Source organism: Arsenicibacter rosenii, from assembly GCF_001870735.1.
GTDB classification, from domain to species: Bacteria; Bacteroidota; Bacteroidia; order Cytophagales; family Spirosomataceae; genus Arsenicibacter; species Arsenicibacter rosenii.
Genome location: NZ_MORL01000028.1, coordinates 1 through 57,671, shown reverse-complemented (window position 1 = coordinate 57,671; position 57,671 = coordinate 1). Strand labels below are relative to the sequence as shown.

Here is a 57,671-nt window from a genome sequence, read left to right as displayed (position 1 = left end):
TGGGGTTAAGGCCCACCGGTGAGTTGGGTCCGAAAGCGCCTGACACCCCCAGCCGGTTGGGGTAACAGCCTGTCATCAGGGCGGCCCGGGAGGCGCTGCACACGGCCTGTGCTACCAGGAAATTGGAAAACCGTGAGCCTTCGGCCGCCATGCGGTCGAGGTTAGGGGTGGTATAGCCGAGTGCGCCGGTAACCGACAAGTCGCCGTAGCCCATGTCGTCCATAAAAAACAGGACCACGTTGGGCGGTGTGGCAGCCGGTTTGCTGATCCAGGCACTGACCGAAAAACCGAGACCGATCAGGGCAAAGGAGCTTAGCAGCAGATGGGATAAACGCCGTGGTAGTATACGCATAGCGGGTTGTACAAGGTTAAAATGCAATGTAAATGTCTGTTGAGCAGCGGGGCTCACCTATAAATGTCCTGAAAAGGGGTTATTTACCACTGGCCGGTGCGATTTTCGGCGAAATTAGTTCCCATTCGTTAATATGGGTCGGGGTATGTTCGCGGGCCACGATGGCGTCAAACTGCCGGAGCAGGTCGGGATGTTGTGCGGCTACATTGGTCGTTTCGCTTACATCATTCGATAGGTCATAGAGTTCCCAGGGCGCTTTCCGGTTGGTCCGCAGATTGGTTTTAACCGCTTTCCAGTTGCCCATCCGGATCGCGAGCTGTCCGCCTTTTTCGGGATATTCCCAGTACAGGAACGGGTGTTTTTTCTGTTTATCCGGCTGCGTGAACAGCGTCGGCAGAAACGAAAGTCCGTCGGTTGCGAAGGGCTGTTTGTGCCCGATCAGTTCGGCGAGGGTAGCCAGCAGGTCATATTGCACCGACACATGGTCGGTTACCTGGCCGGCCTTGATTTTGCCTGGCCAGCGGGCAATCATCGGCTCGCGGATCCCCCCTTCGTATACATCCATTTTCAGGCCGCGCAGGTTGCCGACGCTATTAAAGAATGCCGCTTCGACCCCACCATTAAAGGTAGCGCCGTTGTCGCTCGAAAACATCACCAGCGTATTGTCATCCAGTTCAAGCTCTTTCAGCAACTGCATAATCTGGCCGACTTTTGTATCCATGTACGTGATCATGGCGGCATAGGTAGCCCGCGGGTAAGGCGTAGCCGCATACCCTTGCTGACCCAGATACGGTTTGTCGCCGAATTTGTCAGCGTATTCCTTAACAGCTGCTTCAGGCGCCTGAAGCGAAGCATGAGGTACAGTAAAAGGCAGGTACAGAAAGAAGGGACCGCTTTTTTGTTGCCGGATAAATGCCTGCGCCTTATCCGCCATTTTGTCAATGGCATACTCGTTGCCCCGGTAATAGGCAAAGCCTTCGGGGGTGGCTTTGTCCGGCGTTAATTTCTGATGAACATCGATGAACGGATTGTTGAGCTTTACCGGCTTCCCGTTTTCCCAGAGGTGAGTCGGGTAGTGATTATGGGCCTGTTTCTGGTCGAGGTAGCCGTAAAAATAATCGAACCCCTGGTCGTTGGGGTTGCCGGTTGTGTTGGCCATGCCCATACCCCATTTACCGATACAGGCGGTTTTATAGCCGTTTTGCTGCAACATCCGGCCAATGGTAAACGCGCCGGGATAAAGTGGCATCTGCCCCCCTTCGAGCGAATCGGCAAAACCGCCCATCTCATAATTACCCCGGATGTAGGCGTGGCCGGCGTGTTTGCCCGTCAGGAGCATACAGCGTGCGGGGGCACAGACGGGCATGCTGGAATAGTGCTGTGTGAACCGCATGCCTTCGCGGGCAAGCTGATCCAGATGGGGCGTCCGGATCTTTTGCTGGCCGTAGCACCCTAATTCACCATAGCCCAGATCATCGGCATAGATGTAAATAATATTCGGTTGCCGTGCCTTCGGTACGGGCAGGGTATAGGCGGCCAGCAGCATGGTCAGGCCGGTAAAAAGAATAACGTTGAGTAAACGAAAGCTGGTTTTCATTGGGTTTTCGGGGATAAGATACAGGCTGCTCCGGATTTAAAATCCGAAGTTAGGTGATTGCGGGTTTTAAATCCGCAATAGCTGTTGTCCGTGGCTGCGATCAGCCACGGACAATGCAGGAACTTACCAGCCCGGATTCTGCGACAGCGAAGGGGTCAGGTTACGTTCCCGCTGCGGTACCGGCCAGAGGTAATGCCGTGTCTTGTCGAACACCCGGTTGATGCCTACCACCTGAACAGTCGCTGGTTTGCCGTCGGCACCTTTATAAGTAATCCCGTAAACCGGTCCCGGCAACACGGTTTCGGCCGTTTTCCAGCGGCGGATGTCAAACAGATGCTGTCCTTCAAATGCCAGCTCAACCGTGCGTTCGCGGCGGACAATGGCCCGTAGCTCTGCCTGAGAGGCCGTGGTACCGATGGCCGGTTGTTTTACGTCGGTCCGGCCGTTGCGTACGCTGTTGATGGCACTGATCACACTGGCGTCAATCTGATTTAACTCAATTTTCGCTTCGGCATAGGTGAGCAGAATCTCGGCATACCGCAGCAGAATGATATTGATGCCGTTGTTCGCAGGGTTCGCGTAGTCGTCGGTGTTTATGTATTTTTTTAGGTTAAAACCTGTCGTTGAGGCGATGTAGGTATTTCCGACGGCATCGGCGGTCCCGCTGTTGGGCTCCGGCCGGAAGGTGATGCCGCTGGGCAGAACATCGCCGGTCAGATACACGGAGAATTTAAGGCGCGGATCACGGTTGACATACGGCGTCGCGGGGTCATAACCGCTGGCCGGGTCTGTGATGAGTTTACCGGCAGTGGTTTCATAGGTATCAACCAGTGCTTTGGTCGGCACAAAGGTGCTGTTGGCACTTTTCTGGCTATACGGGCCCATGTAGCTGAATACGTTGACCGGATAGGTGTCTTTAATGAACTGACGGTCCAGTAATACCTCCTTATTGTTTTCGGCCGCGTAGGTAAACAGTTTTTCGTACGAATCATACAGACCATAAGTGCCCGATTTAATGACCTGATCCGCAGCGTCGGCTGCCTGCTGGTAGCGGCCGGCATAGAGGTTCGCCCGTGCGCGCAGGCCGATGGCCGCGCCTTTCGTAAACCGGCCTCTGTCGGCGGCGGCGTAGGTTGCCGGCAACAGGGCTGCCGCTTCCGACAGTTCCTTGTCGACAAAATCCCATACCTGTGCAACCGGTGTGCGGGTCAGGGCGCGGCTTTCGTCCAGCGTAATGGCCTTTGTCACCAGCGGCACATCGCCGTAGAGGCTGGCCAGTTTCAGGTACTGATAAGCCCGTAAGGCCCGTGCTTCGCCTTTGCACTGACTGATCAGGGCGGTATTGGCTGTCTGGATCTTGTCAATATTATCGAGCAGATAGTTGCAGGCCCGGATACCCCGGTAGGCTTTAGCCCATTCCCCGAATACCCGCGAGCTGGTAGCGTCGTACTGGCCCAGCTCAATGTAGGCATGCAGCTCAAACGGCTGGTTGACGTGGCCGATCTCGGTCAGCGCATCCCAGCTGAAGATGTTCGTACTGTCGAGGTCACTGTACAGGGAGTTGGTGGCCAGCCGGGCGTCGTTGTCTGTTTTCCAGAACACACTTTCCGAAAGGCGGTCGTTGGGTACTGTGTCCAGCAGCTGACGGTCGCAGGCACTCAGGGCCAGGCCTGCCGAAAGGGCCAGCAAGGTATATTTGATCGTATAACGTAGTGATTTCATTATATTCAGACGATGAGTCGGGTTAGAGTCCCAGGTTTAAGCCAACGGTGTAAAGAGCGGTTTGCGGATAATATACGCCGCGTCCTGAACCAACTTCCGGATCAAGGCTCCATTCGTTCAGTTTTGAGATAGTAAAGACGTTGGTGGCTGACACATAGGCCCGGATCCGGTTCATTTTCAGCTTACCGGCGATCGCTGCCGGCAGTGAATAGGCAAGCTGAATATTTTTCAGCCGAACATAGGAGGCGTCGATCACCAGCCGGTCGGAGGTAGCCACGTTCCGCAGGTCAAACTTTCTTGGCAGCGGGAATCGTGCATCCGGGTTTTGCGGCGTCCAGTAATTGTTGGTATAAATCTCATGGGTAAACCCTTCCTGATTACCCATTTCGGCTAGCGCACCGGCCAGCCGGGTGTCTACTTTGGCCGCTCCCTGGAACAACAGACTCAGTTCGAAGTTCCGGTAAGAGACGTTTGCGTTCAAGCCGAAAATGTATTTCGGGAAGGAGTTACCGATATTGGTCATGTCGTTGGCGTCGATTTTACCGTCGCCGTTCAGGTCAATGTATTTCACGTCGCCGGGTTTGGTATTGGCGGCGTAAGTGGCTTTGTAGCTGTCAATTTCCGACTGCGTCTGGAAGAGACCATCGGTTTTATAGCCCCATAAGGTATTGATCGGCAGGCCAACGGCGATGATGTAGCGCGGATCAATATCCGAACCGGTAATGTACGGACCGGTTCCTTTCAGATCAACCACCTTATTGGTGTTAATGCTGAAATTGCCGCCCAGATTATACTGGACGCCTGATGTACTTTTGGCGCCGCGATAGTTCAGGCTGATTTCGAGTCCTTTGTTTTCGACTGAACCTGCATTCTGCGGCGGGGCCGACAGCCCGACCGTCGCCGGGATTTCCAGGTTCAGCAGGATATCGTTGGTCAGCTTCCGGTAATAGTCGACAGTCAGGTTCAGGCGGTTGCGCAGGAATGCCGCGTCCAGCCCCAGGTCAAGCTGCGTGGTTGATTCCCAACCCAGATTGGTATTGGCCAGGCTTGTCTGCCGGTAGCCTTGCACCGCCGCCCCGTTAAAATTGTAGCCCCGCGATGTTAAGGCCGCATAATAGCTGTACAGATCGACTGACTGGTTGCCGGTAATACCCCACGAACCGCGTAGTTTCAGCTCGTTAACCGTTGCTTGCAGACCCTGCCAGAAGTTTTCTTTCGAGAGCCGCCAGCCTGCCGAGAACGACGGGAAAACACTGTATTGTTTTTCACCGGTAAATTTCGATGAACCATCATACCGGCCATTTGCTTCGAACAGGTATTTACCGTTGTAATCGTAGTTGACCCGGGCAAAGTAAGACCGCAGGCCAAACACGGCATCGTTTCCGGAGTTGCTCTTGGTCCCGTCGTTGGCCCCCTGGCCGACCGACTGAATATCGTTGTTGTAGAAGCGTTCGCGGTAGGCACTCAGGAAGTTCTGGGTATTGCCGATCTGCGAATAGCCGAGTAATCCTTTGACGTTATGATTCCCGATTTGTTTGTCATACGTTAACAGATTGATGAGGGTATACTCCCGGAGGTTGTTCCGCACTTCCGTTAACGTGTTATTGGCTACTGTTTTGGTGATGTTCGTATTTTTATCGGTGTTGACATAGGCGTTGGCGTAGTTTTTTTCCTGCGTAAAAAAGCCACGGCCGGCCAGCTGGGTGGAGAAGGTCAGCCCATCAAGAATCTCCCATTCGCCTTTTACATAACCCACCAGGTAATCTGTATATCGTTTCGAATCGCCTCCGATCTCAGCGTACATCAGCGGGTTGTTGCCTTGTGAGCTAAGTCCGTACGTGCCATCTGCGTATTTCGGTACGGCCCAAAGTGATCCGTGCAGAAAGAAGTTGATCGGGTCGATGGCAGGCACCTGCGAGTAGGTATAGCGATAGTTGAGATCGGTGCTTACCCGGATTTTACGCGATACAGTATAATCGGTATTCAAACGGATTTCGCCGATTTTGCTGCGGTAGTGCGTAATAATGCCGTCCTGATCCTGAAAACGGACACTCAGGCGTGTGCGTAACGTTTCGGTTCCGCCGGCTACCGATAAGGTATGGTTTTGTTGTGGGGCAGCACGCAGCATGGTCTGGAACCAGGTGTTGGGCAGCGGGTATTTTTCGCGGTCGGTGGCATTCACATACGCCTGGATCGACGACTCGGTAAAGCGGGCAGGCAGGGCGGCTCCGGCGTTGGTATAGGCGGCAACCTGCATGCGCATGTAATCCTCAATGTTCATCATGCGGGGGGTATTGATCGATTTCTGAATGGCGTAATAGCCGTTATAATCGACCTGTACCTTTCCGCTTTTGGCCCGTTTGGTCGTAACCAGTACCACCCCATTGGTCGCCCGTGATCCGTAAATGGCTGTGGAGGCTGCATCTTTGAGGATGGAAATGGTTTCGATATCTTCAGGATTGATGTCGCTCAGGCGTTGTTCAATACCATCAACAATAACGAGGGCATCGTTTTTGCCCAGGTCGTAGGCACCGGTGCTGTTGCTGCTACCTGCCGGGCTGGTACCATTGATGTTGAAGGTGGTTACGCCGCGCACGCGGATGGCCGTGTTTGACCGGCCAGGGGCGCCACCCTGATCCAGGACGGTTACCCCCGGCATTTGTCCCTGTAGCGATTGCTGCACGTTTGATACGGGTCGGCGGGCAATCTCTTCGCTGCCAATCTGCGCAACGGAATTGGTCAGCGCCTCCCGTTTCTGCGTCCCATAACCGACTACCACGACTTCCTCCAGTAGTTTGTTATCGGCCAGGAGAATCACATCCAGGCGGGCGCGGTTGCCAGCGACAATCTCCTGTGTCACAAAGCCAATGCCTGAAAATACCAGTACGGCATTAGCCGGTACATCCAGTGTATATTTACCGTTGATATCGGTGCTGGTGCCTTTGCTGGTGCCTTTGATGACTACGTTAATTCCTGGTAGTGATTCACCATTTTCGCTTTTCACCGTACCGGTAATCTGGCTGGCTGTCAGTTCGGTTTTCAGACTAACAGAGCCTACGCTGTTTAGTAAATTCTGTGTGTTTTCTGCTGACGGAGCAGGTTCCTGAAGAGATAATGCTTCCGGCAGGCCGGTCTCCAGGGAGGCTAGTTTCCGCGGTTTCTTATCGGCAAGAATCAGATACGAGTTACTGTTCACTTTTTTGTAACGCAGACCAAGGGGGTGAAGCAGATTTTCCAGATTTTTTTCGAGCGTTGCCTTCGCATTTAGTCTGCGCGCAGAAACCGAAATGCCCTCTACTGTCCGGAGTTCAAAGAGAATGTCAGCCCCATATTGTGTTTTGAGTTCATGCAGAACCTCTTTCAACTGCCGTTCCGCGAGATGCGGAGTCGTCAGTTGTTTACGCTGAACGTTATTGGCCAGTACGATTGACTGTGACCAGCCCGGCCGGAAACCAACCAGCAGCGACGTGGCCAGTAAACATTTGGTTACGGCATTCGGTAAAGGATTTGTCATAAAACAGACGATAAAAAAAGTGATCGTTGAGAAACAAGGGTAAGCGTTTTGCCGGCCCGGGCGGTGGCTGTCGTTTCACGGCCGGAGCCCGTCAGCCGGCGCAGTTAACTGGCTGGTATTGTTAATCAATGGGCAAAGATTAGTAGACGTTCAGGCTTTTGCAAGGAAAATTTAATATTTTGATAATCAGATGATTAGCCAAAAGTCTATCGGGAAATACGGTTATTCTGGCGATCAGAGAAAAAGGAACGGCTATCGGTATGATATAGAAATGGTTAGCATACTCCCTGTTACTGATCGGAAATACGGACTTTGTTTCCCTGCCGGACAACGGTAATGTCAAGTAGTTCGGAGATCGACTGCAGGAGCTGATCCACATTGTCGGCGCGGAAAGAGCCCATCAACACCCGCTCTGCCAGAGCCTGATCGCTGATGGTTACCTCAAGGCCATAGTTGTCTTCGAGTAGATACGCCACTTCCTGAAGCGAGGTCTCGTCGAACACAAACCGTTTATCGGTGCTGATGATCCCGGGGAGAGAATGACCGGCGTTTCGGAGCTGCATGCGGTTCTGCCGGTCGAGTGTGACCAGATCACCGGGCTTCATCGTCAACTGGCGGGTTGACCGGCCCTGTTGGTAGTTGAGTTGTACCTTGCCTTTGTTCAGCTGCACCCGGGCTCCCCGTTTGCGGGCAAAAACCGAGAATTCAGTACCCAGTACAACAACTGTAACGTTGTTGGCCGTTTTAACCGCAAACGTCTGATCGTCCGGCGTATGAACAATAGAAAAAGATGCTTCTCCGGCTAGCTCCACTTCGCGGGTACGCACACCGAACCCCCACCGCGGAACCCGTAATGACGAGTTGGCACTCAGCATGACCTTGCTGCCGTCTGCCAGCTGAATCGGACGGGTTTCGCCGTAGGCCGTTGTATAGGTCTGGTACATAACCGGTTTTCGCAGCAGCCAGGCACACGGTGCAAGCAGCAGAAGGACCGAGGCCGCCACCAGCCATTGGCGTACCGGCCATGTACGAACAACCGGTACGGTAGTGGTTTCGTGGCCGGGCGCACCGGCATGCTGATTACTGGCCATGAACCCGGTAAACTTTGCAACGGCTTCCTCCGTCCGGGCGAGGTACTGTGGATGGGTCATTTCCCATTCTTCGAGCCATTCATAATACTGCTCTTCGTGAGCCGGCGTTTGTAGCCAGCTGGCAATAAGCTCCCGTTGCAGCGGGGAAGTATTTCGTTCAAAATGGCTGAATATAAGCTCTTTGTTGACTTCTGATTCCATTTCTTTTCGACATATATGTGTGTAGTAACCCCCGGGGAATGGCTGACCAGGTAACGCCTCATGAGGGTAGCTGGCGGATAATAACGAGCAGCAGCGTGAGCCAGTGGTCTTTCAGCCCTTTCCGGACAATACTCAGGGCTTTGACAATGTGTACTTCGACCGTTTTGATGGAGATGCCCAGTTCGTTGGCAACCTCCTGGTATTTTTTGCCTTCAAACCGGTTGAGGAGAAACACTTTCCGGCACTGGGGCGACAGGGATTCAACCAGATCTTCGAGCTTATGGAAGACTTCTTCGAACTGCAGCATCTGGTCGGGCCGCTGGCTGCAGGCGCTTTCGCGGACGTCAGCGGAATCGAGAGTGTCCAGTTGCTGAAATTCGAGACGAAGGTAATTGTAGGCTTCGTTCCGGACGCTCCGGAACAGGTAATAGCGGTAGGAACTGGTTACGGTTTGATAGGCTCTGGTTTTCCAGAATTTACAGAAAACCTCACTGACAATATCCTCCGCGGTTTCTTTGGAGTAAACAAACCGGACTGCATGGCTGCATAATGCCTGATGATACCGCCGGAAAAGCAGCTCGCACCCTTTCTGCGGATTTTCTTCGAAGGCTTTGCGGATAAACAGTTCTGTATCGTTGAACATCAACGGCTCATGGATATCCGGCAACCTGTTGTCTGCCAGCTGCATAGCTGGCAGTGAATCGGATTGTTCTGAAGATTGGATCGGTCTGACAGGTTGCATATCCTCCGTTGAAAACTAAGTAAGTCCGGTAAAAGCACTCTATACTATCAGACAACTTTTTCAGAAAACCACCTTATATAATTTTAAAAAAATATCAACTAAAATGTGGATAGTTGCCCGGCCGGAAACGATTGCCGCTTCCGGCCGGCTGCCGGTCAGCGTTGTTTGCCACGGATATACTGCACCGGCCAGGCATGGCCGGCCCCAAGCGTCTGGGCAGCCTGCATCGGAAAATACGGGTTACGTAAGAACTCGCGGGCCAGCAGCACCAGATCAGCCTGACCACCCGCAAGAATGGCTTCGGCCTGCTCCGGCGACGTAATCAGACCGACGGCTCCGGTGGCGATACCGGCCTCGGCCCGGATGCGTTCGGCAAACGCAACCTGATAGCCCGGACCAACCGGAATAGAGGCCTGCGGAACATTGCCGCCCGTTGAACAATCGACGACATCGACCCCTTTCTCGTTCAGGAGTTTGGCCAGCGCTACCGAATCGTCAATTGTCCAGCCGCCGTCGGTCCAGTCGGTAGCGGAAATACGCACAAACAGCGGCAGATCGGCCGGCCATACCGTTTTAACGGCATCAACAATTTCCAGCACCAACCGGACGCGGTTATCGAAACTGCCACCGTAGGCGTCGGTCCGGTGGTTGCTGAGCGGCGAGAGAAATTCGTGGAGTAAATACCCGTGTGCGGCATGGATTTCAACAACCCGGAAGCCGGCTTCGGCTGCGCGCTGAGCAGCGGCTTTAAAATCAGCCCGGACTTTGGCCAGGCCGGCATCGTCCAGTTCGGTAGGGGCTACGGTGCCCGCTTTGAATGGAACCGCGCTTGGGGCAACCCGTTCCCATCCGTCGGGATGATCCGCCGGAATCAGGTCATTTCCTGCCCATGGAATCTGGTGGCTGGCTTTACGGCCGGCATGGGCCAGCTGAATACCGGCCACCCCACCTTGCCTGTCAATAAAACGGGTAATACGCCGGAGCCCGTCCAGGTGTTCGTCTTTCCAGATACCCAGATCCCCGGGCGAAATACGGCCCTCCGGCGAAACCGCCGTGGCTTCGGTAAAGATCAGGCCTGCCCCGCCAACGGCACGGCTGCCCAGATGAACCAGATGCCAGTCGTTGGCAAAGCCATCTTCGCTCGAATACTGACACATCGGCGAGACCACGATCCGGTTTTTAAGCGTTACGCTTTTTAGAATTAATTCTGAAAAAAGTAGTGACATAGAGGTAAAATATATGCTATATTTGGTTTTGTATTATATGATAATGAAACCGATTGTCTGTATATAATACAAACTAGTAACTAAAATGAAAAAGAGCAACAATTGGATCAGCTAGCCTCAGGCGTCGGAAAAAGCAGAATTATGCGAAGACAAAAGGAAAAGATATTTTGATACTAAACCACTAGACTTTGTATTTTGTTGTGTGGTTATACAGGCGCTTATAATGGTTAAATATAATTTATAGGCAATGTGTACCAAACAACAAATAGATACGTCTCAAGTATGCGTTCCGGAAAATGTAATGCGTATTGAAGACACTAAATGAAACGTAATTATGAGAACGAGAACCCAAAGAAAACGACCATTTAAATCAGATGAAAACCGCATTGAGTTAGTAACTATGTATCTGGAGGCAGCACGTCGCCGCTTATTGGCAAGCCAGTCGGGAGATCAGCCGTTGCATGATAAAATATCGGAAGAAATGGAAAGTATCCGGCAAAGGATGCGTCCCAGAACCCCGGTATTAGCAACTGTTTTTTCTCATCCAAATTGATTTGTGTTTATCTATGTATTACCCGCGTGAACCGGTGAGGGGCAGACAACTACAGGCTGTACTTACCGGTTTTTTTATTAGTAACTTAAAAACAGGGTGTTAATTATTCTTAAGTCGATATAATTGCGGAAAGTGTAATGTATTTTTGTCGCCAAACGACACTCTAAACATCCACCATGAAGTTATTTTTTACCACCCTTATCTTATTCAGTACGTTTGTTGCCCTGGCACAATCATCATCAACAACTACCGGCCGCATTACCGGCTCCCTGGTTGACTCTGTCTCCACGAAACCGGTCCCTTTTGCTACAGTTGCCCTGCAAACCCTCGACGGTAAGCTGGTAACGGGCGTTACTTCCGACGAAAAAGGGGCATTTTCCATTGAAAAAATTACGTTTGGCACCTATCAGCTAACCTTTACGTTTGTGGGGTATCGTTCAAAAAAGCTGCCCGCCGTTACACTCTCTGCCGATAAGGCTGTTGTCAATATAGGTACGGTTCTGCTCACTGCTGATACCAAAAGCCTGAGCGAAGTAAACGTTGTGGGCCAGAAAGCGCTGGTCGAAGATAAAGGCGACCGGTTGGTATTTAATGCCGAAAAAGATGCCACCATAACGGGCGGGACAGCGGCCGACGTGCTCCGGAAAGTACCGATGCTGACCGTTGACCTGGACGGGAACCTGAAAATGCGGGGCAGCGGCAATATCAAGATTCTGGTTAACGGCAAACCGTCGTCGATTATGGCCCGCAATCCGGCCGAAGCCATTAAGCAGATGCCCGCAAACATCATTAAGTCGGTGGAAGTCATTACCAGTCCCGGCGCGAAATACGATGCCGAGGGAGCCGCCGGTGTAATCAACATCATTACCAAAAAGGCTTTGCAAGGCACAAACGGAACGGTCAATCTGACCGGCGGTGATCTGAACCGGTCCGTAGGCGGCAATATCAATGTCCGGGGTAAAAAGCTGGGCCTGGCCATGTCAATGAATGCCTATCAGTACCGCAACATCGGCGATAATAACAGCCGCCGGACAGCGCTGGTAGATGGCAAGCCAACCAGTATACTCGAACAGTCGTCGTCGCGGGATAATATCGGGACGGGAGGCTACGGCGAGATGAGCCTCGACTATGATCCGGATTCTCTGAACCGCATCAGTTTATCGGCCAATGCCTGGGGCGGTAATTTTCCGATGAACAGTAGCCTGTTCAGCCAGCTGAGAACCGTCGACGGAGCCATCGTACAGGATTTTAAGCGGGATATTCAATTCCGGAATCCCTATGGTAATACGGAATTTAACCTGGGCTGGACCCGGAACTATAAGAAACCGGGACGTGAGTTTTCGGTTCTCTCGCAGTATAGCCGCATGCCCGACAACTACTACTATACCATCGTGCAGACGCCACGGCTGTCGGAAGTACCAACGTATCTGGAGCGGAGCAAAAATGTAAGCAGCAACAACGAATACACGTTTCAGACAGATTATATCCATCCGTTTACCTCGTATACCAAACATGATACCCTTACTTTTAAGTGGGAAATGGGCGTGAAGGCTATTAACCGCGATATCAGCAGTACATTCACCATTGACCAGTCAACAACCGGAAAAGAGTCGGATTATGCGCTCGACCCCAACCGGTCGAATGAGTTTGCCTATACCCAGCGCGTATTGTCGGGTTATTCGTCGTTCCGGATGGACACGAAGAAGAAATGGGGACTCAGTGCCGGTGCCCGCTTTGAGCAGACGCAGATCAACGGCGATTTTGTGTCGACACAAACGCAGTTCAAGAGCAGTTATCACAACCTGATTCCGAGCCTGAACCTGTCCAAAACCTTTAAGGAAAAGCATACCATCAAGGCTAGTTATACCCAGCGTATTTCGCGTCCGCTGATCTGGTACCTGAATCCGTTCAAAAATTACAGCGATCCTAAAAACGTACAGACCGGTAACCCGTATCTCAGTCCTGAGCTGACGCACGCTACGGAGATCGCCTACAGCACGTACGGCAAAGAAGGATCGTCGTTTAACGCGGCTCTGTTCTGGCGGCAAACCAATAATTCCATCGAGTGGCTGTCGACGGTAGATGCGCAGGGGGTAGCCCTGACCACCCCGCAGAACATCGGGCGGAGTGCCGGTTACGGGGGGAATTTCAACATCAGCCTTCAGCCGAATAAAAAAGTAAATATTAGTCTCAATGCCGACCTGAGTTACAACTCGCTTTATAGCCCGGCCCTGAATCAGCGCAACCAGGGGTGGATCTGGGGAACAAGTCCTAATTTCTCCTACAAATTCCCGAAAGAGTGGATGATACAGGCATCGGGTTATTATGGTTCGGGCTGGGTGTCATTGCAGGGGCGTTCTTCCGGCTGGTATTACTACTCCGTTTCGGCCAAAAAGGATTTCCGGGATAAAAAAGCTACGCTGACCCTGAATTTGAATAACCCCTTCAACCGGACAGTGCGGACAACGGGCGACCAGTTTGCGCCGACGTTCATTTCTCAGAACTGGTCAAATTTTGTAAATCGCTCCGTCCGGCTTACGTTCAGCTATAAGTTTGGCAGTATGAATGCCGGTAACAGCAAGCAGAGCAAAAAAATCTCAAACGACGATAGCAAAGGAAGCCGGTAGAATAATCGCTATACATGTCGATGACCTGTCAGGGATTAAGATTCATTTTCCCCTGATCAGGTAAAGAAGTCATTAATCTATGTACAGCGTGTATCAATTCGTACATTACTGCGTCTTAAAACAATCTCTTATGCCAGGGTAAGTGCAAAGAGATTGATTTTAAAGATACTGTAATGAGATTTTTGTTAATTTTTTTTATTATCATAAGTGCATTTTGTTATACAGCACACTCGTCAACCAATCAAGGGCGGATTACCGGCTCGCTTATTGACTCACTCACATCGAAGCCAATACCGTTTGTAACAGTTTCGCTGAATACAGCCGACGGGAAAACGATCACAGGTACTCTTGCCGGAGATGATGGTACGTTTACAATTGAGAATGTAGTATTCGGTACTTACCAGCTGGCCCTGACGTTAGTAGGGTATCGTTCAAAAAAGATTGTGTCACTGACGATATCACCAGAAAAGCCGGCAGTACATGTTGGTACGATTCTGCTGATTCCTGAGCCGAAACTACTCAGCGAAGTTAAGGTTGTCGGACAGAAAGCGTTGGTTGAGCGAAAAAACGGGCATATTGTTTACAATGCAGAACGGGATGCCAGCACATCAGGGGGGACTGCTGCGGATGTACTTCGTAAAACACCCATGGTAACGGTTGAGCCGGATGGTAATCTGACGATGAGGGGCAGCAGCAGTATTAAAGTACTGGTGAATGGTAAACCATCGGCGATTATGGCGAGTAACCTGGCCGATGCTATCAAACAAATGCCGGCCAGTATTATAAAATCAGTTGAGGTGATCACCAACCCGGGGGCTAAATACGATGCGGAAGGCGTTGCCGGTGTGATTAACATCATTACTAAAAAAGCACTTACCGGAAAAAGCGGGCAGGTAACGTTGGCTGGTGGTAATCTCAATAGTTCAGTAGGCATCAATCTGAACTTACAGGGAGATAAGCTTGGGGTGAATGTTGTGCTGAATGGTAATCAAAAGAAAGGCTTTGACGCATCAGAGGGTACGCGGACAACGCTGTTAAATGACCAGCCCGTCAATGTATTGAAGCAGACATACGCCAATAAAAGCAGCGACTTTGGAGAGTATAGTGTAGTAAGTCTGGACTATGATCCTGATTCGCTCAACCGGATCAATCTTTCTGCGACCTTCAGCGGGGGAAAAGCAAGAACTAACAGTAGTCTCTTCAGTCGGCTGATGAATGTGGATGGTACTATCGAACAGGAGTACAACCGGAATATTCAGGTCAGAAGCCCCACTGCGAATACCGAATATAACCTTAGCTGGATGAGAACTTACCAGAAGTCCGGACGTGAGTTTTCGGTGCTTACTCAGTATAGCCGTATGCCGGGAAACCCGGGTTATACCGTAGTGCAGACACCCGTATTGGCAGAGGTGCCTGACTATCTGGAACGAAGCCAGAGTAAAATCAAACACAATGAGTATACCTTTCAGACAGACTATATCGACCCGTTTATGTTGCCGATCAGGCAGGATACATTAAGTATTACGCTGGAAACCGGACTTAAGGGAGTTAGCCGGAAAACCGGGACCCTCTCTACAGTAGAACAGGCGATGACAGGTAAAGAGTCTGATTATCAGATTGCTCCTGACCGGTCGGCTGAGTTGAATTACGGGCAACGCATTTTAGCAGGTTATCTTTCTTTACGGGTAGAAACCGGTAACCAATGGGCATTAACGCTTGGGGGCCGTTATGAGCACACGCAGATCAGCAGTGATAATTTATCTGTTCAGACTCAGTTTAAAGGAAATTATCATAACCTGATTCCAACCGTCAACCTGTCAAAAACAATAAATGAAAAGCATACGATAGAAGCTAGTTACACACAGCGGATCTCCCGCCCGCAAATAGAGTACCTGAATCCGTTCAAAAATTACAGCGACTCAAAAAATGTATCAGTGGGTAACCCGGATTTACAGGCAGAGCTGGCTCATGCTACGGAACTAACGTATAGTATGTACGACGATAAGGGTACTTCACTGAGTACTACTCTCTACTGGCGGCAGACGAATAATGCTATCGAATGGCTGAAAAAAGTTAATACAGAAGGGGTAGCTCTGTCTACACCACAAAACATTGGGCAGGAAGCCCGCTTTGGCGGAAGTTGGTATCTGTCTTTCTTACCTGCTAAAGACCTTACGGTTACTGTAAATAATGACCTGAGCTATAACTCGTTGGTTAGTCCGTCATTGAGTCAACGAAACAGTGGCTGGCTCAATAGCGGCGGGCTTGTTATCTCATATAAGCTTCCGAAAGACTGGTACTTAGAAGGCTCCTGGTACTATACTACAGGCTGGCTTTATATTCAAAGTCGATATAAAGGGTATACGTACTTAAACCTGACTGGTAAAAAGGAATTTATGCAGAAAAAGGCTGCCCTAACGCTAAGACTGGGTAATCCTTTTAAAAAATATATTATACTGACAGGCCATTCGAAAGCTCCTACCTATGTCTCGGATGGGAACAATGCTTATGTATATCAATCTTTTAATCTGTCATTTAGCTATAAGTTTGGCCACGTTGGTGTAAAAGAAGGAAAGAAGAATAAAAAGATTATAAACGACGATAAAAAGCAGGCGTCTAAAAGGGGGTAACAAGCTTCTATCCTTTGTAAAGTAGCTTACAATGCCTTTGATGGCTATTGTAAGCTACTTTTTTCTTTATATCGTTTTCCAGATGACACAAAACAGTAAATTTCTGCTGTATTGTTAAATAAATTGAGCACAACAATGCAAACGACAGCCGGTAAACTTTTGTAGATTGCAACCAGGATCACCGTAAAGCCTATTGATTTGCTGATTGTATCCACCAATCAGTTAGCAGCAGTGAACATGGAACAAACTGAAACTAATGAGATTCCCTTTTTCCTGAAAGGAGGGGGAGAGATAGGAAAATTAATTGCCGGTAAGGACTGGAGCAGGACAAAACTAGGGCCTTTGTCTGCCTGGCCGCAAAGCCTCTGTACGACGCTGAGTATTTTGCTACACTCACGGTTTCCGATGTTTTTGTTCTGGGGGGCTGATTCACGTTGTTTTTACAATGATGCTTACCGGCCCAGTCTGGGCATAGACGGCAAGCATCCGGATGCGCTGGGTGAGCCGGGCAAAGCGGTCTGGCCAGAGGCCTGGTCTGCCATTGTTTCCATGATTGATACAGTGATGGCCGGTGGAGAGGCTAGCTGGCAGGAAGACCAGCTGATTCCCATTTTCCGGAACGGCCGGATGGAGGATGTGTACTGGACGTTTAGCCATAGCCGCGTTTTTGATGAAAGCGGCAAGGTGGGCGGTGTACTCGTGACCTGCGTGGAAACCACTAAAATTGTCAGGTTCCGCAACGAGCAGCAAAAATTTCTGGCGCTCTTTGAACATAGCCATGATTCGATGGCGATCTCGACGGCCAATCACCGGATGATGCATATTAACAAAGCCGGCCGTGAGTTGTTAGGGATTGGTTTGGACCAGGACGTTACAACCTTGATCGGCCGTGATTTTTATCCGGCCGAAGAACTGGATGATATCATTGCCAGGGTAATTCCTGCACTGGATAAAGAGGGCCGCTGGTCGGGCGAAATACCGTTTCGTCACTTTAAAACGGGCGAATCTATTCCGTGCCATGTGGACTTTATTAATATTTATGATCCTGAATCCGGCGATTTGATCAGCAGGGCAACGGTTCTCCGGGATTTACGCCCCGAACTGGAAATCCGGCAACGCCTGAGCCATAAAAATGAGAAGCTGCAACGACTCATTCAGGAATTTACGTTTGTGACGGATTTTATGCCGCAACTGGTTTGGTCAACCGAACCGGATGGCTATCATGATTTTTATAACCAGCGCTGGTATGACTACACGGGGCTGAGCTATGAAGAATCAAAGGCAGAGGGCTGGAGTCGGGTCCTGCACCCCGACGACATAGTGCCGACGACGAAAGTCTGGCAACATTCGCTGGAAACGGGAGAGCCCTATGAGGTAGAATATCGGTTCCGGCGGCACGACGGCGAATACCGCTGGTTTTTGGGCAGAGCCTTGCCGATGCGGGATGAATCCGGCCAAATCATTAAATGGTTTGGCACCTGTACCGATATCGACGACCGCCGGAAAGTGGCCGATAAACTGGAATACCTGGTACAGTCACGGACCATGGAACTCAGCAACGCAAACCAGACCCTGACACGGAAAAATCATGAACTGGAACAATTTGCCTATATCGCCAGTCATGACCTGCAGGAGCCCCTCCGCAAAATTCAGAACTTTGCTGATTTGCTGAAGACAGACGTTGAAAACGAGGCGTTTATGCCAATTTATCTGGAGAAAATTATTTCATCGGCACAGCGCATGTCTTCCTTGATTAAGGCTGTCCTGAACTATTCGCGCCTGTCGAACGGCACAGAAAATGTAAAACGTACCGATTTAAATCAGGTAGTTGGTCAGGTATTGTCGGATTACGAAACAGCTATTCAGGAAAAGGCAGCGGTACTGACTATTGAACCAATGCCGGTTATTCTGGCCGATGAGCTACAGATGACACAACTGTTCACCAATCTGATTGGCAATGCGCTGAAGTTTTGTGATAAACAGCCCGTTATCAGGGTTACATGCAATCGCTTACACCATAATCTTGCCGCAGACATACCGGACTATGACCCCGGGGTGCGTTACATTCACATCGCTGTAGCCGACAACGGTATCGGTTTTGATCAGAAATATGCCGGGCGGGTCTTCTCGATTTTTCAGCGACTGGGCGCGGGGCGTTCCTACGAAGGCACCGGTATCGGGTTAGCGTTATGTAAAAAAATTGCAGAAAACCATAAAGGACATATCTGGGCTGAAAGTATGCCGGGCCAGGGATCTGTGTTCCATGTCTGCTTACCGGCCAGATAAATCGCAGAATGTATCTATTTTTGGAGTAAATAGTGATTAGCCAATTATAATTTGGCTTGGTTAGATAAAAAAGCCATAATATTTGTACCGAAAACGAGGAAGTGCCATATTTAAGTTGGCGTGCAAATCATTCTTAACCAAATAAATATGGCTTTCTCGTTACTTCGTCAGACAGGCTTGCTCCTGACCGGTTTTTGGATCGTATCCGGGCCGCTGCTGGCTCAGCAGGTAGATGATACCTATAACCAGAAAATAAGGGAATATACGACCGATCCCCGTTTCCTGCCGGCTTCGGTCCTGAACCTGACCGACCATCCGACGATCCCGTCGCCCCGCAAACACTTCGGGCAGATTATCGGGACACCGGGCATCCTGCACCACACAACTGACATTTATGCCTACTACCGGAAACTGGCGCAAACGTCGTCTCTGGTGAATGTACAGCAGATTGGCACTTCGGAAGAAGGCCGGCCGATCCAGCTGGTGGCCATTGGCAACGAAGAGGCCATGAAACGGCTGGACCACTACAAGAAGCAAGTGGCGCTGCTGGCCGACCCGCGCAAGGTGCAGCCGCAGGAGCTGGAAAAAATCCTGGGCGATACCAAACTGGTGTATTACCTCAACGGAGGGCTGCACTCGCCCGAAATGGGGTCGCCGGAGATGCTCATGGAGCTGGCTTACCGGCTCATTACCGACCAGTCGGAAGAAATCAAAACGATTCGTAACAACATCATTGTGCTGATCAATCCGGTGTCGGAGCCCGATGGCTGGGATAAGCAGGTCGACTGGTATAACCGCTACACCAAAAACCGCCCTAAATACGATGATGGCTTCCCGAAATCACCGCCCTATTGGGGGAAATACACCTACCACGATAACAACCGCGATGGCATCCAGATTTCACAGGCGCTGACCAAAGCCATTTATAAACTGTACTTCGACTGGCACCCGACGGCCATGCTCGATCTGCACGAGTCGGTACCGCTGTTATACATCTCGACCGGCACGGGGCCCTACAACGAAACCATTGACCCGATTGCCATCGGTGAGTGGCAGATTATGGCCCATCATGACATTACGACGCTGGCGGCGCAGGGCGTGCCAGGCGTGTTTACATGGGCTTTTTACGATGGCTGGTACCCCGGCTATGCGCTCTGGATTGCCAACAACCATAACTCCATCGGTCGGTTTTACGAGACATTCGGCAATGCCGGTGCCAGTACCTACCTGCGGGATTTATCGGAGCAGAAATACGCGGGCGATCCGGCCACCACACGGGAATGGTACCGCCCGGCTCCGCCGACGGAGAAAGTGTACTGGTCTTACCGCAACAACATTAATTACATGCAGGCCGGTGTGCTGGCCTCTCTGTCATACGCGGCAAACAACGCACGGCTGTTGCTGAAGAACTTCTACCAGAAAGGACTGAACAGCATCCGGAAAGGTACAGAAGAATCGCCGAGGGCTTATGTGATTCCGGCGGGTCAGCGCGATCCGTCGATGGCGGCCTATCTGGTCAATCAGTTGCGGGCGCAGGGTATTGAGGTACATAAAGCCGAATCCGGTAAAAAACAGGGCGATTATGTGGTGCTGCTCAACCAGCCATACCGCAACCTGGCCGTTTCGCTGCTGTCGAAACAGAACTATCCGAAAGAAGCCAAATTTCCGCCGTACGATGACATTGCCTGGACGATGGGTTATTTGTATGGGGTTGACGTGAAGGCCGAGGATAGCGTCCGGTACACTCCGGCCGACCTGAAACTGATTCAGGCAGATGTCCGCTATGCCGGTCAGGTGTCAGGTACGGGTACCAACTATGTTCTGGCGTATAAGGCCCAGAACAACGTATTGCCGGCCATGTACTGGCTGAAAGGACAGAGCAAAACGGCTAAAGCGGTGGTGCTCGATGAAAAAACAACACTCGAAGGGGTGAAGGACACTTTACTCGCCGGAGCCGTTATATTCAAGGGACTAACCGCCGATCAGGCACGGAAGCTCTCGGATCTGTTCGGGCTGGATGTGCAGGCAACGGCGGCTAATCCGGCCGTGAAGCAGCATGAGGTGAACCTGCCGCGGGTCGCCATCTACCACAGCTGGTATAACACGCAGGACGAAGGCTGGGCACGGTTTACGTTTGAGCAGCGCGGTATTCCCTACACATCCATTCACAAGGACCACCTGAAAGCCGGTGAGCTACGGAAAAAGTTTGATGTTATTCTGATTCCACGGATGCGGGGTTCGGTAACAGACTTTATCCATGAGCTGGATACGAAATTCGGACCGCTGCCGTATACCAAAACATTGGAATATCCGGCGCATGGATTCCCCGACGCCACGGCCGATATGACCGGTGGACCTGGTTTTGACGGCATCGGCCATCTCAGGCAGTTTGTAGAAGCAGGCGGGGTACTGGTGTCGCTCGACAACTCGTCGGCGATGGTGGCCGGAGCCGGGATTGCCCGCGACCTGAAACCGTACGAGGCTGCCGGTTTGTTCCATCCGGGTTCGGTTATTCAGGTAAAAGCGCGGAAACCGGATAGTCCGGTGCTGTATGGTTTCCCGGAGACGTTCCCGATTTTTAAAGGCATTGCCCCGCTTTTACAAACCGATAAAAACAACCGTGATCTGATGCTGCTTCAGTATGGCACCAAACCGCTGAAAGACGAGGAAGAGTACAAGGGCCCGATTATGGGCATGCCGGACCGTAAGCCGGTGGCAGAGCCGGAGAAAAAGGCTACGGCGAAAGAACTGCCTTATGTGCTGTCGGGTATGGTACGCAATGAGCAGACAATCATCGGCCACGGGACTATTTTCAATGTGCCGGTGGGAGCGGGCCGGGTCATTGCCTTTACGTTTGACCCGCTGCACCGGTACCTGAACCACCACGACGCCCCGCTGGTCTGGAACACCCTGATTAACTGGGATCATCTGGGCACGACACCGGCCGCGACGGCCAGCGCCGCCGGAAAAGGCAGTGCAACGGGAGGAAATGAATAAATCAGCTTTATGAAAAAGAATTATTTGTTGATGGGGCTAGCCGGCTTGCTGGCGGCTTGTAAGGTGTCAGTACCACAGTCGGCCATGCTGAAAGGGTATCAGCCAAAGGCAACGCAGGTTGTCACGTCGGACAAAGGCGTGGTGACGGCGGCGCATCCGCTGGCGGTACGTGCCGGTACGATTATGCTCGAAAAAGGCGGGAACGCCGTCGACGCGGCGGTGGCAACAGGGTTTGCCCTGGCCGTTGTGGAGCCATCAATGAGCGGGCTGGGAGGACGTTTACAGGCCATTGTACGGCTGCCGAACGGCGATATCCGTGGGGTGGATGCCACCACACAGGCACCGGCTTCTTACCAGGCAGCCACGGCACCGAAAGGCGCAGACGGTTACGCAACCATCGGGTTACCGGGCGTTGTGGCCGGTTTGACCAAATTATTGCAGCAGTACGGCACCCTGCCGCTAGCGGTAGTCATGGCACCGGCTATCCGCTATGCAGAAGAGGGCTTTGCGGTTTTACCGGGGGAGGCCGCGCGGCAGGCTTCGGTGAAAAAAATGCTGATGAAGTATACCGGAACGCGGCGGTATTTTCTGAAACAGGACAGTATTCCGTATAAGGCAGGGGAGATACTGGTACAGACCGATCTGGCTACTACGCTGAAAGCCATTGCGGAAGGTGGTCGGGATGCGTTTTATAAAGGAGCGGTCGGGCAGAAAATCGCCGCCGACATACAGGCAAACGGAGGCGTTTTTACCGCGCAGGATCTGGCTGACTACCAGGCCCTGGACGCGCAGTTGCTGTCGACCAGCTATCGGGGGTACGATGTACATGCCTTGTCGATGCCCTGCTACGGAGCCATTACACTGGAAATGCTCAACCTGATGGAAACCAGACCATTGAGCCGATACTCCGACGCCGATTGGGCGAGTAGCCTGTATCAGGCCATGAAACTGGCTTACCGCGACCGGCCGAAACAGAAAAAAGATTCTATTCAGATTCTGGTATCGAAGGCCTATGCCCGGACGCTGGCCGGTCAGATGCAGATTGCCGGTCCGGCGGCGCAGGCCCGGGTCACCGGCAGCGATACCCTGTCCGTTGGCCATACTACCCACCTGTCTACGGCCGACCAGAGTGGTATGATGGTTGCCCTGACCCAGTCGCTCGGGCCGGTTATGGGTTCGGGGGTAGCCACGCCTGGCCTGGGGTTTATGTATGCGCAGACGCTGGGCGGTGGTTACCTGGCCAGCATGAAAGGGGGCGAACGGGCCTCGTCGCATATCTCGCCGGTCTTACTGACAAAAGGCGGCAAGCCGTTTATGGCCCTCGGTGCGGCCGGTGGTGACCTGATTCCGACAGCGGTGGTGTCGGTCATCAGCCGGGTGATTGACCGGAAACTGCCCCTGGCAACCGCTGTGGCTGCTCCGCGCGTACATCCGGCCGATAAGGAAACCATGCTGATGGAAACCCGCACGGGCCTCGGCTGGGAAGCAGCGGTAGTAGATGCCGAAAAAGCCCGCGGCTTTACCGTGCGTGAAGTCCCGCAGTCGGGCCGGTTCGGACGGGTGCATGCCATCCGGTTCGATACCCGTAAAAAACGCATCAGCGGAGCTGCCGACCCCGACTGGGAAGGCGAAGCCCGCGCCCCGCAGAAGCCGTAAAATGAGAGTGTTGGCACGACCAGGCGTCCCCGACTGAGACAGATTCGTCTGCCGGTCGGGGACGCCTGGTCGTGCCAACACTGTTTCACGTCAGCCACTCAACCGCTCAATCACACAATCACTCATTATTTTTATTGCAAGATTAATCTGTGTTAAATCGTGCAACCGATTGCATAAAGCTGTGTATATTGCTGCTCTATTTAACCTCTTCTGCAATAACTATGGTTTTTCGATTAAACGTAGTACATCCGATGAAGGCGCTGGTACTGACGGGGGCATTACTGGGGATCGCTGCCGGCAGCGAAGCGCAAACCGTAAAAGGCACGAAACCGATTTCAAAGCCTTTGGTTAGTCATATTTACACGGCCGATCCGTCGGCCCATGTATTTAATGGCAAGATTTACATTTACCCGTCGCACGACTACGAAGCCGGGGTAAAGGAAGACGACCTGGGTAGCCATTTTGCGATGAAAGACTACCACATTCTGTCGATGGACGCCATCAACGGTAAGGTGACCGATCATGGCGTAGCACTGGATCTGAAAGACATTCCGTGGGCAGGCCGACAGCTCTGGGCCCCGGATGCGGCGTATAAAAACGGGACGTATTATCTATACTTTCCGGTAAAAGATAAGCAGGATGTTTTCCGGATCGGGGTGGCAACCAGCAAATCACCGGCCGGACCGTTTAAGCCACAGGGACAGCCGATGAAAAACAGCCTCAGCATTGACCCGGCCGTTTTTACGGACACCGACGGAAAAACCTATATGTACATTGGCGGTATCTGGGGCGGGCAGTTGCAGCGCTGGAAAACCGGCAAATACGACCCCAATGGGAAGGAAGTCGCACCGGATCAACCGGCATTAGCACCTAAAATGGCGCGCCTGACCGACAATATGCTGGAGTTTGCCGAGCCGCTTAAAGAAATTAAGATTCTGGATAAAGCCGGTAAGCCGCTGTTGGCTAAAGACAATAACCGCCGCTTTTTCGAAGGGGGCTGGATGCACAAATATAAAGGCAAATATTACTTCTCGTACTCGACCGGCGATACGCACTACCTCGCCTATGCTACCGGCGATTCTCCGTACGGGCCATTTACTTATCAGGGTGTAATCATGAATCCGGTAAAAGGCTGGACCACCCACCACTCCATTGTGGAGTTTAAAGGCAAATGGTATATTTTCTACCACGATGTGGAGCTGTCGGGTAAAACACACCTGCGCAATGTGAAGGTGGCTGAACTGAAACGCAACGCCGACGGATCGATTCAAACAATTGACCCGTATGTGAATTAAGGTGTAGTGGCTTGTGGTGGCACGACTTTAAGTGTTTAGGGTGTAGTGGTTCAGTGGTGGCACGACTTTAAGTCGTGCCACCACTTTTTTAGTGTACTTTTGCAGGATGGAATCAAGCCATCAACACTATACGGACATACTCGCTAATCTGGGGATTGAGCAGTTGAACCCTATGCAGGAAGCTGCCTTTGACGCGATCAGCGGTCCGCAGGACACCTTTCTGATTTCTCCCACGGGCTCAGGCAAAACCCTGGCCTTTTTATTACCGCTGCTTAACCTGCTGCAACCCGGCCAACCCGGCGTGCAGTGCCTGGTACTGGTACCCTCGCGTGAACTGGCACTTCAGATCGAACAGGTATGGCGCAAAATGGGTACCGGGTTTAAAATCAGCGTCTGTTATGGCGGTCACCCGATTCAAACCGAAATTCAGAATTTAAGCGAACCTCCGGCCCTGTTGATCGGTACGCCCGGACGGATTGCCGATCACCTCGACCGGCAATCGGTGGATGTGTCGGCGGTGCATACGCTGGTGCTCGACGAGTTCGATAAATCGCTGGAACTAGGCTTCCACGACCAGATGGCTTTCATCCTGCAACAACTGCCGCCTGACCGGAAACTGGTGCTGGTATCGGCAACGGCCGGTGTTAAACTCCCTGATTTTGTTGCGCTGAACAACCCGAAACGGCTGAAATTTACGGCCGAAGAACTCGCTCCCGCCCTTACCCTGAAACAAATTACCGTTGCCAGTGATGAGCGGATGCCTGTACTGGTCAGGTTGCTGTGCACGTTTGGCACCGATATGTCGATTGTCTTCTGCAACCTGCGCGATACGACAGAGCAAGTCAGCAATTACCTGAATGAAGAAGGGCTGAGCGCGACGTTCTATCACGGCGGTATGGAGCAGGAAGACCGCGAACGGGCACTGATCCGGTTCCGGAATGGCAGCGTCCGGGTATTGGTCACGACGGATCTGGCTGCCCGTGGCCTGGACATTCCCGAAATGAAGCATGTCGTACATGTTGATCTTCCGGTACACAAACATGAATTTGTCCACCGTAACGGCCGCACCGCCCGCATGCAGGCTATCGGAACTGCCTATGTACTCGTGCCTGAGGCCACCGAACGACCGCTTTACCTGCCCGAAGCCATCGACGAGGCTGTACTTCCCAGCCTCGTGGCCTTGCCGCCCGCTCCCGAATTCACGACGGTATACATCAGCGGCGGGCGAAAAAACAAGCTCAGTAAGATCGATATCGTCGGATTTTTCTCGCAGAAGGGCGGACTCGGAAAAGGAGATCTCGGCCTGATCGATGTGAAAGATTTTATGTCATTTGCCGCTGTCCGGAAGAGCAAGATTCCTGATCTGCTGGACCGTATTCGCGATCAGAAAATGAAAGGCAAAAAGTATAAGATTGCCGTAGCGCGGTGATCGATAAAACGAAAAAGGCCGGTTCTGAGAACCGGCCTTTTTCGTTTTATGAAGAACGCTTATCCCTGATAAGCCCCCAGGTGCTTATTAAAAATAGCTTCGTATTTCTGGGCTGCCGCCGTTTGTTTCGCCGATTTGCACGCATCGACAATCACTTGCAGGCTGTACAGATCCGAGTTGGTATCCCCGAACGTCCGGCCGGATTGCTGCGAGTACGTCAGGTTCTGGTCGGCCCGGCGGGCGATGGTTTCGGCAATTTCCAGCGCTTTTTTCGTATTGCCGGTTTCAAAGTAGAAGCGCACGTAGTTTGAGCAGACCTGATCATACGGAATCGTAGTATCCGGAATAACACTCAGTGAATAATCCAGTACCTGCTGGGCACGGGTTTTATTGCCATCACGCAGCAACTGATCGGCCAGCCGGAAGAAAGCAATCCGCGCCGATAATACCGGCGACCCTTTGTAGGTCTCGTCGTAGTACACCTTCGGATTGTTCATCTCGCGCCAGAACATTTTCGTCGTCATGTTCTTGTCCATCAGGCTTGTATTAACATACCCATCCTGTGCGCCTTCCATTTTTACCGGCATCAGGCGGTAAGCATAGCCCTCCAGCTGCATGTTTTCTTTCAGGTTGAGGTAGTTCGACGAAGCCAGTGTGCTTGAGAAGTAAATCGGCCGCTGCCAGTTGTTGGTCGCAATGATGTCGAGCATGATCAGATCAGGTTTATACAGATCGCTCTTTCCGATTGTCCATTGCAGCGTGTCCTGCACCATTGGCTGCAGGTTGGCCGGTACAAAGTTTGCTTTTGCTACGGCGGCCTTATCGATTGGCAGGAACAGCACCGACGAAGGCAGAATGCTGGTCATATCACCGGTTGTCAACGGCACCTGCACAGCAGGGTTGTTCGATTTGATCAGGTTGATGTACTGCTTCAGATCGATGCCGTTTTTGACGGCTGCCACCTCGTAGAACGGCAGGATGTCGTTTTTGCCTTTGTTGAAGTTATCGAACTCGAGCGAAATCGGCAGCGCATCCGACTCGTAGGTGCGCCGTTTCATCTGCTCGATATACCATTCGGTACCCAACAGACTCAGGTTACACACCCGGACATCGGTCCGGAACCCTTCCACTTCCTGGGCATACCACAACGGGAACGTATCGTTATCTCCGCCCGTAAACAGGATTGCGTTCGGTGCGCAGCTGTTCAGGAGGTTTTTGGCGAAGTCAACCGAGTGGAAACGGTCTGAGCGGTCGTGGTTATCCCAGCTCTTGGCGCCCATCATCACCGGCACCAGCAGTGCCAGACCCGCTACCAGACCACTCCGCATGGTGTCGGCTTTCATGTATTCGCGTAAGCCTTCGGCCAGCGCCATAACGCCCAGACCCAGCCAGATAGCAAAGAAATAAAACGAACCTACGTAGATGTAATCCCGCTCACGGGGCTCAGACGGCGGCGAGTTCAGGAAGATCTGGAGAGCAATACCGGTAAAGAAAAAGAGCAGCAAGACAACCAGAAAATCTTTCCGGTTGCGGAAATACTGGAACAATAACCCGAACAGACCCAGAATAAACGGCAGCATGTAGAAATTGTCGCGGGCCTTGTTGGCCTGCAACAGCTCGGGCAGATTGCTGTTCGATGACCATGGCAACAGGTAGCCCGCGCCTTCCTGATCGCTTTCGCGGCCGGCGAAGTTCCACATCAGATACCGCCAGTACATGTGGCCCAGCTGGTAGTTAAAGAAGAATTCCAGGTTATCGCCCATCGTTGGTTTCTGGCCTTCCGGAATGTTCAGCATTTGCCGGTACAGCTGCGGGTGATTCATCTGGTTACTGTATACCCGAGGGAACAGCATTTCGTCACCGGCTTCGTATACGTATTCTGGCTGATGGTCAAAAACAACGTACTTTTTGCCTTCTTTTTTGTACATCGCTGCTCCTTGTTTCTGATCAACAGGGCGTGACGTGAAGACCGGGCCGTAGAGCAGGGAGCGGCTGCCGTACTGTTCCCGTTTCAGATACGAGATAAAGTTAAGCGCGTCGCTCGGGTTGTTTTCGTTGATTGGCGGGTTGTAGCCAGAACGAACCATGACCTGCATATACGACATATAGCCGATCAGGACGAATGCCAGCGACAGCAGGGCTGTGTTGAGGACCACGCGCTTCTGACGGGCCGACCAGATGATGGCATAGGTAAGAATCGCGATGAAAATGACGAAGAAGGCGGTCATACCCGAAGCAAACGGCATGCCCAGCGTGTTGACAAACAACCGCTCCAGCACGAATGCCGCACTCGGCAGACCCGGAATAATACCTGAGTTGATAATTCCCAGAATAACCATACCTACCCCGAACGCAATGATGCCGCCTTTCAGATTTGGCTTAGTGGTTTTCTTAAAATAGTAAATCAGCGCCAGCGCCGGCAGCGTAACCAGGTTCAGTAAGTGAACCCCGATGGATAAGCCCGTCAGGTAAGCGATGAGCAGAATCCAGCGGTTTGCAGAGGCTTCGTCTTCGATGCGCTCCCAGCGGAAGGCTGCCCACACAACGATGGCGGTAAAGAACGAAGACATACCGTAAACCTCGGCCTCAACTGCCGAAAACCAGAACGTATCCGAGAATGTATAGGCCAGCGCACCGACAGCGGCCGAGCCAAGGATCACCAGCGTATCGCCGAAGGTGTAATCACTCTCTGGCTTGTTGATGAGTTTTTGGGCCATCATCGAAATGGTCCAGCACAGGAACAGGATCGAAAAGGCACTGGCCAGAACCGATACCATGTTAACCCAATAGGCTACGCTGGTTAAGTCGCCCAGGGCAAGAAGGGAAAACAGACGGCCGGTCAGCAGGAAGAAAGGCGCACCGGGCGGGTGAGGAACCTGAAGTTTAAATGAACACGCAATGAATTCGCCACAGTCCCAGAAGCTGGCCGTACGCTCGACTGTCATGGCATAAGTGAACAGCGCGACAACGAACGTAGCCCAACCGGTTATGGTGTTAAGGCGTCGGAAAGATTGCATAGAGATATCGGTTAACTGACTTTTGTGGAGCAAGTCTGTAAAAACAGTGTCAGATTTGACCCCAACCTAATAATGAATCGCCAAAAATAGCAAAATAAAACCCTATGGGCGGGTATGGGTTGTTAAAAGTTCTTAACGCCGGTTGCGTTTCCGGAAAAATAATCAAGGCTCTTGTGAACCCTGGTGCGCCTTTGGTATCGGAAAGGAGAATTTGTGAAGACTGCCATGCAAATGGTCAATTGGTGCCGCGTTATAGTATGGTTCTTTGCCTCCATGTACCAGGCATTGATCCCCTGGTATGTACAGGGACTTTTTTCCTCAAATCCGTGTATCTGTTTCATATACATTATTCGTTCAGCACAGATCTGTCCTGACTTATTTTTACTTTGTTGCTGGATTCGATACTATTTTATTGTTAGTTAATATAATATTACCTTAATTAGTGGCACTGCTATAATAGTGCATGGTTATTGCAGCGTTATAGATGTTGGTGTAGTAATGCATCGAAGAAATATAAACGTTATAGTTAGAAAAGCTGTCCCACCTTGCGGATAGCTTTTTTTTGTTTTCAGTATATGCAGGACGGTTTACTCTTTTAGAGACAGAAGGACAAAAAATATGCGTGAGCAACAGGTTTTTTCCTGATTTTTGCGATTATCCACCTAACTTGCCGCTGCATACCAAAAGGGTAGTTTTACCCGTCCGGACTCTAAATTATTCACGACGTTATAATTCAGGAAAACAATGCGCCTTGAAAATCCGAACAATGATGCCTGGTTGTGGCGGCGGTTTAAGGAAGGAGATTCGGAAGCGCTGGGTCAGCTGATGACTGATCACTACACCGCCCTGATTCGTTATGGAACCAAGTTTAACCGTGATACTGATTTTGTCCGCGACTGCATGCAGGACATTTTTGTCGAGCTCTGGAATCGGCGCGAAACGGTCAGTATGCTGGTACAGGCGCAGGTTCGTCCATACCTGATGACCATGTTGCGCCGGTTGCTGCATCAGCAATACCTCGAACGGCAACGCTATGATTTTGAACCGGTATCCGGTCAGGAAGATGATTTACAGTTTGATGTAACGTTTTCTCCGGAAGACATACTGATCGAAACAGAACAATCGCAGCACACCGCCGACCGCATCCGGCAACTGCTTAACCAATTACCACGGCGCTCGAAAGAGGCCATTTATCTCCGCTTTTACGACAATCTCGACCGTGCGGCCATTGCGCAGGTGATGGGCATTTCCGAACAATCGGTTTCGAACCTGTTTCAGGAAACATTCCGGTTATTACGCCGCCATGTGACATCAAAACAACTGTGGCTGTTCTTGTTAGCCAATCTAATGGTCTGATTGTCAGGGTTCTGAGGAAAAAATAAAAAAAATCATTAAAAAATACAGTATCTGCCATTTCGTTTGCCCTATCAGCAGATGAACCCGTTTCATTATGCCTGATTACGCTGCCTATACCATCGAAGACTTTGTGTTTGACCCGGAATTTCAACGCTGGGTGAAACAACCCAACGCGAGCAATGAAGACTTCTGGCAGCAGTGGTTGGAGGAGCATCCTGACCGGATGGCCGACATTCAGCAGGCCCGGCAACTGGTGCTGAGCATGGAAATCGATGAGGTAGCCGTGAGTCCGGAGCAGATTAAACGCGATGTGCAGAAAATGCTGCACCGGATCCGCTATCAGCAGCCGGTAGGCCCTGCGTTTACGCAGGTAACACGGTCATCGCCGGCATGGGGCCGCTGGGCGGCCGCCGCAGCCGTGGTACTGGCTATCGGGTTGGGTTGGGTCTATTACCGGCAAGCCGCCTTACCGGCTCCGGGGCGGTATGCTTCTGAAAACACGATGGCGGCCGACGTGAAAAACGGCCTGCAAACGCAGCGGAATACGACCAAAGAGCCGCTGACACTTACCTTGCCGGACGGTAGTACCGTTGAGCTGTCACCCTCCTCCGAAATCAGCTACCCGACGCAGTTTGACGGTGATAAACGGCAGGTGACCCTAACGGGCGAAGCGTTTTTTACGGTAGTCAGAAATCCGGCAAAACCGTTTCTGGTCTTTGCCGATGATGTGATCACCAAAGTGTTAGGTACCAGTTTCCGGGTAAAAGCCTATCCGGATCAGAAAGATATTGTCGTGGCTGTCCGTACCGGTAAAGTAGCCGTCTTTGCCCGTGAGGAAGCCACCGACGGCTCCGGCAAAATAGCAGACCGGCGGGTGATTTCGCTGACCCCCAACCAACAGGCTGAATTTTCCCGTATTCGGGCCGAGTTCCGTAAAACGCTCGTAGCCCAACCGACTGTGATTAATAAAGCCATACGGCCCGCCGAATTTGAGTTCGATGAAACACCGGTGGCCGATGTGTTCCGGCGTATTGAAAAAGCCTATGGCATCGAAATTATTTATGATTCAGATGTGCTCCGTGATTGTGCCTTGTCGGCTTCGCTGAGTCAGGAGAGTCTGGACGATAAGTTACGGATTGTGTGCCGTGGTATTGAAGCCACCTACGAAATCATTGACGGTAAGATTGTGATTCGCTCCAATGGTTGCCGGTAATCAAAAAAGCCTGTTCATATCCCTTGTTTAATAAACCCTGCTCTGAAATCTAATCTATCATCTCTATGACACATCTATCTGATCCGTGAGACTTTCCCCTGAAAAAATGTAGCCGATAGTGCGGCCAGGCACTACCGGCTACAATGTCCCCAAACCCCTGCGAGAGCATCCGTCGGAGACGGATGAAGGGGACGCTTTTGTTTTATTTTCCATAAAACCGCTTAAATCTAATGAAAAACTCTTTACTAATCAGGATAGTGAAACTTACCGCATATCAGATTTTTCTGGCTGTAGTATTCACTGCGGCCGCAAATGCCACTGATGCTTCGGCTCAGGAAGTGCTTGATAGGAGGGTAAACCTTACTATTCAGCAAGCCACGCTGAAGCGCGCACTTGCCCAGCTGAGTCAGGCTGCTGATGTGAAATTTGTCTTTAATTCGAAGGTGGTCCGTGCCGGAGAGCAGATTTCACTGTCGGCCAGCAATGAGCGTTTAAAGGATGTGTTAACCCGTCTGTTAACACCCAGACATATTCAGTTTGAAGCTACCGGTCGTCAGATCATCTTTTTTCGCAATGAGGCCCAGACCGGTACCGCCGAAGCGGACGAAATCGCCGAAGAAGCCATCATCGCGGATGTCGTGATTTCGGGCCGCGTACAGGATGAGAAAGGCGCCGGCCTGCCTGGTGTGAGTGTCGTCATCAAAGGGACCATCAAAGGGACCACGACCGATGCTGACGGTAAATACCGCCTCGAAGTACCGACGACGGCCGGTACAACGCTGGTATACAGCTTTGTCGGCTACAAGAAAAAAGAAGTGGTAGTAGGTGCTCAGAAATCACTTGACGTGGTGCTGGCTCCCGACGATCAGACACTGAATGAGGTGGTAGTCGTGGGTTTCGGTACACAGCGGAAAGCAACGGTAACCGGCTCCCTGGCAACTATCACCACAGAAGACCTGAAACAAAGCCCGACGGCCAACCTGACCAACGCCCTCGCCGGCCGGTTGCCGGGTCTGATGGCCAATCAGTTCAGCGGTGGAGAGCCTGGTGTTGACCGCAGTAACATCCTGATCCGCGGGATGGGCACCTACGGGAACACGGCACCGATTGTGATTATCGACGGGCTGGAACGGAGCATGGACTATCTGGCACCTTCAGAAATCGAAACGTTCTCGATCCTGAAAGATGCCTCATCGACCGCACCGTACGGGGTACGTGGTGCCAACGGCGTTATCCTCATTACAACAAAGCGCGGTAAGGTACAGGACAAGGCGTCGGTAAATTTCAAGGCGTCGACAGGGATCAACCAGCCGGTTAAATTCCCGACCTATCTGGGGTCTGCCGACTACGCGATGTTGTATAACGAAGCAATCATCAACAACAACCCCGGCGTTAACCCGTCGACCCTGAACCTGTTTTCAGATAAGGCCATCGCCGATTTCCGGAATGCCAAAGGCGATAACTCCGACGGACTTGGCTACAACTGGGATTATTTCGACTATGCCTTCAAACCGGGGGTTCAGCAGGACTACAGCCTGAATATTTCGGGTGGTTCGGCAAAGGCGCGGTATTTCGTACTGGCCAACTACTTCCAGCAGGATGGTAACTACAAACACACCGACCTGACGGCCTACAACACCCAGGCGGTATTCAAACGGTACAACTTCCGCTCGAACATCGACATCGACATTACGAAAGACTTCTACGCCCGTCTGGATATCGGTGCCCGGATTACCGACCGGAACGCCCCGGGAACAACGGCCGCCCGAATCGTTGAGATGGCCAACACACAACCGTCTTACCTGCCCATCGTGCTGGAAGCAAACGATAACCCGGGCAATAAAAAGACGATGGCCAACAACCCGCTGGGAATGCTGTACGGAGATCAGATTTACCGTTTCAACATCCTGGGTGAGCTGAGCCGTACCGGCTTCCTGAACGAGAAAAACACGTACCTCAACGGGTCCTTTGTGCTGGGCCATCAGCTTGATTTTATCACGCGCGGTCTGAAAATCGAAGGCCTTTTCGGGTATGATGCCTCAGAAGGCATTTGGGTAAACCGCGTCGTAAATACCTACTCGGAAGGGTATCGGGTGTATCCGGGCTACGCTACGTTAATGCCGGATGCGGGTAGTGATGTGTACCGCACGCCGGGACATTATACCGGTTTATACAAGCGCGGTAATAAATATGACGTTGACCAGACCATCGGCAACAGCACGAGCCGCAACCCGAGCGACGGCCGTTCATACACCCAGATTAAACTCGATTACCTGCGCAACTTCGGGATTCACGGGGTAACAGGTATGGTGCTCGTAAACCGCTCGCGCCGTGTGGTCGATAACCAGGTGCCGTTTGGTTACCAAGGGATTACGAGCCGTTTTACGTATAGCTACGATGACAGGTATTTGCTTGAGTTCAACGCCGCTTATAACGGTTCGGAAAACTTTGCGCAAGGCAAACGTTATGGCTTCTTCCCGGCTGCCTCGGCCGGCTGGGTGATTTCCCGCGAGAAATTTATGGCCAATGCGCCGTGGGTGAATAACCTGAAACTCCGTGGTTCATATGGTCTGGTGGGTAGCGACCGGATTCCGAACGACCAGCGGTTTATCTACCTCCAATATTTCGGTGGTGGCAGTGATTACAGCTTCGGTACCGACAACTTCGGTTCAGGCGCCGGTGGTGGTCTGCGCGAAGGCAACCTGGCCAACCCGAACCTGAGCTGGGAGAAGGCCCGGAAAATCAATATCGGTCTCGATGGAACACTCTTCCGGAAGCTGACGTTTGCGGTTGATCTCTTCCACGAGCACCGCTATGACATCATCACCGACATGAGCGGCGGCGACAAACTGGGCTTCCCGACCATCGTAGGGAAGAGTGCGCCATACCTGAACTCGGGTATTGTCGACAACCGGGGGATTGATTTTGAGATCGGCTGGTCGGGAACCACCCGCAGCGGCCTTACCTACTATGCCCGCCCGAACCTGACCTTTGCCCGGAACAAAATCGTGTTCATGAACGAGATTCCGTATGCGGCACCGGGTCGTGCACAGACCGGCAACCGGATCGGCGATCACTTCGATTACGTTTTTGATCACTTTGTCCGTGATGCGGCTGAAGCAGCTGAACTCAATGCCCGCAACAACGGCGGTGGCTACCAGCCATGGGGCCGCCTGACGCCGGGCGATGTGGTATACAAAGACATCAACGGCGACGGTGTTATCAACGACCTGGGCGACCGTGTGGTGGTCGGCAACCCGCGCAACCCGGAACTGATGTTCGGTATTCCGGTGGGTGCCCGCTATAAAGGCTTTGACTTCAGCGTATTGTTCCAGGGGGCAGCCCTGACATCGGTGCAGCTGAGTGGCGCGGCCGTGTGGGATTTCCCGCTGTTCTCGAACGATAAGTATGGTAAGGTGAAACCAATGCACCTCAACCGGTGGACACCGGCAACGGCGGCAACGGCCACGTATCCTGCCCTGCACTTCGGCGATTATACCAACAACAAGAACCCGAACAGCAGCCTGTTCCTGTACAATGCCAAATACATCCGGATGAAGACGGTCGAAATCGGCTACAACCTGCCGAAATCAGCCATCCGTTTTGCCGGTCTGCAAAGCTTCCGGATTTATGCGCAGGGCCTGAACCTGCTGACGTGGGATAAGCTGAAAGATGCTGACGTAGACCCTGAAATCCGCGAAGGATCAGGTGACTGGTACCCTGTACAGAAGGTGTTCAACTTTGGTATCGACGTGACGTTCTAATCCTCTAACCGCTCAAAATCATGCGTTTTAACCGAATATATACATACCTGCTTGTGGTGGTTGCAGGCGTTAGTCTGAGTGCCTGCGACGATAAGTTTCTGGACCGCCGTCCGGATGATCAGGTCGATGAACAACAGACCTTTACCCGGTATAATAAAGCCAATCAGCTCGTAACCGATCTGTATGCACAGATCAAAAGTGCGAACCGGCCGCTGGTATTTTTCAACCACTTCTCGTCGGCACCCGTAACGGACGAAGCCGAGGGCTCGACGGCCGAAGGCAGCCTGACCAATAAATTCAATGCCGGCGACTGGAGCCCGGCCGGTTTTCCGGACCGGAGCAGTACGGGGCAGTACTGGTGGGACCTTTACTCAAAAATCCGGCAGGCAAACGTGTTTCTGGAAGGGGTAAAAAAATACGGTACTCCGGATAACCCGTTGCAGGAAGGCGACCTGGGCAAACGCATCGGCGAGGTCTATTTCATGCGGGCCTACCTGCATTATCTGGCGGCGCGGATGTATGGCGAGGTCGTGTATGTCGACCGTACGATCCTGCCGACCGAAACGATGGATTTCAAGAAAGAGTCATTCCACACCATTGTTTCTAAAATTGCGCAGGACTGTGATTCTGCCTTTGCACGGGTACCGGCTACCTGGGGTGGTGCCGATTTCGGCCGGATTGACAAAGGGGCTTGTCTGGGTCTGAAAGCCATTGTCCGCTGGATGGCGGCCACGCCGATGTGGAACGGAGGAACGATGCCAAACGACAGCCGGCAGTTCAAGGGGGAGTATACGTATAGCCAGAACCGATGGGCCGCAGCCCGCGACGCAGCAAAGGCCGTACTTGATTTTAAAGTCGAAGGGGCACCGCGCTACAGCCTGTATGTCGGCCATGATCAGACTGACTTTAAAGACGATGCCGGCGTAAACAATAACAACTCAAAGGTGTATGGCCGGTTGTGGGACATGTATTACAGCATGGATGCCTACCTGAAAGAGGCGGTGTTCTTTGTGACCCGGGATAAGGATAACAACTGGCAGGGTGATATTTACATGCCGACATGGGGTGGCAGCTCGCGGCAGATGCCGGTGCAGGAGCAAGTCGATGAATATGAGTATATCGCAGCGAATGGCTATGGCTATCCGATCTACAGCACACGGGCAAAAGCCGACGGCTATGACGACGAAAACCCGTACGAAAGTGTGAAGCGTGACCCGCGTTTTTACCGTGATATTGTGTACCACGGTTCAACGTTCAAAGGAAAAGTAATCAATACGGCCGAAGGGGCTGACCGCCTTGGCGCCTCCAACTCGACAACAACCGGTTATTTTCTCCGCAAACTGCTGCGCGAATCATGGAACCGGGATAAGAGTTTTACCATCAACGGTCCGCCGGTATGGCGTCTGCCTGAGTTTATTTATATCTACAGCGAAGCCGTAAACGAAATCACCGGCCCGAATGCGGAGATTTATGAACTGCTGAACCAGGTCCGCCGCCGGTCATTCATGGCACCGATTCCGCCGGAAGCGCAAAGCAGCAAGGCACTCATGGACGAGTATATCAAGCGGGAGCGCCGGGTAGAGCTGTTTTACGAAAATAACCGGATCTGGACAACCCGTCTGTATCTGGAGCCAAACGCAACCGTTGAGCTGAACCGTGAAGCGGCCTGGCAGGCCGGTGGGACCACCAACGATGAGCGTTCACAGAACGTGTGGCCATACCCGAAAACACAGCGCATGATCAACGGCATGAAGCCGGTCGAAGATCCGAACGGTAAAATTGTGATCGGTACGAAGAAGTATAAAATGAAGCGTTTCTTTGTCGAAAGCCGTGTGTTTGTCGCTCCGCGCCACTACCTGTTCCCGATCATGCAAAGTGAAATCCAGCGCACACCAAGCCTGATTCAGAATCCGGGATGGTAATTGTTTAAAGAGCGAAAGAGTGAATGAGCGAAAGCCTGAAAGAGGGAAGAGGATTCTCCGGCTAACGCTACGCTTTCCGGTTATTTCGCCGTTTTATTCACTCATTCACTCATTCACTCATTCACTCTATAATTCCGTTACCTTTGGGGTATGGCCTGTGCCATATCCCTTTTTTTATGATTCAGTTCAAGCGATTTGACCATATCCTGATTACCATTCCGCCGGGCACAACGGCACTGGCCCGTACGTTTTACGGTGAGATTCTGGCACTTCCCCCCATCCCGGGCGGCCATCCACACAACGCCATCTGGTTTCAGATGGGTGATGTTCAGCTGCATATACGTGAAGAACCCGAAGGCCCCCTGTCGAGCCGGCATCCGGCGTTCGAGGTCGTCAGCCTGTCCGATGCCAAACAGTTTCTGACCACCCGCGGCATTGATCTGGCGTACTCATCCGAAATCGAAGGCCGCGACCGTGTCTTTTTTCGCGACCCCTTCGGCAACCGCTTCGAGCTTATCGAATACAAAGAGTGAAAGGGCGAAAGAGTGGGGGACGTAGCCGGAAAGGTAGGTTCAGGTACGATTCGCATCTGCTCAATCACTATAGGGCACTCTGTGCGCCGTAAGTGCTGTAAAAAAGCAGCTGTTTTGTTACCTTTGCAGCGCACAATTTCTCCCTGTGCCTAATCGCTTGAAAAGCCATGTAATACGTAGCCGCCATCGGAATTAACACCGGAGCCTTCATCCGAAGGCCTTACGGCTATGGTATTATCAAAAAAAAAGAAAATGGCTTTATCTGAAAAATACGGGCGGACCTACCACTATCCGTTTTCGCCCGGCACAACAAGCGATGACCGGATTAATCATCAGGTCACGGCCGACCTTGGCCGGATTCAGACACTCATTCATACCGAAAAACTGGACGGCGAGAATAATTGCCTGTCCTGTCATGGCGTATTTGCGCGCTCGCATGCGGCCCCGACCGTATCGCCGTGGACGGCTGCGCTGCGGGAACGCTGGCAATCTATCCGCCATGAACTCGGGACACTGGAGGTGTTCGGCGAAAACCTGTTTGCTGTCCACTCAATTCTATACCCCGACCTGACGGATCATTTCTTTGTCTTTGCGATACGGGATCAGGATCAGTGGTTGTCATGGGAAGAGGTCGTATTTTACGCGGCTTTACTCGACATGCCAACCGTGCCGGTGCTGGCGCGTCAGGAAGCACCGTTAACGGCGGCTGAGGTAGAAGCGACTGTAAAGACACTGGCGCAACAGCCCGGCGTCTTTGGCTCGGCGGAGGCCCGGACAGGGCAGTGCTGTACGCGTGAAGGCATTGTCTCGCGGGATGCCGGTGCGTTTGCTGCTGCCGATTTCTCCCGACGGGTTTTTAAGTATGTGCGGAGAGAGCATGTGCAGACCGATGCACACTGGACAAGGCATTGGCGGCGCGCTGCATTACTGACAGAAAGGAGGACTGTATGAGCTGGCAACTGACAAAACAAACCGATCCCGGCGAATTGTTGCGCGAGTTTGACTGGGTTCGGGCCATGGTGGGCGTACCGCAGGACCCGCTACATCACGCCGAAGGCGATGTATTTACCCATACCATGATGGTGCTGGATGCCTTAACGGCGATGCCGGTTTATCAGGCGTTGCCGGCCGGCGATCAGGCGATTCTGTGGGCAGCGGCCCTGTTGCATGATGTGGAAAAACGATCGGTAACGATGCTGGATGATCAGGGCCGGATTACGTCGGCGGGCCATGCGCGGAAGGGCGAGTATACTACGCGGGTGCTGTTATACGATGCCATCCCGACACCGTTTGCCACGCGGGAGGCAGTTGCGAAACTGGTGCGGTATCACGGTCTGCCGCTGTGGCTGTTTGAGAAACCCAATCCGGTACAGACCCTGCTGCGGGTTAGTCTGGAGGTCAATACGGCCTGGCTGGCACTGCTGGCCCGGGCCGATGTGCTGGGGCGGATATGCGCCGATCAGGTGGAAATGCTCTACCGCATTGACCTGTTCGAAGCCTTTTGCCAGGAACAGGGCTGCTACGGCAAGCCTTACCCGTTTGCGTCGGGTCTGACGCGGTTTCAGTATTTCCGGCGCGAGGATGTGGCTCCTGACTTTCCGCTATACGACGAAGCGGTCAATGAGGTGGTGCTCATGTGCGGGTTGCCGGGTGCCGGAAAGGATTATCACATTCTGACGCATTACCGGGACTGGCCGATGGTGAGCCTCGATGCGTTCCGGCGGCAATACAACATTGACCCGACCGACCGGAAGGGAACGGGCCGTGTGGTGCAGATGGCGAAGGAGCAGGCGCGGCAGTACCTGCGCTGGAAAGAACCGTTTGTCTGGAACGCCACATCCATTACCCGTCACCTGCGCGAACAGGTCATTGAGTTGTTTGTCACCTACCGGGCGCGCGTCCGGATTGTGTACGTGGAGGTGCCGCAGGCAAAACGCATGGAGCAGAACGCCAACCGCCGTTATCCGGTACCGGAACCGGCCGTCAGCCGGATGCTCGAACGGCTGGAGATACCGGCGCTCTGGGAGGCGCATGAAGTTATCTATGCCACAGGTGAATAACCGCGCTTTTTTGAGAAAAAATGTCGTTTACTTCCAACGTATGGGTGCCTGGAAGGGTCTCTTTTAGACAACCCCAAGCCCTCCCGAATCGTCGGCCCGGCCTGATTGCTTCCGCGGCCTTTAGGGCAGGGCGGGAGATGGGGTAAACCTCTAAACCTCTCCAGACATCATGCGCAACCATTTACTGTTGCTGAGTTTACTGTGTACCGGCATTGCGTGTAAAGACAAGGAACCTGAGCCGGGCATCACGTTCTACAAAGCCAAAAAAGCTTACTGCGGCGTTGGTGACCCGCTGAACGAGCTGGCCTGGCTCAAAGCAAAGGTCGATACGTTTAGTACCGTAAAGGTTGGTAACTATACCGTTTCGGTCGTTGAGTACAAAGGCGGGGAGTACTTTATTGCCGGCAGCGCATTTTCGTCAAGCCCGGCGAGCGAGATTTATACCTGCTCGGGTGATCGGGCACTGAAGCCGCTTGGCGTTACCTATAACCAGTTTATGGAGGCCTCTAAAACGGTGCAGACGCTGTATACGCGGCGATAGGTTAGCTTCCAGGAAATTCTAAACTTCCTGGAAGCTAATCTATCGTTACCCGGCCCTGTTCCTGAAGATCCGGGCCGGATAACGTAATCTCACAACGTATGCTTCGTCGCCTCTTCATACCGGCGGATACGTACCGGCGGTAGGACCGCCTTCTTTTTCCATGCCGCGCTGCCGTAGACACCCGCCTTCGTGTAATCAAACGGCGTAAACCCGATCTTCTTTGCCGTTGCCTGCGACCGGAACCGGAAGTCGTACGCCAGCGGATTGACAAACAGCGGGTCTTCAATGACCGAATGCTGATCCTGTCCCTTTTTCTGCCAATCGGCCAACGACAGATTACCAACGGCAACGCTTTTCGTATCAGGATTCCAGTAGCAGTTCCGGTCAGCCTCCAGGTTGATTTTGACCCAGTTGGGGTTAGTCAGCGTAGCCGAGTTGAAGTAGACAATGTTGTTAGTAAACCGGAACGACAGGTGCGGTTCTGTGCGGGTTACCGCCAATTGACTGTTATGGTTCAGGGCAAAAATGTTGTTACGGATGATGTTCTCCTTACCGTAATGCTGGTGAAAACCATTGCTTTTGCAGGCATAGACCAGGTTCTTTTCCATCACTACCCCGGTTGAACCTTCGTCGGTATAAAGGCCCCAGCCGCCGTAGGTATACGCCCAGATGTCGTGTACGAGGTTATGGCTCACTACCGTGCCTTCAGACGCTCCCAGGGTATAAATACCGCCCATGTCGCTCAGTTCGCCCCAGCCGAGGTGATGAATGTGATTGAAACTGATGGTGTTCCGTTTGGCCGTGCTGTTGGCATAGCCCCAGATCCAGCCCACCGAAATGCCCGTGTATTTCAGGTCCGAAATCTCGTTGTGGGTAATCACATTGTCGGGCGAGTGAAAAATCAGCACACCAACCGCCGTCGGAAAAAGCAAGCCACCACGGGTAATGATCGAGTTGTCGACGGTGATATGGCGGGTTAGTTCTGTGGTGTCTTTCTGTACTTCTTTTTCGCCTATTTTGATGCCGCCACCGCCGAGGTCATGCAGATAACACTGCTCAATCCGGCAGTTGGTTGCTCCGCGTTTGAGCCACATGGCATACAGCGCCGTACTCCGTATCTCGCAGTTGGTAAACAGGATCCGGTCGGCAAAATCAATCATCACCGCCGCCGGAATGGTCGCTGCTGCCTGCTGGGGCTCGTTTCCGCCATCGGGCATCGTATAGCCGGAAACGGCAAAGGTCAGGTTCCGGAACGACAGGTCGTGAACCTGTTTGCTGCCCATGCCCGAGCCTTTCACCACCACCAGCTGTTCCAGCGTCGGGGCGATAATCCGGGTGTTGGCGATGGTTTCACCGGCTTTCGGCATGTAGTACAGCAACCCGTTTTTCTCCAGAAACCACTCGCCGGGGCTGTCGAGCGCCGTTCTGTAGTTTTCGAAGTAGGCGAGTGTCTGGGCGTCCAGTTTATTCCACGGGTAATACCCACGGCCAATGGTCTCGACAAAGGCGGTCGTATCGCGGCTCAGCGTCGCGTTCAGCAGGTGACGGCGGGTAAAATCCCATTTGTGGTGCATAACAATAATCGCGCTGCTGTCGCTCACGGCGGGCAGCGGGTCACTGACATTAGCCAGATTAAGGCGGGTTTTCTGGGTTGCGCGGATGGCGGCCGGTGCCGTGCCCTTGTCGATAATCGTTTCCTGGTTGCCGTTGACCTTGTAAAAGCCCTCGTCCGGACTTTTGGCCCGGCTTGCCCATCTGCCGTTAACAAACAACTGTTCAAAGCGCCATGGTTTACCGGTTTGGGGCAACTGAGCAACCCACAGCGACTTATTCACAGCCCGGAAACCGGTAATGCGCCGGCCGCCATAAAAGACAGGCGTTGTGTTGGTTGCAGCTTTGTAGGTAATCGGGGCTTCAGGGGTGCCGCTGTCTTCATCGGTCAGTTCCAGCGGTTCCGGCATGTAATACTCGCCGCCCTGAATAAGAACGAAGACCGGTTCATTCAGTTTTCCCTGCTTTTTGAGCGCCCGTATTTTGTCGCGGGCAGCGGTCAGCGAATACAGCGGCCGTTGTTGGGTGCCGGTGTTGTTGTCGTTGCCGTTCGGCGCGACATAAATATTGAGGGCCGACAGTGCGCCGGGAAGGATAAACAGTGCCAGCAGCAGCCCGCAGCGGGTCAGGTAATTCATACGTCAAGTTTGTTCAGGAAGCCGGCTGCGGCAGCACTTGCCACCTGCCTCCGACTTAACCGTTATTATGAAAAGTACCGGACACGGACCAATTACTACCATCCGGCCTGAAAATTACCGTTAATGGATAAATAAGCGGGCGGGATATGATCCGTTAGCCAAACCCCGTTTTCATCGAGGGTAATGCCGATGGCCTGAGGCTTGTGCCTGAGAACAAGGCTCAGGAATTTGCTGATTTTAATAGATTCTGATGCGGTAAGCATGTTGGTTATACATTTGTTAGTGCATAATTAAAGGAAAATGTGTAAAGTGCTGTACGTTAAACTTAACATCAGTGATTTTGAAAACTACAGGTGCTTATGTTGTCTTCGTAATAATTTTATTCCTGACCGTTTGCTGTGAAACGAAGCGCGGGAGTGTTCTTGAGACTAAGCGTTTTCGCAGTCTTAGACCAACTAATAAGCCAGGTGTTGTTCCGCTTGCGTTCACAATAGAACGTAAGCGGTTAGGGCCAATTAAAATCGGAATGCGAATAAATGAGGCGGATGCCTATTGTAAACAGCTTCAAAAAAAAACCGTTGAAGCGTGGCTGTATGGATACGATGGCGGTGGTGAGGCGTACCTCTATTTCAACGGTGAACAGGACGTATTTGCCCTGATTCCATGGGCAGATACAGATACGATTTTAGCAATCGTTGTGCTCGATTCGCAATTGAAAATGAAAAATGGCCTCGGGCCGCATTCTACAATCAGTACCTTGATGCGGAGTTATCCGGGTATAAAGCTCTATTACAATCAAATGATGGAATGGGAAAGTTGTGAAGATCCTCGGAACGAATTAAGTTTTGTGTTTGCAACAACGCCCGAAAGTCAAATCGGAACTTATGACGAAGATACTGACCTACCTTCGACAAAAATCAAACGGCCCCATGCTAAAATCGACTGGATTGTCATAAAATAAGATCCGTCTACTGTCACAGACCCGCTATGTGTTCACCTGTTATTTGAGCCGGATCTCCACTTCCTTCATCTGCTGATTGTGCAGCATCGTGGCTTTTACATGCCCCTGCCACATCACCGTTTGCAGCAGGCTCAGCATCTCCGCGACGCCGGCAACCGCCTGACCGTTGATCTGCCGGATGACGTCGCCTGGCTCCAGCCCGCTCCGGGCGGCAAGGCTGTTGGGGCTGACACTGACCAGCAGCACACCCTGTTGGTCCGGAGCGCCCGACGCCGACTGCTCGCCCAGGGTTTCCAGATTTTTGATGGTGGCTCCGAGCCACACCGTCGTGGCACCGGCTTTACCGGCCGCCAGCAGCTGGATACCGGTAATGGCCGGACGGGCCGCCAGCTTCCGGAGGGCCGGACTGACCACGCCGAACGCATCCATCGGGAAATTCCTGAAACCCGCCGCCAACGCTTTTGAACCCGGTTTCACCCTGAAATCGCCTGCTGCATCATCCATAAACTGCGGATTGCCCTGCATGCTGTTAGGGTCGGTATGGCGGGCCTGTGCCTGTTCAAGCGCTCCGGGTGCTATGAAAAAATTATGGTCGACCCGCTTGCCCCAGACCGGCACACGGATAGGTGCATAGCCGGTCGTGACAATGTTGTGCTCGAAAATGTCCTCACTTTTCGCATACCAGACATGCGGATGAAAGGTATTGTTGACCAGGATATTATTCGTTACCGTCCGGTTGAAGCCCTCGCGGAGTTTCAGCCCGCCGTTCAGGCACAGGTTGTTACTGATGTGGTAATTACTGCTGCCATCGTCGAGGTCGATGTCCCAGCCGTGCTCACAGTGAAACCGGTTGTTACGGAGCGTAATCGGTTTGATGACATCGGCCAGGGGCAGGGTAGGGTACTGCTCCACGAGCGCGTTCACATCACTGATGCCCGGAAGCCAGAACCGGTCCCGCCCCCATGAGTTAAAAGCCCCGTGGTCACCGGTTTCGAGAACTGTATCAAACACATCGTTGAACGCAATGTCGTGGCCCCCCCAGCAGCCGTCACCGATGTTGATGCCCGCACGCGGCACCTGATAGATCGTATTGTGACTTACCGTAATGGCCATTGCCATGCTGATTTCGACACCGGCCACCTGCTTTTCAATCGTACCGATGTGATGAATCAGGTTGTCGTGTGCCGTACATTGTGCCGGATAATTATCGGTCTTCGGGCCGGGTGTCTTATCCATGTCTGCAACCGGCACTTTGTCTTCGTACCGGAACGCGGGCGACCGCACGGCATCGGGGCTACCTACAAACGCAACGGCATTGCCGCCAATGTGGTGTATGTGGTTGTGTTCGATAGTAATCGCCCGGTTGAACCGGCTCACAAATACCGCATGACCGCCCAGATACTGAAACGTGCAGTTTCGGATGACACAGTGCCGTGCTCCTTCGGTCAAAACGGCGCCACCCCGGTAGATGGTCCAGTCGCTGCGGAGAAGCGGTTCGCGGGTGAGCATAAAGGTGCGGTTGGTGCCGGTAAAGGTCAGGCCGGTGAGCGTAACATGTTCGGCCGGGGCTTTTTGCGTGCCGGTGATACGGATAAGCCCGTCACTGACGGAGCGTTCGAACCGCGCGGTGTTTAGGTCCATGCCCGTTGGCGGGTAGCAGTAAAGCGTACCGGTATCCGCGTTGTAGAACCACTCGCCGGGAGCGTCAAGTTCTTCAAAAATGTTCTCCACAAACCGGTGTTCCCGGTGCATAGGCGCAGGGCGGTTGTTTTGCCAGCCGCCTTCCAGATGCAGGCTATCGCCGGATTTGCCGGTAATCCGGTAGTGAAAGTCACCCCATTCGCCCTGATGCAGGGCATGCACGTAGCCTCCCGCCGGATTCGCCCATGTCCGCACCCGCCGGGGGCTGATGGCGTCGGCGGCCGTCCCGTTGAACACGCGGGCGTCGGGTGTGGCATTCGGGTAGCGGGCCATCGGCAGCGGCAGACCGTTGGCATAGAGCTGATCAATGGTTAGTCCTTTCGCCAGGCTGGCTTGCAGGATCGGGCCTTTCCATGGTTTCCAGTCGGGCCGAAGCGGCGCTGCACCACTCAGTACCACCGGTTCGTTCGGGGCTGCGGCAATTTCAAGCCGGTGGCCATTCAACAGGTCGGGCGTAATGATGACGGGTTGCCCGAGGGCATACCGGCCCGCCCGCAGGCGGATGGTAACCTCGGGGCTTTTAGCGGTTGCCACCTTCCGGAGGGCGGCTTCCAGCGTCTGGAGCGGGCGGGCGGCCGTTCCGGCAGCGGCGTCGTTGCCATCAGGGGCCACATAAATTACCATCTGGCTATAACTTCGGGTGAGCAGACCCATCCAGATCAGCAGCAGGATAACTGGTTTTTTCATTGGGCAGGAGGGAGGGGCGGCTTTGTCACGGCGTCCCTTACCGGTAAAGCAGATTTTCGCCGAAATATAAGGGTTGGCGGCAAAAAGAGGGGCGGCGAACGGCCGTAAGCCTTGCCGGTTTGCCTGCCATTGGTGCTTACCTGCTAAATTTGCCTTATGGAAGAGCTTCTCACGTATTTGCTTCAGTACGGCGAGCTGGATACCCGGCAGCGTGCGCTGATTCAGGAGAAGGCGCGCTGGAAGACCATCGCCAAAGGCGCTTATTTTGCCGAAGCCGGTAAGGTGTCTGCGCAGATCGGATATGTCACGGAGGGTGTGTTCCGGGTCTGTTACTACGATAAAACCGGCGATAGTTTTACCCGCTACTTCGTGTATGAAAACCGGTTTGTGGTCGACATGAACAGTTTCCGCGACGAAACACCCTCGGCCGAGTACATCGAAGCCATTACCGACTGCCGGGTGCTGGTGTTTTCGAAGGCAGACTTCATGCAGCTGTCGGTGCAGATTCCCGGCTGGGATGACATTTTCGTAAAAATCACCTCGTACGTACTGGAGAACAAACTGAAATTTACCGGTAATATGCTGGTGCAGGACGCGCAGCAGCGGTACCTGAACTTTCTGTCCCATTATCCCGGCCTGGCCAACCGCGTACCGCTCAACATGCTGGCGTCTTATCTGGGCATCACCCCCTCGTCGCTGAGCCGGATCCGGAAAAATATCCCCTGACCGCATTTCTTGTCATTTGGCAATTGCGGTTCGCCGGTGGTGACTGAATTTTGTGGCATAAACCAACACAAGCCGATGGAATCAACGGATCTTTTCAGACAAATCGAGTTTATTAAGGAAGTAGACAAACTCAAGTATATTGTCCGCAAAACAAAGTTGTTTAACAGTGACCGGAACGAAAACGACGCTGAACACAGCTGGCATTTAGCCCTGATGGCGATTGTCCTGGCCGGTCATGCAAACGTGCCGGTTGATTTGCTTAAAGTCGTTAAGATGCTGCTGATCCATGATATTGTCGAGATTGACGCAGGTGACACCTTTATTTACGACACGCAGAAAAGCCACGACAACACGGCCGAAGAGCGGGCGGCGGCCAACCGGATTTTCGGCCTTTTGCCCGAGGCGCAGGCTGCTGAGCTGATGGCGGTCTGGGAGGAATTTGAAGCGCAGCAGACCAACGAGGCAAAGTTTGCCCGGGCGATGGACCGGCTTGAGCCGCTGCTACAGAACACCTCCAACAACGGCGGGACCTGGGCCGAGTTCGGGGTGACGTATGAGAAGGTCTACACCAAAAAGCAGGTGATTCAGCAAGGCTCGGCCACCATCTGGCAATACGCCGAACAATTGATCAACGAAAGCGTCGACCGCGGGATTTTGGAGCGGTAGGGAGGGAAATCGAATAAATGATATATTTGAAGGTAGTATCATTTATCCTCGGACTCTCATGCCCAAACAAGTCAGTCAATACGATAAAATACTTCGGCAACTCCACAGATGCCCACGCGGCTTGACCGGCCGAACCTCCGGTTTGATTTCCCGCTCATTGCCTTTGCCGCACTTGACTACAGGCTTTTTCTGCGGTCGGACCGCCCTGAAGAGGTCTTGCTGAGTATTCTGGCAAATTTTGACGGTGACCCTTCCGAACAGGCACTGCTACAGATTGTCAGAAGGGTTGAAGAAACGAGTAGCAGTGATTTTGCGTTAAAAAAGCATATCAATCAGTTGCGCGTGTTGGCACAACTGCGTAAATTAGGCATTAAACTGAAAGCAGCGATGGATAGTATTCTTCCCTTTATCGACCCTGAACAAGACGCTTTTTACCTTATTGGTGAAGAACGAACAGAAGAGCGCATTGTTCGGAATTTGTTAACAAAAATGAAGTTATCTGTTGAACAAATAGCCGATGTTGCCGGCGTAACAGTGGATTTTGTAAAACGGGTTCGGCAGAAAATGGCTGACGGACAGTAATCGTTTTAGGCAATAACTTTTTCTACACCTATGCCCGCTTTAGCCGACCGGTTCGGAAAAAAAGAACCGCGCTACCCCAACCGCTTCCGCGACCTCATGGAGCGGATTTCCCGCAAACGCGCCTTCGATACGTCGGCAGGGACGGAAGAAGAAAAATACGCGCAGGGAAAAGTTTTCGGTAATTTCTACGAGTGCTTTACCGCTTCACTACATTCCTGACTCCTCCGCCCGGATTGGGTACGTCGCCTTTGTAACGCGGAATCAGGTGTATGCTCGCATGAGCGAATTTTTGTCCGGCGGCTTGTCCTATGTTTAGGCCAACGTTAAAACCATCGGGCGCAAAACGCGCTTTTATGATCTCCTGAACCTTATTGACTACCTGCCAGCATTCGTTTTGTTCCGAAAGCGGTAAATCAAAGAAGCTGGCAACGTGCCGCTTAGGCGTCACAAGTGAATGGCCCTTACTGACCGGATAGCCGTCCAGAACAGCGTACGTCAGCGCCGTTTCGGTCAGCAGTTCAAGCGTTGGTTTGGGTGAGCAGAACGGGCAACGGGTTAACTCTCCAACTAGCCGGTTAATGTGCTGATATTCATAAAATTCCGTGTTCTCATTCAGGAAAACCGACTTAAACGGTAGTTTTACATTACACTGATAAACAGGTTTGCCGTGTAACTGATGCGTTCGAAAACCGTCGCGGGTAATATCGCGCCGAACCGCAAAATAAGCACGGCCGTCGGGTTTCAGAAGACTCGAAACGTTCATGAGCACATCGGTTTGCTCGTCGGGAAACAACACATTCAGGACGTAAAAGCAAACGATGGTGTCAAACTTTTCGGTTGGGAGTTCGGGAAAATAATGCGGGTCGTATCCGGTTGCTTCAATCCCTTTGCTTCGTAAAAAGCGCACATCCTGCCCGAATCCGCAGCCGTAGTCCAGCACTCGTCCCTGAATTAGTTTTCGTTCCAGCAGCATTCGGATAGGCAACGAAGGCGTATCACGTTGTTTGGCCGTAAGGTGGCTGTAAGGGTTTTGCGGGTTACTCATAAGACAAATAAGAAACAGGTACATGCTCGGTCAGCCAAACGCCATTGGTTGACTGGTAAAAGATATGGCCGTTGTCGGCCATTGCCCCGGCTTTAACCAATAAAATTACAGGCTTACCGTGACGACTGCCGACCATGCGGGCCGTTTGTTCATCGGCACTTAAATGCACATGCTGTCTGTTCATCTTTTTCAGTCCTTCCTGTAGAATAGCATCCAAAAAGCGTATAGCAGTACCGTGATACAGCACTTGAGGTGGTTGTTTGGCAATCAAACCCAAATCAACCTCAATAGAATGACCCTGATTAGCGCGAATACAGCTTTCATCGGCGTTGAATGCAAACCGTTTTTTGTTGTTGGTTTCTACTATATGCCGGAGTTGGTCAAGAGTAATAGGATGGCCTTTGTCTGCTAATTTTGATAGTAGCATAGGCACGTCTGTCCAACCGTTTTCGTCCAGCTTAATGCCAATTTCTTCAGGTTTATGACGAAGAACAAGGCTTAAGAGTCTGCTGATAGTTTGTGCTTGTTTGTCGGTCATTACGATTTCTGATAGATAAATGGATACGAAAACCCCATATTCTGCGCTGTTTGCAGTTGAGGCATGATAACGTGGCCTAGCCGTTCCTGAAACCACTCAAACGAGTGCTGTTTTATGCCCTCGGTGCTCTCCCGAAAAGCAATAGAATAATCTTCCAGCTTCTTTTCATCACCTGCATTGGCGAAAAACTGAAAGGCATCAAATTGAAGCCGGGCGAATTTCTGAAAGTATGAGTCGGTATCGGGTAACCGGTCATTTTTGGCCGAATTCACCGCTTTAGTTGTTGGCACTAAGTTCCAAAGCTGATCATGGGCCACGAATGAAAACGGCAGATAGTGGTCGATGCTAAGGTTCGCTTTTGTAACAGGCTGGTTGGAGTAGATGCAAGGCAGGCCAGGGTTTTGAGCTAAATATGCTGTCCAGAACGGTCTTGCTGTTTTAAAATCCCGGTCAACAGGTCTTTCAAGCTTTTCGGATAATGCGCTGACATTCGGGTTATTTTTCTGTAAAAAACGCACAAGATGCCAGTGAATGAAGCCCCGTAAAATGTACTGGTATTGTTGGAAGTACTGCGCCCAAACGTCATGAATGACAATATAATCACCATCAAACCAATAAGGAGCTTTAACGCTTTGGTTAGCTAATCTGACAGTTTCATTGTTGACATGACCATCGGGCAGGCCTTTGGTTTCCTGGTCAAAAAAGGGACGGATAAACCGGAAAGGAACCCAGCGAAGTAGTGATTTTACACGTTGGTACACAACTGTAAGCTCTGCTTCTGATAACCCTATTCGTAGTTGCTCGATAAGGTCAGGAGCGTTCTTTCTGGTGTTTACATCCAGGTGGGATGATATGAATTTAGCAATTTCCCTGAATTGGTCCTGTGAGCCAAAAGATAGCTTGTAGTAGTCAAGCGGATACCATACAGAGGCCATCATTTGAAGGGATAAATCTGACATGGCTATTCGTGTTTCTCCCGTTTTCCGGAGTTGGTCAAGGATAGCCAGAAACCAGTAAAACTTATACGAGTTAGTGGTTTCTTTGAAGACTCTTGACAGACTCTGAACAGCAATAATATCGCTATAAGGCAGTTCCATAACTCAAATAAAACAAGCTGCACATCCTTCGCCTTCGGTTTCGTCGAGGATGCCGAGCAGGTAGGGTGATTTGGTTTTTTGTTTGTTGCGGGCCGTCCGCTTTATGTACTCGGCCTTGATGGCTTCCATCCGTTCGGGCCGGATCATGTCTTCGAGCCGTTCGTCGTCGTTCCAGGTGTAGCCTTCTTTTTCGTACTCCATCGCGGCCGCAAAACGGTCGGGGTGCTGTTCGTAGAGCCAAATCCATTCGATTTTCTGCTGATAAAAGCAGAAATAACAACCCGAACGGCTCCGCGAATAGTGCCCCGTTTGCCCGTTTACGGAAAAATCGACCTTGTTGTAATACGCCGGAACACCCACGCCACATTCTTCGAGCAGCCGGAAAATGTCGTCGCGGACCAATACCTCGTCGTTTTCCAGCAACGGAAAACCGGCTTCGGTCGCCAACGGATAAGCCGTTTGTTTCAGGAATTGAAAAACTAACTGATTGAATAGCTTCGTGTCGGTATCGAGCAGCAGGTTCAGTTTTTGCGGCTGCGTGAAACTGAACGACAGTGGTTTGCTCAGCAAGTCGGCAAAGCGGGTGCTGCTGTTTGTGTCGGGTAGTTGTTCCAGCAGACCGGCCACCGTTTTCAGGTTGTTGTTTGCCAATACCTTGCTGATGACGTCTTCGCTCCAGATATTTTTCCGGAAGGGGAAAATCGACTGAATGTTGCTCTTTTTGGAGATATACCCTTCGCGGTCTTCGTCGCCCCGGATGCCCACGTAAGAGATAACCGGTGTGGTGCCGACAAGTTTTTCAAACGGATCGAGTTTCAGCTTTTTCGTACACCATCTGGAATTTGAAGACGGCAGGTAGCCCCCGTAAAGCTGTAGGTAGTGATCAAACGGATTTTGGGTGCTTTTTTCGGCAGCCACTAACCGTGTAATCGGTTTGCCCAGATAGACCTCCAGATTTTTAATGAGTTGGTAGGTTTCGTCCAGTTCCTTACCGGTGTCGCAGGTGTAGTATTCGATATCGAGTTCAGGATACCGCTGCTTCATGTAGATGGCCAAAGCCGCGCTGTCTTTGCCACCCGAAATACCGAGTACGTGTCTGACTTTGGTCATTTTTTGCGTAAATCTTTCTATTTGTCGGTAAACCTGCAACCTTATACCGTAAAAGACTTCGTTCACTTACCTCTAACTGGTCCTGCTTCACCGGTAGCGGAATCCGGACAAGGTCTTTGCTGATTCCATCGACAAACGAACTGATTTCCAGACTAAACACCTCCTCCTTTGCTGTGTCTACATCGGCTTTGGCAAGGTGGGTCAGGTTGTCGAGGTCGCGGATAATGCGCGTGAACTTGTCATATAAGACGTGCTCATCGGCGTCGCGTAACACATCGAGTGAGCGACCGACGACCGCCTGCGCCATAGAGTTAAGCCATGCCTTGCGGTCGTCAAGCTGTGAGTCAAGGCGTTGCACAAAGGTTTTTTGGCTTGGTTGCAGCAGGTGACGGCTCAATTTCTGAAAACGGGCCTGCAAACGGGGTTTATACTCGGCAAAACCGATCTCTTCGCCGATAAACTCATGCAGGATAAAGGTTTCAAAACGGCTGATCAGCGCGTCGTAACAGGTCCGGATTTCGGTAATTGCCTGTTGCAACGTGCTGATATAGGTTTCAAAAACATCGTCGGAGACCTGTAAGCTATCAAACGAATACCCAAGGGCCAACGGGAAATCATCGAAAAACGTTTTTTCCGGTTCGCGGGCATTCGCAATTGCCTCGCGCACGGCAAGCGCTTCGCGGCTCAACCGGCGTGTATTCCGCGCATATTCGGGCAACTCCCGGTAAAATTTCAGGAAGGGCTTAACGGTATCAACAAAAAGCTCGTTACTAAACTGCAGCTGCGTACTCTGATTGAGCAACTGCCGGTAGCTGTTGAACAGATTGAGCCGGACCCCATCGACCCCAAATGCCTTTATCGCGTAATTTTCGGGGTTCTTAACGAGTAAGTCCAGGATGTCTCCCGAAAGTTCCGGCACATAAACACCTGCTTCAAACAAGGCAAAGTCGTTATAACGTTTTTGCCATACGGCCCAATCACGTGCCTTTTCTCGTCGATAAATCAGGCGGTTTGCCGGTTGTTGCCAAACAGCTGATTGGCTCTCAAGGGTCCGGCGTGTCGATCCTGGAGACACCGCTTTCTACGAATACAACTTTGGAGAGTTTCTCAAAGGCTGGTATCCCTGTTAAGCTTCAGCGGTTTATTAAAGCGCTTGCCAGTTCAAACGGACAGGCAACCGATATACGAGCCATTGTGGTAGGGGATAAAGTGGTAGTGGCCATGGAACGTACCGCCAATAACGGTGATTTCCGGGCGAACCTCTCAAAAGGTGGTAGCGGCCGCCGAATCGAATTGACCGACGACGAAACGCAAATGTGTATTGATGCTGCCAAAGCGGTAAAACTGGAATTTGCCGGCGTGGATCTGATCCGGGAAAAGAAGGGTAAAACGTATGCGACGGAAGTAAATGGTAATCCGGGAACGGGCATTATCGACATTACGGGCCATAACTACTTTATCGACCTGGTTAAACACATTGAGCAGAAAACGGGTAAGCGGTCATCAACACAAGCAAAGCCCAAGGAGGAAAGTAAACAATCAACAGCCAACGCTGAAAGTAATTACATGGGCCGGTTAGCTGAATACAAACAGCTAAAGGCTAAGGAAGCACAATCAGGTTTAACCTTCCACGAACATGCTCGTTTAGTTTGGCTTCATGCTCGCGTAGAGTGGTGGAAATAACCGGCCCGATATCATACCAACATTTCAGACAGCTAAAGGAAATGTCAACAGAAAGAGAGTTAGAAGGCATGAGCCTGATGAAAAAGCTCATGGGTAAGAAAAAGCGCAAGGAAGCGCTAACGGCTGATGAAAAGCGGTTGTATGATTATAATCGGCAGCAAAGTAAGGAGTACGCGGGTGTAATTGGCCTGCCATATTCAGACCGGCAAAACCAAGAATAGCCATGAAAGAGCAACGTAAGCCAAGGGAACCCCAGCATATCTCTGTTTATGTGGACAAGTTTTTGTTGAAAAAAAGGTTATTTACTTATCCGGTAAATAGTTACAATAACAAACAAAAAAAGTAAGAAACGAGCAAGCAATTAAATAATAGGATTTTTTCTTTAATTTATGAAGACTAAAACTTAGTTTAAAAAATAAGTTTTAGTCTTCATGTATATACTATAAATTTAAATACTATTTCTTGGTTTGCCAGATACAGTAGTAAAAATTTTATAATTTCTTAAACCTAACTCTCATTTTTTGGTACTCTGGATTCAATAGCAAGTTTTAAGTTTTTTAAGCTTGTAAGGCTACAGTTAAGCAGTAAATTCATTTTGGCTGATTCTAGTGAAGGTTTATATCCCTTTTTTATTATTTCACACATTTTAAATAAAACTATTGGGATTAGATAGCTTTTTCCTGAAATAATCCTTAAAAAGGTTTCTTTATTAACGGGCCATCTCCTTTTTAAATTATTAAGTTCACTCTCGTATTCACTAGTTGATATAGCCTGAAGGATTTCTCTTTTACATGATTCAATTTCGGCGTTAACTAAATCTATTTTGAATTTTCCTCTTATAAAATATTTGTCGGCATTAAATAAAGTAAATCTACTAAGAATTTTATTTGTTATTGCAAAGTGAAAGAATAGATTTATTAAAGCATGAATATACTCGTTAATCCAGTTCTCATAATTAACTGATTGACTTATTGACTCCATTGTTAACGTTCCTGTTTGTGTGTACAGGTAAAAGCAAATAGAGTCTTCTTCAATTAAAAAATTTTCAATACAATATGCATCTAGTACATATAAATCAGGCATTACTCTGTTGGTATCGTTTATAAGGTCAATATCTCCATCAACAATATATAGTTTTTTTCTGGTGGTATCATTATCATCTTCACAATGACGAATCACCTCTGACTTTGGACCTAGTTGTGTTAAGTCGTTTATCTTTACGTGACTATCCTTTAATAGTTTATTTAGTAAAACTTTATAAAACTCTTTAGAATCTTGATTGTCTTCTGTATAAATATCAATATCATTTCTATATACAAAAAAGCTAGAATAAACTCTTCTTACTTCACTACTATAGCTTAAAGGATCCATAAAGTGCTATGTATTTATAATACTATTTATTAAAATTTGAATAACTTAAATCTTGACAAAATTTTTGCATACTCGTTTTAGCGATAATTGCAGGAGAATGTGTAGCAAGTATAAATTGAGTTTTAGGACTAGCCTCCATTATAGAATCAACAAATAACTCTTGCCAAGCCAGATGAAGCGATAATTCTGGTTCATCAATTATGAAAACTCCTGATGGCTTTTGATCTTCTTCAAAGATAAGATGGGCTACCATAATAATAATTTGTTTTTCGCCTGAAGACAAATCTCCTAAGTCGGTTCTCGTTCCATTAGGAAGCTCAACAGTCAATTCCCCGTCTTTATCTATAATTAATTTCTTCTTACCTTCTGATAAAAAATTTGTTACAATAGACTCAAGCCTTTGTAATGGCTCTCTTAATTTATTTATCTCTTCTTGGTACTGTTGGCTAAATTTTATTATAGTATCAATTTGCTGAAGTTTACTGCTGTTGTATAAAAATTCTATTAATATATCAAGCTGTTCCGCAGGGAATGGCGTGTTTTTATTAGTTTCATTTTTTGGGTTATCATTGCGATTTATATTTACAACCTCATGTGTTTTTTCTAGAAGCTTATAGATATGCTCAAAGAATATATTTACACTACCTTCTAAATAAGATAGCCCTAAATCATTAATAGCATTGTTTAAAATTTCTTGTTTTTTTAGGAAAACTGGGCGTGATTCTGGTGATAAAATTGACCTGTTTTGAGGTCCATATTCAAGATATTTGAATGCATCTTGCAATATTACTTGTCTGAAGTTTTCACTTGTCTTTATTTGTTTACTTTTTATCTTATCTATATAAGAAATAATTAATGTTTCTACTTCATTTAAGCTAATATCTAAAGAGCGAGTTTGTAATAAATCATGTAAACTTTTTCCTCTGTGGTTAGAATGAAATTTATCAAGGTATAAACGTTTTATTAGCTCTTTGTCTTTTATAGAATTATCTGTGTCAATAACACTGCCCTCTCTTATTCTTCTATCTAATCCTAAAAACTTAGGTGTACTCAGGCTTTGAATAATACTTGTAACTTCTAATGATTCAAATTCATTTGTTCTTTCTTCAAGTGTTTGAATTTTATTGTAAAAAGAATCGATTTCTATGTCATTTTTTATGTATAGATTTTTTCCTTTCTTGATAGATAATAGAAGTTTGCCTCCATTTCGAGAAGCTTCTATTATAATAATTTCTTTATTTTGGTCATCGTACAATGAGACTCTGCAAAATGAATATTCTATTTTACTGAGAAAAACGTAAGATGGAGATACAAGCCCCAATATTAGTTTTAAAACAGTAGTCTTACCGGAGCCATTAATTCCAATCAAAAAAGTTACACCAGGAAAAAACTTAATATCAAAGTTTAAATATCCATGAACTCTTTCTGCTTCAAAGCGTGTAATTTTCATTTTGGTTTACAGTATAGTTATAATGAGCAGATCGAAATTTAATTATTTTGCCCTAACGTTCATATAAAAGTCGCTTGATGTGGCGACTTACTCAAAATTATATGGTTTAAGTACACTTTAGAGTACACTTCAAAAGCAAAAACCCTCAAAACATGCCGTTTTGAGGGTTTTATTAAATTCTAGTGCACTCGTAGGGATTACGTCCTGCACTCTAATACGTTATATAAGCCGCTTATATATAGCCAATTACCTGCACGTGGCAGATTGGTGTACCCCAAATTGTACCCCAAAGAAACAAAAAAACCGGCTTATGAGCCGAATTTTTTGAAAACCCACCCCAACTCAGCGCCCTGAATGACCTGAAAGGGAGTGTTTCTGATTCCTTGTGATACAACCTGGCTGTTGGGGACACCTTCAGGCTTTCCCAGTAGCTCCTTTTGATACTGTATTACGCTCTTCAGGTCTTCAATGATTGATTGCTTTTCAGCAAGCAAACCTTTAAACTGAGTCTCAAGGCGTGATAAATAATCCTGTAGGTAACTATCTCCTGATGTATTAGAGCTAGGGGCTGATTTTCGAAACATATCACCTTCTCCCATTAACAACCAGTCTCTACTTACGTTTGGGTAGACTGTAAATATGGATTCTAATACGTCATAACTAGGCTTCCCCTTTCCATCAGAGATATAGTTTATCGTTGACGACGATTTGTCTATCGATTTAGCGAACGCCAAGTTTGACATCTTCAATGCCTTTATTAGCTCCACTAATCGGCCATTAATTGTTGCTTCCATAGTTCAATCAGTTGTATTAGATGTTGAGCACTTAAACTGTATCTGTATTAGATGCTGCTTATTCTTTGCGTTTAAAGACTCGAATAGTCGGTAAAACAGAGACTAAAGCCAGTATTAACAAAGCCATAAGTGAAAAATATTCATAGCTTTTAATGTGCTGGTAGTCAATAACTTATTATTGAGTATTCCTGAATATTAGAAAATAGTTAGCGATTTATTAGGAATTTGTGATTAATAATCGCTAATATTGTCCTAACATTTCAGTGTAAACATAATAACATTTTGCTTACACAGTAACGAAATGTTACATAAACGGCAAAAAAACTATGAGATTCTTAGATCAGGAGCTGATAGACAAATACGAGAAGCTGCCGAAATCGGGAAAGTCTATCTTGATTCAGGCCGCCAACAGCGAGTTGGGCTACTTTGCCCCGACGAACTGGGTTAATCGGATGACTACCAGAAAAGGACAGCCTACGCCGGCGCAATATGATTGGCTTAAAGCTAAAATCGAAGAACTGTACAGTTACTACAATCCTTTACCAGAGGGCGTTACACCATGAGCTATGTAAATAAATACCTGGGCGATCTGCCCTCGTTAAGTCAGACAAAGCGGAAGCTGATCCGGACTGTGAATGCAGAAGTGATCCGGAAGGAAGCTGAAATCACTGAACTGAAGGAAGTAGAAAAGCTTCGCACTAAAAAAGTTCTGTAGTTAAACTCCTAACCACCTACTACGATGCCAAT

Annotated in this window: 44 protein-coding genes (1 of these 44 running past the window's edge); 25 read left to right on the top strand and 19 right to left on the bottom strand. The window is 50.6% G+C overall.

Annotated features, from left to right (window positions below; genetic code table 11):
- The 7 genes from BLX24_RS26565 to namA all read right to left on the bottom strand — a co-directional run.
- Window positions 1-352 carry the beginning of a sulfatase family protein gene (locus BLX24_RS26565; RefSeq protein WP_071506263.1) on the bottom strand. 1,106 nt of this gene lie to the left of the window's left edge, so only the first 352 of its 1,458 coding nucleotides appear in the window; its start codon is at window positions 350-352; the stop codon falls past the left edge of the window.
- Between the two features lie 79 nt (window positions 353-431).
- Window positions 432-1,949: an arylsulfatase gene (locus tag BLX24_RS26560; protein ID WP_083422202.1), complete on the bottom strand. Its 1,518-nt coding sequence runs from the start codon at window positions 1,947-1,949 to the stop codon at window positions 432-434.
- 123 nt (window positions 1,950-2,072) lie between these two features.
- Complete coding sequence (locus BLX24_RS26555; protein WP_071506262.1) at window positions 2,073-3,671, bottom strand: RagB/SusD family nutrient uptake outer membrane protein; 1,599 nt, start codon at window positions 3,669-3,671, stop codon at window positions 2,073-2,075.
- A gap of 22 nt (window positions 3,672-3,693) precedes the next feature.
- Window positions 3,694-7,185 (bottom strand): SusC/RagA family TonB-linked outer membrane protein, encoded by a 3,492-nt coding sequence (locus tag BLX24_RS26550; RefSeq protein ID WP_071506261.1) that lies wholly within the window; start codon window positions 7,183-7,185, stop codon window positions 3,694-3,696.
- 290 nt (window positions 7,186-7,475) lie between these two features.
- Entirely contained in the window at window positions 7,476-8,477 is a 1,002-nt protein-coding gene (locus BLX24_RS26545) for a FecR family protein (RefSeq protein WP_071506260.1), read from the bottom strand.
- A 58-nt stretch (window positions 8,478-8,535) separates the two neighbouring features.
- Window positions 8,536-9,165 carry an RNA polymerase sigma-70 factor gene (locus BLX24_RS26540; protein WP_071506259.1) on the bottom strand — a complete coding sequence of 210 codons (630 nt, stop codon included), beginning with the start codon at window positions 9,163-9,165 and terminating at the stop codon, window positions 8,536-8,538.
- 209 nt (window positions 9,166-9,374) lie between these two features.
- Complete coding sequence (gene namA, locus BLX24_RS26535) at window positions 9,375-10,445, bottom strand: NADPH dehydrogenase NamA (RefSeq protein WP_083422200.1); 1,071 nt, start codon at window positions 10,443-10,445, stop codon at window positions 9,375-9,377.
- Window positions 10,446-10,779: 334 nt separating this feature from the next.
- On the opposite strand from namA, the gene BLX24_RS32305 reads away from it, so the two are divergent.
- From BLX24_RS32305 to BLX24_RS26500, 8 genes are all read left to right on the top strand, one after another.
- Window positions 10,780-10,998 carry a hypothetical protein gene (locus tag BLX24_RS32305; protein WP_143092822.1) on the top strand — a complete coding sequence of 73 codons (219 nt, stop codon included), beginning with the start codon at window positions 10,780-10,782 and terminating at the stop codon, window positions 10,996-10,998.
- A 176-nt stretch (window positions 10,999-11,174) separates the two neighbouring features.
- Window positions 11,175-13,625, top strand: a complete 2,451-nt coding sequence (locus tag BLX24_RS26530) for an outer membrane beta-barrel family protein (protein ID WP_071506258.1) — start codon at window positions 11,175-11,177, stop codon at window positions 13,623-13,625.
- A 173-nt stretch (window positions 13,626-13,798) separates the two neighbouring features.
- Complete coding sequence (locus BLX24_RS26525) at window positions 13,799-16,255, top strand: TonB-dependent receptor (protein WP_071506257.1); 2,457 nt, start codon at window positions 13,799-13,801, stop codon at window positions 16,253-16,255.
- Window positions 16,256-16,492: 237 nt separating this feature from the next.
- On the top strand, window positions 16,493-18,541 hold the full coding sequence (locus tag BLX24_RS26520; protein ID WP_143092821.1) for a PAS domain-containing sensor histidine kinase: 2,049 nt from the start codon (window positions 16,493-16,495) through the stop codon (window positions 18,539-18,541).
- A gap of 147 nt (window positions 18,542-18,688) precedes the next feature.
- Window positions 18,689-21,538: a M14 family zinc carboxypeptidase gene (locus BLX24_RS26515; RefSeq protein ID WP_071506255.1), complete on the top strand. Its 2,850-nt coding sequence runs from the start codon at window positions 18,689-18,691 to the stop codon at window positions 21,536-21,538.
- A gap of 9 nt (window positions 21,539-21,547) precedes the next feature.
- Window positions 21,548-23,194, top strand: a complete 1,647-nt coding sequence (locus tag BLX24_RS26510; RefSeq protein WP_071506254.1) for a gamma-glutamyltransferase family protein — start codon at window positions 21,548-21,550, stop codon at window positions 23,192-23,194.
- Between the two features lie 221 nt (window positions 23,195-23,415).
- On the top strand, window positions 23,416-24,489 hold the full coding sequence (locus tag BLX24_RS26505) for a glycoside hydrolase family 43 protein (protein ID WP_071506253.1): 1,074 nt from the start codon (window positions 23,416-23,418) through the stop codon (window positions 24,487-24,489).
- 106 nt (window positions 24,490-24,595) lie between these two features.
- Window positions 24,596-25,918 carry a DEAD/DEAH box helicase gene (locus tag BLX24_RS26500; RefSeq protein WP_071506252.1) on the top strand — a complete coding sequence of 441 codons (1,323 nt, stop codon included), beginning with the start codon at window positions 24,596-24,598 and terminating at the stop codon, window positions 25,916-25,918.
- 59 nt (window positions 25,919-25,977) lie between these two features.
- Here the strand turns inward: BLX24_RS26500 and BLX24_RS26495 are convergent, their stop codons facing one another.
- Window positions 25,978-28,935, bottom strand: a complete 2,958-nt coding sequence (locus tag BLX24_RS26495; RefSeq protein ID WP_071506251.1) for a glycosyltransferase family 117 protein — start codon at window positions 28,933-28,935, stop codon at window positions 25,978-25,980.
- 744 nt (window positions 28,936-29,679) lie between these two features.
- On the opposite strand from BLX24_RS26495, the gene BLX24_RS26485 reads away from it, so the two are divergent.
- The 8 genes from BLX24_RS26485 (at window position 29,680) to BLX24_RS26450 (ending at window position 40,324) form a co-directional block, all read left to right on the top strand.
- Window positions 29,680-30,291 (top strand): RNA polymerase sigma factor, encoded by a 612-nt coding sequence (locus BLX24_RS26485; RefSeq protein WP_071506249.1) that lies wholly within the window; start codon window positions 29,680-29,682, stop codon window positions 30,289-30,291.
- A gap of 94 nt (window positions 30,292-30,385) precedes the next feature.
- Window positions 30,386-31,504 carry a FecR domain-containing protein gene (locus BLX24_RS26480; protein WP_071506248.1) on the top strand — a complete coding sequence of 373 codons (1,119 nt, stop codon included), beginning with the start codon at window positions 30,386-30,388 and terminating at the stop codon, window positions 31,502-31,504.
- A 257-nt stretch (window positions 31,505-31,761) separates the two neighbouring features.
- Window positions 31,762-35,268 (top strand): SusC/RagA family TonB-linked outer membrane protein, encoded by a 3,507-nt coding sequence (locus BLX24_RS26475; RefSeq protein ID WP_229201899.1) that lies wholly within the window; start codon window positions 31,762-31,764, stop codon window positions 35,266-35,268.
- A 20-nt stretch (window positions 35,269-35,288) separates the two neighbouring features.
- Window positions 35,289-37,190: a RagB/SusD family nutrient uptake outer membrane protein gene (locus BLX24_RS26470; RefSeq protein WP_071506246.1), complete on the top strand. Its 1,902-nt coding sequence runs from the start codon at window positions 35,289-35,291 to the stop codon at window positions 37,188-37,190.
- Between the two features lie 176 nt (window positions 37,191-37,366).
- The gene (locus BLX24_RS26465) at window positions 37,367-37,723 is read left to right on the top strand and encodes a VOC family protein (protein WP_071506245.1); all 357 of its coding nucleotides are present in this window, start codon (window positions 37,367-37,369) and stop codon (window positions 37,721-37,723) included.
- Window positions 37,724-37,975: 252 nt separating this feature from the next.
- Window positions 37,976-38,674: an RNA ligase family protein gene (locus BLX24_RS26460; protein WP_071506273.1), complete on the top strand. Its 699-nt coding sequence runs from the start codon at window positions 37,976-37,978 to the stop codon at window positions 38,672-38,674.
- Window positions 38,671-39,783 carry an AAA family ATPase gene (locus BLX24_RS26455; protein WP_071506244.1) on the top strand — a complete coding sequence of 371 codons (1,113 nt, stop codon included), beginning with the start codon at window positions 38,671-38,673 and terminating at the stop codon, window positions 39,781-39,783. The genes BLX24_RS26460 and BLX24_RS26455 overlap by 4 nt, the downstream gene beginning before the upstream one ends.
- Before the next feature lie 169 nt (window positions 39,784-39,952).
- Entirely contained in the window at window positions 39,953-40,324 is a 372-nt protein-coding gene (locus BLX24_RS26450) for a hypothetical protein (RefSeq protein WP_071506243.1), read from the top strand.
- An 89-nt stretch (window positions 40,325-40,413) separates the two neighbouring features.
- On the opposite strand, the gene BLX24_RS26445 is transcribed toward BLX24_RS26450, so the two are convergent.
- Window positions 40,414-42,513: a right-handed parallel beta-helix repeat-containing protein gene (locus BLX24_RS26445; protein ID WP_071506242.1), complete on the bottom strand. Its 2,100-nt coding sequence runs from the start codon at window positions 42,511-42,513 to the stop codon at window positions 40,414-40,416.
- A 95-nt stretch (window positions 42,514-42,608) separates the two neighbouring features.
- Window positions 42,609-42,776: an RNA 2'-phosphotransferase gene (locus BLX24_RS33435; protein WP_218160721.1), complete on the bottom strand. Its 168-nt coding sequence runs from the start codon at window positions 42,774-42,776 to the stop codon at window positions 42,609-42,611.
- Window positions 42,777-42,853: 77 nt separating this feature from the next.
- Here BLX24_RS33435 and BLX24_RS26440 point away from each other — a divergent pair, with 77 nt between their 5' ends.
- A complete protein-coding gene (locus BLX24_RS26440; RefSeq protein WP_143092820.1) occupies window positions 42,854-43,474 on the top strand; it encodes a hypothetical protein in 621 nt (206 codons plus the stop codon).
- Between the two features lie 39 nt (window positions 43,475-43,513).
- On the opposite strand, the gene BLX24_RS26435 is transcribed toward BLX24_RS26440, so the two are convergent.
- Entirely contained in the window at window positions 43,514-45,862 is a 2,349-nt protein-coding gene (locus BLX24_RS26435; RefSeq protein ID WP_071506240.1) for a PDZ domain-containing protein, read from the bottom strand.
- 156 nt (window positions 45,863-46,018) lie between these two features.
- Here BLX24_RS26435 and BLX24_RS26430 point away from each other — a divergent pair, with 156 nt between their 5' ends.
- The 4 genes from BLX24_RS26430 to BLX24_RS26415 all read left to right on the top strand — a co-directional run bounded on the left by BLX24_RS26430 (window position 46,019) and on the right by BLX24_RS26415 (window position 48,055).
- A complete protein-coding gene (locus BLX24_RS26430) occupies window positions 46,019-46,588 on the top strand; it encodes a Crp/Fnr family transcriptional regulator (RefSeq protein ID WP_071506239.1) in 570 nt (189 codons plus the stop codon).
- Between the two features lie 75 nt (window positions 46,589-46,663).
- On the top strand, window positions 46,664-47,254 hold the full coding sequence (locus BLX24_RS26425) for an HD domain-containing protein (RefSeq protein WP_071506238.1): 591 nt from the start codon (window positions 46,664-46,666) through the stop codon (window positions 47,252-47,254).
- 108 nt (window positions 47,255-47,362) lie between these two features.
- Window positions 47,363-47,836, top strand: a complete 474-nt coding sequence (locus BLX24_RS26420) for a hypothetical protein (protein WP_071506237.1) — start codon at window positions 47,363-47,365, stop codon at window positions 47,834-47,836.
- Between the two features lie 30 nt (window positions 47,837-47,866).
- A complete protein-coding gene (locus BLX24_RS26415; protein ID WP_071506236.1) occupies window positions 47,867-48,055 on the top strand; it encodes a hypothetical protein in 189 nt (62 codons plus the stop codon).
- Here the strand turns inward: BLX24_RS26415 and BLX24_RS26410 are convergent.
- Genes BLX24_RS26410 through BLX24_RS26390 form a run of 5 tightly spaced genes read right to left on the bottom strand, consistent with a single transcriptional unit; the run spans window position 48,033 to window position 52,566 of the window.
- On the bottom strand, window positions 48,033-48,881 hold the full coding sequence (locus BLX24_RS26410; protein ID WP_071506235.1) for an HIT family protein: 849 nt from the start codon (window positions 48,879-48,881) through the stop codon (window positions 48,033-48,035). The genes BLX24_RS26415 and BLX24_RS26410 overlap by 23 nt on opposite strands.
- Window positions 48,874-49,419, bottom strand: a complete 546-nt coding sequence (locus BLX24_RS26405; protein WP_071506234.1) for an RNA 2'-phosphotransferase — start codon at window positions 49,417-49,419, stop codon at window positions 48,874-48,876. Before BLX24_RS26405 ends, BLX24_RS26410 begins: the two co-directional genes overlap by 8 nt.
- On the bottom strand, window positions 49,419-50,516 hold the full coding sequence (locus BLX24_RS26400) for an HNH endonuclease domain-containing protein (protein WP_071506233.1): 1,098 nt from the start codon (window positions 50,514-50,516) through the stop codon (window positions 49,419-49,421). Before BLX24_RS26400 ends, BLX24_RS26405 begins: the two co-directional genes overlap by 1 nt.
- A gap of 3 nt (window positions 50,517-50,519) precedes the next feature.
- Window positions 50,520-51,626, bottom strand: a complete 1,107-nt coding sequence (locus BLX24_RS26395; RefSeq protein ID WP_071506232.1) for a phosphoadenosine phosphosulfate reductase family protein — start codon at window positions 51,624-51,626, stop codon at window positions 50,520-50,522.
- On the bottom strand, window positions 51,541-52,566 hold the full coding sequence (locus tag BLX24_RS26390) for a hypothetical protein (RefSeq protein WP_071506231.1): 1,026 nt from the start codon (window positions 52,564-52,566) through the stop codon (window positions 51,541-51,543). The genes BLX24_RS26395 and BLX24_RS26390 overlap by 86 nt, the downstream gene beginning before the upstream one ends.
- Here BLX24_RS26390 and BLX24_RS26385 point away from each other — a divergent pair.
- Window positions 52,554-53,309, top strand: a complete 756-nt coding sequence (locus tag BLX24_RS26385) for an ATP-grasp domain-containing protein (RefSeq protein WP_083422198.1) — start codon at window positions 52,554-52,556, stop codon at window positions 53,307-53,309. The genes BLX24_RS26390 and BLX24_RS26385 overlap by 13 nt on opposite strands.
- Before the next feature lie 41 nt (window positions 53,310-53,350).
- Window positions 53,351-53,530, top strand: coding sequence for a hypothetical protein (locus tag BLX24_RS26380; RefSeq protein ID WP_071506229.1), 180 nt, complete (start codon window positions 53,351-53,353; stop codon window positions 53,528-53,530).
- A 286-nt stretch (window positions 53,531-53,816) separates the two neighbouring features.
- On the opposite strand, the gene BLX24_RS26375 is transcribed toward BLX24_RS26380, so the two are convergent.
- The 3 genes from BLX24_RS26375 to BLX24_RS26365 all read right to left on the bottom strand — a co-directional run bounded on the left by BLX24_RS26375 (window position 53,817) and on the right by BLX24_RS26365 (window position 56,924).
- Entirely contained in the window at window positions 53,817-54,680 is an 864-nt protein-coding gene (locus BLX24_RS26375; RefSeq protein ID WP_071506228.1) for a DUF4435 domain-containing protein, read from the bottom strand.
- Between the two features lie 22 nt (window positions 54,681-54,702).
- Entirely contained in the window at window positions 54,703-56,130 is a 1,428-nt protein-coding gene (locus BLX24_RS26370; RefSeq protein WP_071506227.1) for an AAA family ATPase, read from the bottom strand.
- A 308-nt stretch (window positions 56,131-56,438) separates the two neighbouring features.
- Window positions 56,439-56,924, bottom strand: coding sequence for a helix-turn-helix domain-containing protein (locus BLX24_RS26365; protein ID WP_071506226.1), 486 nt, complete (start codon window positions 56,922-56,924; stop codon window positions 56,439-56,441).
- A gap of 326 nt (window positions 56,925-57,250) precedes the next feature.
- Here BLX24_RS26365 and BLX24_RS26360 point away from each other — a divergent pair, with 326 nt between their 5' ends.
- Window positions 57,251-57,487, top strand: a complete 237-nt coding sequence (locus BLX24_RS26360; RefSeq protein WP_071506225.1) for a hypothetical protein — start codon at window positions 57,251-57,253, stop codon at window positions 57,485-57,487.
- A complete protein-coding gene (locus tag BLX24_RS32855; RefSeq protein WP_177225930.1) occupies window positions 57,484-57,639 on the top strand; it encodes a hypothetical protein in 156 nt (51 codons plus the stop codon). Before BLX24_RS26360 ends, BLX24_RS32855 begins: the two co-directional genes overlap by 4 nt.
- Window positions 57,640-57,671 lie beyond the last annotated feature (32 nt).

Excerpts from the sequence above, each read along its gene's own strand:
- BLX24_RS26465 (WP_071506245.1), top strand. The coding sequence starts at position 37,367 with ATGATTCAGTTCAAGCGATTTGACCATATCCTGATTACCATTCCGCCG.
- BLX24_RS26455 (WP_071506244.1), top strand. The coding sequence starts at position 38,671 with ATGAGCTGGCAACTGACAAAACAAACCGATCCCGGCGAATTGTTGCGC.
- BLX24_RS32855 (WP_177225930.1), top strand. The coding sequence starts at position 57,484 with ATGAGCTATGTAAATAAATACCTGGGCGATCTGCCCTCGTTAAGTCAG.
- BLX24_RS26525 (WP_071506257.1), top strand. The coding sequence starts at position 13,799 with ATGAGATTTTTGTTAATTTTTTTTATTATCATAAGTGCATTTTGTTAT.
- BLX24_RS26415 (WP_071506236.1), top strand. The coding sequence starts at position 47,867 with ATGCCCGCTTTAGCCGACCGGTTCGGAAAAAAAGAACCGCGCTACCCC.
- BLX24_RS26495 (WP_071506251.1), bottom strand. The coding sequence starts at position 28,935 with ATGCAATCTTTCCGACGCCTTAACACCATAACCGGTTGGGCTACGTTC.
- BLX24_RS26395 (WP_071506232.1), bottom strand. The coding sequence starts at position 51,626 with ATGACCAAAGTCAGACACGTACTCGGTATTTCGGGTGGCAAAGACAGC.
- BLX24_RS26560 (WP_083422202.1), bottom strand. The coding sequence starts at position 1,949 with ATGAAAACCAGCTTTCGTTTACTCAACGTTATTCTTTTTACCGGCCTG.
- BLX24_RS26405 (WP_071506234.1), bottom strand. The coding sequence starts at position 49,419 with ATGACCGACAAACAAGCACAAACTATCAGCAGACTCTTAAGCCTTGTT.
- BLX24_RS32305 (WP_143092822.1), top strand. The coding sequence starts at position 10,780 with ATGAGAACGAGAACCCAAAGAAAACGACCATTTAAATCAGATGAAAAC.
- BLX24_RS26505 (WP_071506253.1), top strand. The coding sequence starts at position 23,416 with ATGGTTTTTCGATTAAACGTAGTACATCCGATGAAGGCGCTGGTACTG.
- BLX24_RS26420 (WP_071506237.1), top strand. The coding sequence starts at position 47,363 with ATGCCCACGCGGCTTGACCGGCCGAACCTCCGGTTTGATTTCCCGCTC.
- BLX24_RS26450 (WP_071506243.1), top strand. The coding sequence starts at position 39,953 with ATGCGCAACCATTTACTGTTGCTGAGTTTACTGTGTACCGGCATTGCG.
- BLX24_RS26510 (WP_071506254.1), top strand. The coding sequence starts at position 21,548 with ATGAAAAAGAATTATTTGTTGATGGGGCTAGCCGGCTTGCTGGCGGCT.
- BLX24_RS26500 (WP_071506252.1), top strand. The coding sequence starts at position 24,596 with ATGGAATCAAGCCATCAACACTATACGGACATACTCGCTAATCTGGGG.
- BLX24_RS26520 (WP_143092821.1), top strand. The coding sequence starts at position 16,493 with ATGGAACAAACTGAAACTAATGAGATTCCCTTTTTCCTGAAAGGAGGG.
- BLX24_RS26530 (WP_071506258.1), top strand. The coding sequence starts at position 11,175 with ATGAAGTTATTTTTTACCACCCTTATCTTATTCAGTACGTTTGTTGCC.
- BLX24_RS26360 (WP_071506225.1), top strand. The coding sequence starts at position 57,251 with ATGAGATTCTTAGATCAGGAGCTGATAGACAAATACGAGAAGCTGCCG.
- BLX24_RS26485 (WP_071506249.1), top strand. The coding sequence starts at position 29,680 with ATGCGCCTTGAAAATCCGAACAATGATGCCTGGTTGTGGCGGCGGTTT.
- BLX24_RS26430 (WP_071506239.1), top strand. The coding sequence starts at position 46,019 with ATGGAAGAGCTTCTCACGTATTTGCTTCAGTACGGCGAGCTGGATACC.
- BLX24_RS26515 (WP_071506255.1), top strand. The coding sequence starts at position 18,689 with ATGGCTTTCTCGTTACTTCGTCAGACAGGCTTGCTCCTGACCGGTTTT.
- BLX24_RS26435 (WP_071506240.1), bottom strand. The coding sequence starts at position 45,862 with ATGAAAAAACCAGTTATCCTGCTGCTGATCTGGATGGGTCTGCTCACC.
- BLX24_RS26460 (WP_071506273.1), top strand. The coding sequence starts at position 37,976 with ATGGCTTTATCTGAAAAATACGGGCGGACCTACCACTATCCGTTTTCG.
- BLX24_RS26545 (WP_071506260.1), bottom strand. The coding sequence starts at position 8,477 with ATGGAATCAGAAGTCAACAAAGAGCTTATATTCAGCCATTTTGAACGA.
- BLX24_RS26470 (WP_071506246.1), top strand. The coding sequence starts at position 35,289 with ATGCGTTTTAACCGAATATATACATACCTGCTTGTGGTGGTTGCAGGC.
- BLX24_RS26365 (WP_071506226.1), bottom strand. The coding sequence starts at position 56,924 with ATGGAAGCAACAATTAATGGCCGATTAGTGGAGCTAATAAAGGCATTG.
- BLX24_RS26555 (WP_071506262.1), bottom strand. The coding sequence starts at position 3,671 with ATGAAATCACTACGTTATACGATCAAATATACCTTGCTGGCCCTTTCG.
- BLX24_RS26425 (WP_071506238.1), top strand. The coding sequence starts at position 46,664 with ATGGAATCAACGGATCTTTTCAGACAAATCGAGTTTATTAAGGAAGTA.
- BLX24_RS26410 (WP_071506235.1), bottom strand. The coding sequence starts at position 48,881 with ATGAGTAACCCGCAAAACCCTTACAGCCACCTTACGGCCAAACAACGT.
- BLX24_RS26380 (WP_071506229.1), top strand. The coding sequence starts at position 53,351 with ATGTCAACAGAAAGAGAGTTAGAAGGCATGAGCCTGATGAAAAAGCTC.
- BLX24_RS26370 (WP_071506227.1), bottom strand. The coding sequence starts at position 56,130 with ATGAAAATTACACGCTTTGAAGCAGAAAGAGTTCATGGATATTTAAAC.
- BLX24_RS26550 (WP_071506261.1), bottom strand. The coding sequence starts at position 7,185 with ATGACAAATCCTTTACCGAATGCCGTAACCAAATGTTTACTGGCCACG.
- namA (WP_083422200.1), bottom strand. The coding sequence starts at position 10,445 with ATGTCACTACTTTTTTCAGAATTAATTCTAAAAAGCGTAACGCTTAAA.
- BLX24_RS26445 (WP_071506242.1), bottom strand. The coding sequence starts at position 42,513 with ATGAATTACCTGACCCGCTGCGGGCTGCTGCTGGCACTGTTTATCCTT.
- BLX24_RS26480 (WP_071506248.1), top strand. The coding sequence starts at position 30,386 with ATGCCTGATTACGCTGCCTATACCATCGAAGACTTTGTGTTTGACCCG.
- BLX24_RS26375 (WP_071506228.1), bottom strand. The coding sequence starts at position 54,680 with ATGGATCCTTTAAGCTATAGTAGTGAAGTAAGAAGAGTTTATTCTAGC.
- BLX24_RS26400 (WP_071506233.1), bottom strand. The coding sequence starts at position 50,516 with ATGGAACTGCCTTATAGCGATATTATTGCTGTTCAGAGTCTGTCAAGA.
- BLX24_RS33435 (WP_218160721.1), bottom strand. The coding sequence starts at position 42,776 with ATGCTTACCGCATCAGAATCTATTAAAATCAGCAAATTCCTGAGCCTT.
- BLX24_RS26540 (WP_071506259.1), bottom strand. The coding sequence starts at position 9,165 with ATGCAGCTGGCAGACAACAGGTTGCCGGATATCCATGAGCCGTTGATG.